We start from the raw sequence: 57,671 nt of genomic DNA, 5'->3' as shown, positions 1-57,671 counted from the left end.
AATGAAAAAATTAGTCTTTATGCTTTGGTTTGCTGCCGCAGGCTTAAGCCATGCCGGCATGAATGTAGAGACCTTTCTCACGGCAGAGCGCCAGTCAATTACGCTGGGGGATTCTGTTGAAGACATGCAGATGCGGATGAAAGCATCTCCCATCACGGTAAATTCATACGTACTGCCGCAGAAAGATCAAAAAGAAGACTTGGCGATTGATTACACCTATGAAATTGAAAACATGCGCTATGTCATTACTGTGGTGAATGGGAAAATCAGCCAGATTCAAACTGAAAACCTGAATAAATAAGTCTAAAACGATATGGCCATGCAAAGGCCGCATTGGCATGGCACCTGAATCCTTTATCAAAAAAACCCATTGCTCGAGGCAATGGGTTTTTTTGATTCAAGCACAGCCTTCTTCAAGCCTGCACTTGCAGCATTATAAAATTATGCCTAATCGCCTTTTTTAAACTTGCCTAAAGTCTCTGTGGTTTTCTTTTTCAGCTCATCAAATTTTTCTGTGGCGTGAACTTTTAACTCATCCAGCTTGACAGAGGCTTCCTGCTTTAATTCTGCAGCTTTCTGCTTAGCCTCATCCAGCTTTTGGCCCGCTTCTTCTTTCAGATGATCAAATTTTTCCTGGGCGGATGCTTTCGCAGCTTCAGCTTTAGCCTTCAAATCATCGGCCTTTTCCTGTAAAGCGGCTTTATCTTCGGCATGCTGCGCCTTTGCTTCATGCTTTAAATCGTCAAGCTTGGCTTCTGCATGCAGTTTAGCTTCTTTAGCCGTATGCTTTAAATCATCCAGCGCTTTTTCACCCTGCAGCTTGGCTTCCTGCGCCGAATGCTTTACTTTTTCGTCCAGCTCAGCGGCTTTATTTTTCAGTTCATCCAGCTGTGACTTGCTCATCTTTATACCCTCTTAATTATATGAATTGTCTAACAATAGATATAACATCTCATCGGATTAAATAAAGTCGCAGCATCATTTCGATACACTTTATAACAAACTGAAATAAACCTCACCACAGCCGAACCCAAGCCATAAAACAGGAGTTTACTTCTTCACCGTACTGATAAAACTGATCACCGCAAACAGCCAAATAAACAGAATAAAACTGCGTGCGCGGGTGAAGTGCTCTACGTCTGAACCATGCACAATATTATGGCGGGTCGCAGTCACCGTTGAACTATTGTCCATTTTCAAAGCCTGCAGTTCTAAAAAGTAAGGGGTAATATCGCTGGCGATTTTCACCTTATGCCATAAACTTTTCACTTCATGGCCTTTCAGCCCCGGCACAATTTTATAGACATCAATATATTTGCTTTGATTCAGCTGCAAATAGCCGCGCTCTGCCAATGCTTCCGTCAAAATGCCTTCAATCTGCCCATACAGCACCGTCACGCAGCCTGCGTAACATTCTTGTGCATACATCTTGAAGCACTGCTCAATGACTTGACGGTGCAGCGGCAGGTTGCCGCCAATCTGCAGCGCATCAACAGCAGACAGCATTTCATGCTGAAAATAGTCTTGTTCTATAAGCGCCGGCAAAGCAAAATTAGCCATTCCGCTTTCTTTTTCAGACGCTAATTTCCAAAAATACAGCAGATTTAACGCGTCATTGGCGATGGGCGCATCGCTTTCAAATTCAATCTGATCGGCCAATACATCAAAATAGGCATCCTGCGCAGCAAGCTGCCTTAATTCAGCGACCAGTTGAGCGTGAGATGCAGAACCCATCGTTTGCAAATATTGCGCCGCTATTTTTAAGATTTGATTGCCGAGTTTCTGTTGACTGCCTGAATTTTGCGGAATGCGCGTCACGGGCTGGTCGAAATCAAAATCATCATCGATCATGGGCTTGTACTCTTAAAAATGGCTGAATCTGTGCATTATCACCGTTCTTGTGCAGACGATACAGATAAATCACACTCTGCCCGCATATTTTCTTCCCGCATCTTGGGCATGCTGATGCAGAAACATTAATGCCAGGTATCATATACGCTAAAAAGAAGGTTTTCGGTTTCGCTTAAGGCCCAATAGCTGTGCTTAAAATGAGGGTATTTTTCAGACGCGGCAGCGGCGGGAATACGCACAAAAGGCATATAGCAGGCGCTGACAGCCTGCTTTAAATATTCAGTCGAGCCCAGCACATAGTAAGAATCGTGATTGACATAGTCATGATGGCTTAAATATTCCGGACTCGGCTGCACAAAATGCAGCGTCTTATGCCAGCCGCGCCAGCGTTTCTTTATTGTCGGCTTCACACACTCTACCGCGTCATCGCGCTGGCTCGAACTGCGCGCAGCTTTTTGCAGAATGACCGCTCTAAGGCCATTATCAATGGCATAAACCAGCACCACATTGCCTTTCATCGGTGAATGCCTGCGGTAAAAAACGAATGCTGGACGATGCAGCTGAGCAAATTGCTGCTGATCTAGATGATAGGCATAGTCCAGCTGCTGCTTAAATTCTTTCCGCTGCGTGAATGAGCCAAAGATCAATACAGCCACAATAAAAAACACCACGCACAGACACAGCATGCCCGCCAGCGCAATAAGACCTGTCAGGCCATAGCGCAATATTTGCAATGCATCCTGCAAATAGCCATCCCCTTTCCTGCGCATTCTTACAGTCCCAGTGGTTTTGGATGATTTAAAGAATGATGAGTTCAGTGTATGGATTTTTTTTCAGAGGCATCAAGTGTAACTATGCGCAGTTTTTGCAAAGATTTTAATCTTTTGTATACAGATGACGTACGCTGCGCATAACCTGAGCAGCGCCTTCATTGAAGGCAAGCGTGCAAACTCTACAGCTGAACATGGATTAAAATAAGCAAAGGCTATCTCGCCTATCGGCAAACGGATGCTATGACAAATTGACCTGAACGCCGCCATTAAAAACAGCCTGCTGTTTTTAACTCTTTTGAAAAGAATTCACTTATTCCCTTGTGCATCCGCGCCCTATCTAAGGTAAAATCGTTGACCTTATATAAAATACGAATGAGAGAGTCATATCCGTGCGTAATATTTTAGTCACTAACGCCCTGCCATACGCCAATGGCCCCATCCATATGGGACACTTACTCGGTTATATCCAAGCAGATATTTGGGTTCGTGCCATGCGTGCAATGGGACACGATGTGACTTATGTATGTGCGGATGATGCTCACGGCACAGCCATCATGCTGCGTGCCGAAGCCAATGGCATTTCTCCAGAACAGCAAATTGCCAATGTGCAAAAAGAACACATCCGCGACTTTGACGGTTTCGGCGTGCATTTCGATCATTATGATTCAACCAATAGTGACGAAAACAAAGCGCGTTCAGAAGAAATCTATATTAAAAACCGTGAAGCCGGCAATATTGCCATCCGTCCTGTCAACCAGCTGTTTGACCCTGAAAAAGGCATGTTCTTATCAGACCGTTTCATTAAAGGCACGTGCCCGAAATGTAAGTCGGAAGATCAATATGGCGACGCGTGCGAAGTCTGCGGTACCACTTATAACGCGACTGAGCTGTTAAACCCGAAATCGACGTTGAGCGGCGCAACGCCTGTTGAGAAATCGTCAGATCACTACTTCTTTAAACTGCCGAATTTTTCAGAATATTTGCAAAAATGGACCCGTGACCAAGGCCGCCTGCCGGTTTCGATTGCCAATAAACTGGATGAATGGTTTGAAGCGGGCTTATCGGACTGGGATATTTCACGTGATGCGCCGTATTTCGGTTTTGAAATTCCAGATGCACCGAACAAATATTTCTATGTTTGGGTCGATGCGCCGATTGGTTATATGTCGAGTTTTGAAAACTACATTAAAGCTAAACGTCCTGATTTAAGTTTTGACGACTTTTGGAAGAAAGACTCTGACAAAGAAGTCTATCACTTCATTGGTAAAGACATCGTTTACTTCCATGCCCTGTTCTGGCCTGCAATGCTTGAAGGCGCGAACTACCGTACGCCATCAGGTTTATTCGTCAATGGTTTCTTGACTGTAAATGGTCAGAAGATGTCGAAGTCCCGCGGGACATTCATTAAAGCTGAAACATATTTAGAGCACTTAAACCCTGAGTACTTACGTTATTACTTCGCGTCTAAACTGTCAGATAAAGTTGAAGATTCTGATTTGAACTTGGATGATTTCGTTCAGAAAGTAAACTCAGACTTGGTTGGTAAAGTGGTCAACATTGCCAGCCGTTGTGCAAAATTCATCAACACCAAGTTTGATAATAAATTATCGGCAACTTGTGCAGAGCCTGAATTGGTACAAAGCTTTATTGATGCGGGTGATTCAATTGCGAAAGCCTATGAAGCACGTGAGTTCTCTGCTGCGATTCGTGAAATCATGGCGCTTGCAGATAAAGCCAACCAATATATCGATGAGAAAAAACCTTGGGCTTTAGCGAAAGTTGAGGGCGAAGAACAGCAAGTACATGATGTATGTTCGGTCGGGATTAACCTGTTCCGTCAATTGGCTGTGTACTTGGCACCTGTACTTCCAACCTTAGCGGCTCAAGTTCAAGATTTCTTAAAACTAGACCGCTTTGACTTTGCTTCTGCTCAAACGGCATTGGTCGATCATGAAATTGCATTGTTCCAGCCTTTAATGCAACGTGTAGACCCGAAAGCAGTTGCGGCAATGGTCGATGCATCTAAAGACTCTTTAGCTGCTGCGGCTGAACCTGTAAAAGTGGAAAAGAAAAAAGAAAAGAAAGCTGCACCTGCCAAAGTTGAGCCTAAAGTCGGCGAGGCTGAAATCATTGGCATTGAAGACTTTATGAAAGTTGACCTACGTGTCGCTGAAGTTTTAGAAGCTGCAACGGTAGAAGGCTCTGACAAACTTCTACAACTAACTTTAAATGTCGGCGAAGCTGAACCGCGTAATGTATTTAGTGGTATTCGTGAGTTCTACCAACCAGAAGACCTTAAAGGTAAATTGGTGGTGATGGTGGCTAACCTTGCACCGCGTAAGATGCGTTTTGGTATTTCTAACGGTATGGTGCTTGCAGCGGGCAACGGCGAAGGTGTTTGGGTAATTTCACCTGAATCTGGTGCTAAAGCTGGTGATAAGGTTTCTTAAGGCTTAATCCTTAAAAGAAAAGCCTCTACATTGTAGGGGCTTTTCTATTAATATTAATTATTCTCAATTTCTGATGTAACAACTCGTATCCTCCCATCTTCAATAAAATTCAAAAAAGATTTCAATCTTCGTGTATGTGCCATTAGTATTTTAGATCTTTCAAAATCAGTATTTGCGAATTTGTCTAACCAAGCACTCTCAACACAATATAGCTTCTGAACTAGTAATTTATAATACTGCTGACAATCTGTATCTTTAGAAAATTCAGTTATAGCATTTGTCAAACTTATATTATTAAGATCTAAAGTCTTAATTCGAGTATATAGATCACTATAAATTTGATCGATTATCTTTTTCTCATTTTTGTATTTATTTATTGCTTCGAAAGTCACATTTGCTATTTCACTATCTACATTAATTTTCATATATCCAGGTGATGCATAATGAATAGCTTCCAAATAAGACTTTGATGGTCTAGGGATCATATCTTTTAACTTATTATAGAAATGCATTACACTAAAACCATCCTGCCAAGGCATACCTCCAGATGTCCCTAATTGTTTCTTAGCAACAAAAATAAAGTCATAAATTTGTGTTAATTTCTTATAAACTTCTTTTAAATCATCGAATTTCCAATTATCTTCAAATACTAAAGATGCTACATTGCTGTCTTCAATATATTCATCTATATTTAGGTATGCATCTGTTTCTGGTAAATAATCATTAGGTATTTCAGATAGATTAACAAGTTGATACTCAGATTTTATTTCATTTTCATCAACAAAAAAAACAAAACTAGTTGATTTATTTTTAATACACTCTAAGAGACTCAACTCACCCAATACCAATCTCAATCTATCTTCTTCTTTAATTCTAAAGTACATCCATCTATTATAAGACTCATTGCAATCACACCAATATTTTAGATATTTTTCTTTATTACTAGCTCTAAATTCTGATAATAATGGACCATCAAAATACAGTAAATCTCTTTCCCATGTTAATCCTGTAATAGGGAGACTTTTTAAAGGTGAACCATTTAAGTTTAACATTTTACACTCCACCTAAATCTTGTGTGATTTCGAACTTTCTACTTAGATCGATACCCGATTTTTCAAAAAAATCAAAATGGCTCTGTTTATCTGGAGGTGTACCTAAGCCGTCTAATGGTTCAATTTTTCCTTTCGCAAGGTGTGTTCCAATGGTTTTACCTAAGTTCTTAAAGCTTTTCTTAAGTTGCTTATATTTGTCTATAGCTTTGGTTTCATCAGTAAACATAGACAAGCCTAATAACGAACAACGGAGAGTATCGCTTGTAGCATTTACAATTCTTTGAGGCTTGGTTTTACCTTGAGGAATAAAACTAGCATTACATATAGGATTAAATACAAATCTATATGCCTCAATATTAATATTCAAACAATTCGCAGGCGGGCAACTAGGGATATTACAAAGATCTTTTGAGTATTTCATTGGTATAAATGCCTACACATATTAAGTTTAGAGTAAGTATAATTATTGTACACAAAATGATTTAAAATATAAAAAAATAATAATTAAATATGATAAAAATAATTATCCCTTTAAAACTTATAAGAATCCCATGAAAACTTTACAAAATCTATTCGTAGCACTAGCGCTAAGTACAACAGCCATCACCACTCAAGCCGCTGAACCAACCACCATCACAGCACCTAAACAAGTGGCTGGCTATTACCATCACCAAATAGGTAATACCCAAATCACTGCCCTGCTCGATGGCACTAATTTCATGTCGCCTAAACTCTTTCAAAACATTCCAGAAAAAGAAGTCCATGAAATATTAAAGAAATACGCTGCTGACCAAGCCAAGGGCGTACAGACCTCTGTCAATGCCTTCCTCGTGAATACAGGTCATTCACTGATTTTGGTGGATAGCGGTGCTGCGAACTGTTTTGGCGCACATTTGGGTTCAGTGTTAAGCAATTTAAAAGCATCTGGCTATCAACCAAAGCAAGTCGATACCATCTTGCTGACGCACCTACACCCAGACCATGTGTGTGGTATTAGCCAAAATGGCGTGGCAAACTTTCCAAATGCAACGGTTTATGTTTCGAGCGATGAAGCGAACTATTGGCTAAACCCGAAACAGGTCGAAAAGCTCCCGAAAGAAAAACAAGCCGGCTACCTAGGAACTGTTGAAAAAATTAAACAAGCCATTGCGCCCTATCAAGCCAAACAACGCTTCAAAACGTATCAATTGGGCGATCAAGTTCAGGGCTTTAAAGTTATTAATACCGCGGGGCATACGCCGGGACATTTTAGCTATGAGCTGAAAACCAAGGATGAAACGGTGGTCTTTATTGGTGACATTGTGCATTCACATACTGTGCAATTCGACAAGCCAGAAACCGCTATTGATTATGACATCGACCCGAAAAAAGCAGTGCAAACACGCTTAAAACAATTTGCGGAATATGCAAAAGGCGGGCAAACCATTGCAGCACCACACTTGCCATTCCCTGCTATTGGACATATCTATTCGGCAGATGGGAAAAGCTATCAATGGATTCCTGTGCATTTTAAGGATTAATTGATAACAGACTTCCTCCTTTTAGAAGGAGGGAATACTGTTCCGCAAGAGGTAAAGTAGGGCAGAATTTCCCTCTAAAAGACAGCTAAGCAAATAAACCAAGTCAAAAGCACAGCCACAAAAAAGCCCCTATCACTAGAGGCTTTTGCCATATGCACAACTTAGGACAGCACAAACTCCCAAATCACATAGCCAATTCCAAAGCCAAGCAACGAATATGACGTGATAATAAAATAAACAAAGCTCGCTTTATTTTTCTTTTTCCAGAAACTCATACCGCCACCTAAATATGCCAATTTCAATCATGTTAGCGTGTATTAAACAAAAAGTGAAACATTTCCAAGTCATTAATTTATAAAATATTTTAAACACAAACTCATATTTTTCATCACAATAAAGTCAATATACAGATTTGCACTATTTTTCTAATACAGATAGTCAAAATGATTCAGGAATCTCTAAAAATGCCAAAAGCGAGCCGTCTATTTTTATTACTTTGGTCATGTCAAACCTAAGTAAAATTTCTCTCTATGCGCTGATTCGGTTAGGCAACTGAAAATCACTTCATCCCAAAAATCAGCTTCAGCCCCAGCGCCGTCATTACCGCCCCTGCAGTCCGGTCAAAAACCGCTTTAAACTTCAAATACACGCGGCGCGGCTTTTCAGCAGACAGCGCAACAGCCACCAGCGAGCACCAGCCTGCATCAATAAAGAAACATAAAACAGGCAATACAAAATAGTAATAGGTTGGAATTTCTTTCGGCAGCAAGGCCGTGAAAATACTGGCTAAAATAATCGCAATTTTCGGATTTGACAGCTGCGTAATTAAGCCGGTCATAAAGGCGCGGCGCAAGGTCATTTGTGCAGCTACATCCCCCTCTGCATCAATCGGTTCTTTGGCATGCTTAATAATTTTGTAGGCCATCCAAAGCAGATATAGCCCGCCGCAGATTTTTAATGCCAAATACGCCGATGGCACAGCCAATAAAAAGGCCTGCAAGCCTAATACCGCCAGCAAACCAAAGATGGCTGCGCCAGTACCTGTGCCTAAAGCTGTAAATAAGCCATGCTTGCGTGAAATTGCAATTGAATTTTTAGCCACATAAATAGAAGTAGGCCCAGGGCTCATTGCACCTAACATCAAAGCAAATGCAATCGAACCCAAAATCCAAAATGATTCCACGGCAACACCTATAAAGTAAATTCCGTGGCAATTTTACAAGCATCACCGCTGAATATCTCCCTATTTTTCACAGGACTTTGACAAAATCGCCGAATAATTCACTGTTATTTTATTGATTGGCCCATAAATCTATTGCATGATCAGGCTTAAGCAATAAAAGATCTAACAATTATGAAATTAGCGGAAGCGCTGCTGCTGCGCAGCGACATGCAAACCAAACTGGCCTCACTGCAGCAGCGTATTAACAGCAATATTTTAGTGCAGGAAGGCGATACGCCCAGCGAAGATCCAAATCAGCTGATTCAAGAAGCATCAGCCGTGAACCGTGAACTGCATGATTTAATTCAGCGCATACACGCCACCAATGCGCAAGCCGCAGCCAGCAACGGTAAAAAACTATTAGAATTAATTATTGAGCGTGATGCGCTAACCAGCCAGCACCGAATTTTACAGCAGGCTATTGACAATTCACGGCGTGAAAATGGACGCTACAGCTCCAGTGAAATCCGCTGGATTAAAACCATTTCTGTCGCTGATATTCAAAAACAGGCAGATGACATCAGCAAGCAGCTGCGTCAAAATAATTTAGAGATTCAAGCATCAAACTGGCAAGTCGATTTAATTTAAAATTTGGATAGCCATCCATCACAGTTCGGGCATATTGGGCGAGTGCAAGGCCTTTTCCGCGTTTGTAAGGCTTTAATTCAACAAGCGCTTGCAAGAAGTAAAGCGTCTGCTTCAAATTTTTCACTTCTCTGACGCAGCACCACGCATCTTTTACTTCTTACATTGCACCATGCACTACCATGCGCTGACAATATGCCCACCCTATACAGCACAGCGCCAGGTTTACTGCTGATGCTGTTGAGCCAATACAGCAGAGTCTTTCGGGATGCGGTAGTCCTGATCATGCGCAGGCACGCCGCCAATAATCATCGTCCGCACTTCGGTACGGGGCTTATTCAGATCATCCTTTGCATCACAGCCTGCCATACCCAGCAGCAGACAGGTCATTATGGCTGCAGATAAAATTTTCATCTTATCTCCTCCATGCTTATTGTTATAACCTTCAGCATAGCATTACTGGATAAAATTACACCACATTTATACACTCTCAAACTGAATAAATTTTCTAAATAAAAACTGCGATTTCAATATATTAAAACGCAATACCAATCACGTTTACAAAATATCACAATCTGCAATATTTACATCGGACACTTTTGTCCGTTAAATTATTGCCAAAACTGATTATCGATAAGAAAACCGCATGTCTCTACGCCAAGAACGCGCTGTGCAAAACCGCGAAGAATTGCTTTCCGCAGCCATCAATATTTTCCGTACTCACGGCATTAATGCACCGCTGCAGCTGATTATTGATGAGGCGCAAGTAGGGCGGGCAACGTTTTACCGCAACTTTTCAGACCGGCGTGAACTGGTGCTGGCACTGATGGAGCAGGCGCTGGACCGTTTAGAAAATCGGGCTCGCAATCACGCTCAATATGAAGACGGCTTTATCCGCTTGATTCAAGACCATATTCATAATATTCCCTACCTCACGGCATTAATGGAATATTGGCGGGTGATCGGGCGCAATGATCCAGCCATGGTGCTGATTTACCAGCGCCGGGATCAAATCTTACAGCCGCTGATTGATACGGCGATTGCCAATGGCGTTTGCCGCTCAGATTTTAGTCCGCGCGACTATTCCATGGTCACCTCAATTTTGAGGGCTGCTTTACAGGGCTATACAGATTCTGATCAGGAGATCTTAGCGGCCCGCGCCGTAGATCTGCTGCTTAACGGCATCCGCCCATAGCAAGGCAGCAGCATGGCTCAACCTCCCCGCCTGCTGGAACCGGCTCCGGACTGGACAGCAGAAGAAAAGCCGACTTTGCCAGGTTCGCCTGCGGCCATTGCGCACCCGGCTTATAAGCGTATTTTATATTTTGTGATTGGCTTAGTTGTTGCCATTTCAGGCAGCCTCAGCAATGGCTTCATCACCGCGAATTTGCCCTTGATTCAAGGTGAATATGGCTTAACCCCGTCAGAAGCCGCATGGATTCCAGCGGCCTATGTCATGGCGAATGTCAGTTCAAACTTGATTCTATTTAAGGCGCGGCAGCAATATGGACTGAGGCTGTTTTCCGAAATCGGCCTTGTGGTTTTTATTGCAGTGATGGTGCTGCACCTGTATGTGCATACCTTTGAAATGGCGGTATTTGTGCGCATGGTCAGCGGCCTGGTGGCTGCGCCGCTCAGTTCTTTGGGCATGTATTACATTATGCAGGCCTTCAGCCGCGCCAATTTTGGGCGCGGTTTATATTTGGCTCTGGGTTTCCAGCAATTGGGCATTCCGCTGGCGTGGATCATGTCACCTTATCTGGTTGATGTGAATGACTGGGCGCTGCTGTATACCTTTGAACTGGGGCTCGCGCTGTGCTGTCTGGCCATGGTGGTTTCCTTAAAGCTGCCGCGGAGCTTACGGATAGAAGTCTTCGAATTTCAAGATATTTTCACCTTCATTCTGCTGGCAACCGGCTTTGCATTTTTATGCATCGTATTGACTCAAGGCCCTATTCAATGGTGGCTGAATGCTGACTGGCTAGCTTATCTGCTGATGGGCGCGCTGATTTTAATTACCGTGGGGCTGACCTATGAACACTACCGGGTCAACCCGCTGATCATTACCCGATGGCTGGGCGCATCATCGACTGTGCGTTTTATTTTGGGCGCTTTTGCCATCCGTTTTGTGATGTCCGAACAAAGCTATGCCGCCGTGAGCTTTTTAAAAACCATGGGCATGGGGCCAGACCAGTTTGTAAACTTTTATCTGGTGATCTTTTTCGGCATTCTCAGCGGCACTATTTTCAGCGCCCTGACCTTTTCTAAGGACAAAGCGGTTTGGCATTTGCTGGGCGCAGTGGCCTTGATTTTTATTGCCTGCGCGCTGGATCATCACCTGACCAGCGACGTGCGTCCGGAGAATTTTTTCCGCAGCCAGTTTATTGTCGGCTTTGCCAGCGGCATGTTTATTGGCCCGCTGCTGCTGACTGGCATTATCAATGCACTGCAGCGCGGCCCCAACCATATGGTCACCTTCATTGTGCTGTTTTCCGCCAGTCAAACTTTTGGCGGATTAATGGGGTCCTCTTTTTTTTCGACGTATCAGCAAATGCGCACGCAGCATTATCAAGCGGAAATTAGCGCAGATCTGCCCAGCACCAGCCCGCAAGCGGCTCAGCGCCTGCAAAGCTATGCGCAAAGCAATCAACGCTACACGCTAGACCCAGCTCTGGAGCAAAATCAGGCGCTGCGCACTTTAAATCAAGCCGTCACCAAAGAAGCGCAAGTCCGCGCCTATAACGATGTGATTTTCCTCAATCAGCTCTTTGCCGTGCTGCTGCTGTTTTGGGGCCTGTTTATCATCAGCATTAACCGTTACCGCAGCTATAAGCAAAGCCTGCGGCCAGATTCCAGCTGAAGATCCAGCCTGAAATACCCAAGATTCAGGAACAGATCTCCCAATGAATAGATAGCGTTAAACCCAAATTAAATTTAGAGAAGCCCATGTCAGAACACGAAAAGCCAGCAGAAAATGCAGCGCCAGCGCCTAACCCTGCTCCGCAGCCGTCCAGCAAGCTGATTCCCACCGATAAGCGGGTTTTGGTGATGATGTTCTTTGTCCTGCTGGCGGGCATCAGTTTAATTTTATGGGCTTGGAAAATCGGCCCTTTTCATTCGGCCGTGGAATCCACTGAAAACAGCTATGTCAAAGGCAAAACCACGATTTTGTCTTCACAGATTAATGGCTATGTGAAAGATGTGCTGGTCACTGATTTTGAATGGGTAAAAAAAGGCCAGCCCTTGATGCATATCGACACCACCACCTACGATCAGAAAGTCATACAGGCTGAATCTGGCGTCGAGCAGGCGCAAAACAGCTTGGCGAATCAGAGCCAAACTATTCAGCAGCGCAAAGCCGATATTGCAGCGGCTGAAGCCAAAGCCGATCAGGCACGGGCAGCCTATGGCCTGTCTGTGACCCAGCTGCAGCGCTATGCGCAATTGGGTGACAGCGGCGCAGCCTCTAAAACGGAACAGGACCAGGCGCGCGCTGATATGAAAAACAACTTGGCCCTCGTGCATCAGGCTGAAGCGAATATTCAAGTGGCGATCGAAGCCTTAAAAACTGCGGAAGTGGCGCAAACCGGCTTAAAAGCGCAGGTGACGAATGCCCAAGCGCAGCGTGATCAGGCCGTGACCACCAAGGACTACAGCGTGATTACCGCACCGATGGACGGTCAGCTGGGTGAAGTGAGTCCGCGCGTTGGGCAGTATGTGTCTGCAGGCACACAGCTGATGTATCTGATTCCGCAGCAGCGCTGGGTCACTGCCAATTTTAAGGAAACTCAGATTGCCAATATGCAAATTGGCCAAAATGCATGGTTTACGGTGGATGCCATGAGTCATCAAAAATTCAGCGGCAAAGTCGAGCAGATTTCTCCCGCCGCCGGTTCGGAATTCAGCGTACTGAAAGCCGACAATACCACTGGCAACTTTACTAAAGTGGTGCAGCGCATTGCTGTGCGCATTGCCATTGACCCGAATCAACAAGGCATGGAGCGTCTGCGTCCCGGCATGTCAGTGGTAGCGTCAGTCGACACCGGCTCAGCTGATTAAGCTGCGGATAGCGCTCATCAACAGGAATCCGCTACACTACAGCGGATTCTGTTTACCTGAATGCGCATGTTTATGTTTGACGCCCTTGCCCAAGCCATTCCTTATAACACCGTACATCTGCACGGCGTGACGCTGGCCATCAAGCGGCTGGATTCAGTGCATCCGAAAATTTCAGGCAATAAATTCTTTAAGCTGAAATACAACTTTGCAGCGGCCCAGCAGCAAGGCCTCAAAAAGGTGCTGACCTTTGGCGGCGCTTATTCCAATCATATCGCCGCTACGGCTTATGCAGCCCATCTTTTCGGCATGCAAAGCATTGGCATTATCCGCGGCGAAGAGCTGGCGCATAAAGCGCTGAATCCGACCCTGCAAACCGCGCAGGACTTTGGCATGCAGCTGCAGTTTGTCAGCCGTGAAAAGTATCGGCAAAAACAGTCAGCAGATTTTATCCAGCAGCTGCAAGCCGAATTTCCAAACGGCTATATTATTCCTGAAGGCGGCACCAATCCCCTTGCCATTCAAGGCTGCACAGAAATTTTAAGCCCTGCCGATTTAGAAAATTTTGACCTGATTTGCTGCGCCGCAGGCACTGGCGGCACCATTGCAGGCTTAATTGAAGCCAGCGCTGCGCATCAGCATGTGCTCGGATTTTCGGCGCTGAAAGGTGATTTTTTGACGCCAGAGGTGGAGCAATGGACCGCGCGGCGCAACTGGCGCATCACCGATGAATTCTGTCAGGGCGGCTATGCCAAAACCACGCCAGAACTCATGCAGTTTATTCAAGAGTTTGAAGCTGCATACAGCATCCCGCTGGAGCAGATTTATACCGGCAAAATGCTGTTCGGCATTCAGCAGATGATCCTGCGCGGTGAAATTACACCCGAACAGCGGATTCTGGTCCTGCATACCGGCGGTCTGCAAGGGAAAATACAGCGCTGATTCTTACAGCCGGAAGCCCAAAGCTTTCCCTGAAAATTCGTTCAAAACAGAGTATAATCCGCCTCTTTTCATTCTCCCGCAGGCTGGCTCATGTCCAAAAATCTGTACGATGTTGTGGTGATAGGTGCAGGCGCATCAGGCTTGATGCTGGCGTATAAAGCGGCGCAGCGCGGACGCAAAGTGCTGGTAGTTGAAAAAGCCAACAAAGTCGGCAAGAAAATTCTGATGTCCGGCGGCGGCAAATGCAACTTTACCAACCTGTATGTCGAGCCTGAAAATTTTATTTCCCATAATCCGCATTTTGTCATTTCTGCCCTCTCGCGCTATACCAACTGGGACTTCATTGGCATGGTCTGTGACTATGGCATTGCCTACGAAGAGCGCAAGCATGGACAGCTGTTTACCCTAAATGGTGCAAAAGAGATTCTGTCGATGCTGTTGGCAGAATGTGACAAAACAGGTTTGGTCGATATTAAAACCAGCTGTGAAGTCAAGGCTGTAAATACCGTTGAAGGCCAAGGTTTTCAAGTCGCCACATCACTGGGCTATTTTGAAGCTGAGTCTGTGGTGATTGCATCGGGCGGTTTGTCTATTCCAACCCTGGGCGGTTCTGCTATCGGCTATGACATTGCCAAACAATTTGGACACCATATTTACCCAACCCGTGCCGGTCTGGTTCCCTTTACCTTCTCCGACAGCTTTAAAGACATCACCACCCGCCTCAGCGGCAATGCGGTAGAAGCGACCTTATCCAACAATTTGAACAGCTTTACCGAAGCTTTGCTGTTTACGCACCGCGGACTCAGCGGGCCAAGCTCGCTGCAGCTGTCCAACTATTGGGATGTCGGTCAAAGCTTTAAAATTGATTTTCTGCCGAGTGTAGATTTAGAAGCGTTCTTTAAAAGCAAAAAGCAAAGCCAGCCCAAAGTCTTGCTGCGCACCTTGCTGACTGAGCACATGCCAAAAAGCGTCGTGACTGAACTGCAAAACCTGATTTGGCCTGACAGCGCAGATACCGCAATTGGCAATATCAGCGATGAAAAACTGGAAAAAATTGCCCAGCGCCTAGCGGGCTTTGAAGTAAAGCCTTCTGGAACTGAAGGCTACCGTACAGCTGAAGTCACCCTAGGCGGTGTCGATACCGCCGAAGTTTCATCAAAAACCATGGAAAGCAAAAAGCAGAAAGGCCTATTCTTCATTGGTGAAATACTGGATGTTACCGGCCATTTGGGCGGATTCAATTTTCAATGGGCTTGGGCGTCTGCCCATGCAGCATCTGAATACGTCTAAGTTTGTTTTGTATTGCCACAGCAAGAGAATATTCAAAGCGGCAAGCGTTAAAAAGTACGGTAAAGCTGAATAAAAAAAGCGGTTGATTCAATATCAGCCGCTTTTTTATGCCTGTTTCATTGAGATTGAAGCGCTTAAAATTCTGCGCATCAACACCTTATATTGCGATATCAGGTGATTATTCCAAATAATCGGTCTTAAACAATGAGATGCCTTTCGATGCCGCTAAACGGCCCATCGCCTGTTCCATTTTTGCCAGCGCTGCTGCCTGATGTCCTGTGCGGACAGATAATTGATGATTTAAAGTTGCAATAAATTTATTCAGCATTTTGATTCCCCTTATAAGCCATTCATTGACTAAGCCTGAGCTGATTACAGCACAGCTTTATTTCCATATTATTAAAACTAAATTGCTCTATTTCATTTATATTTTTATGAAATAAACTTAGTTTTGCATATATCAAAAAATACCAAATAAAGTTTAAATTTCAAACACTTTTTTTCTGATCTGGCGCGTCATTTTTCAGCTGCTGTTTATTGCGCTCTATTTCAGTGCGCTTTTTGGCAGCAAAAATATATTTATACGCGCTGGCTAAAAAGCCAATCGTAATTCCCGCAATCACAATTGGGGCAAGCACTTTATTCGGCGCCTTTTTTTGCATTTTACACCTCTCTAAAAGAATGAATCGGCCACGGATAGAGTGGCCGATTCATTATGCATTGAACAGGTTATTCGGGGTCATTTTTTGAAGGCGCATGTGTATCAACCCCCTCTTCTTTTTCACCTTTGGAGCCAAATGGATTGTTGACAGGCTGCTGCTCGGGATCGACATCTAATTGATCCGGCGTTGCCGTTTCTTTTTCCACCACACCCGGCGCTTCCTGATGCTGCACGGTATAGCCGTCATCAAGCGGATCAGGCTGAGCCGCTGCGGATGAAGCTGAAGTTCCGAATCCGCAAGCGCGCGCCTGTTCTTTTACAGGATTCGGCTGACAGCCTTCTTTTTTGGCTTTATCAATCAAATCGGTCAGCACACGTTCCGCTGGCGCACGTCCGCCTAGACCAAAGGCCAAGGCAAAAGCGACCGCGACTGCGCCCAGCGTTAAGCCAAAAGCCAAGTTCACTATGGAATCTGCAATGCCCATGGCGCGCAGGCCCATGGCAACCACTAAGCCCATAATCAGGACACGCACTAAATTGCCCAGCCAGCGAGAACTGTTGTATTCGCCGCGCTGCACCACATTGGCCACAATATTGGCCAGCCAGAACCCGATCACCAAAATCACTGCGCCCAGCAAAATATTGGCGCCAAACTGGATGAACATGGCAATCAGCGTGCTGATTTGCTCAAAGCCCAAACGGTTGGCAGCTTCGGAGACCGCAAACAGCATGGTAAAAAAGACAATCAAATAGCCAACCACATCAGACAGTTTGGTTGTGCCTAAAAAGCGCTGTACATCCACTTTTTCAGGAATGCGGTCTACGCCCGTTCCAGCCACCACCTCCGTGACCAGCTTGGCGACAAAGCGCGAAACCACATATGCCAAAATTAAAATTAAGCCGGCAGCGATAATATTTGGAATGGCAAACATGATTTCATGCAGCATGGCGGTGGCCGGCTGTGAAATAGCCTCGATGCCTAAGGCTTCAAAAGCCACAATCAGCGCGGTAATCATCACCACAGCGAAAACAAATGAGCCCAGCAAATGCGGTAAATTCGAGTTTTTAAACAGGCCTAATTTTTCCGCCTGTGACTGCAGATTGAGGCTGCTGACCAGGCCTTCAATAATCCCCCGGACAATTTTCGCCAAAATATAGCCGACAAAAACAATCACGCCTGCAATGAAGATATTCGGCAAGTACAGCACCGCTTCATTAACCATATTCTGCACAGGATACAGCAGCCCGTTCAGCCCTAAGATGGACAGTACGATCGGCAGGAACAGCAGCAGAATCAGCCAATAGGCAATTTCACTGATATTTTCACTGATGGGGCTGACACCCGCTTCAGAACTAAGTTTTTCATCCAGCTGGGTTTTGCTCAGCAATTTTTGCGAGCCGACTCTGACTAAATTGGCAATGATCCAGCCGATAAAGCCTACAGCTGCAGCAGCCAGCAGCTGCGGAATAAACAGCAGGAATTGCTGGATCATACTGCTGAACGGCCCGCTGACACTGGTTAAATTCAGTACATTCAAGGCGCCAATGACCGCAATAATCAATATGATCCAAAAGACAATGCGCGAAACAATGTTTTCAATATTGGAACGGTGACCCGTGGCGCTGGAAAGCTTTTGGTTGGTGCCCAGCTTTTCCAGCATTTTTTTAATGCCGCCGGCAACCAGCAAAGCCACAATCCAGCCGATAAAAAGAATTGCAACGGCACTTAAGATAGGATGAAATTGATCCCAGTAATACATGGCATCAAAGCGGCCTGAACCTCCAGGATAATCATTCATTTATACGCCCTCATTGTTATTGCTTGATCTATTTTTCTTTACACAAGTATTAATGTGACACAGCGCATAGCAATGCCTGCTCAAATACTTAGAACTTTCCAATCCACCTTAGGATTTGAGTGTTTTTTATTCAACCTTGAACTGCAGAACTACAACAAAAGAGCACAATCACTTGCAAAAAAGCTCTAGCGTCTAAGCCAGAGCTTGCGGTTGATAGATCATTGTTTGAAAATTTGAATCAGTGATCAGAAGCGGTGGCAGTATTGCTGTTCGTTGCGGCCGCTTTATCCCCTGCGGTGCCTGAAGCGGTATTATTCGGCGCCGCTGACTGCATTTCTGGGTTCGGATGCCCTGGAGGCGCATCACTTGCATTCGGCTTGATATCTGCTGACATGTAGATAATCAGCGCAACAAAGAAAATGCCGACTAAGACCAAAATATACACAGGTATGCGTTTCTTCTGAGTGGTTTCTTCCGAACTCGGAGTATGGGGCGGTTTATTAAAATCATGTGTCATAATTCCCCTCACTTTTATTATCTATTGCTGTTTTTTTATACTATCAAACCCTTATGTCATGAAGTGTGAAGAAGCATTGCAAGTTGGTGTAAAGTTGTAAAAATAATCATACAAGCCAAAAACAGCCGCTCATTTAAAACAGCTGCTTCGGCCGCTGAAGCTGATCAGTGACCGCCGCCATTTCATGCTCATCTTTCAGCTGAACGCCAGACAGCCCAAGCTCTGCAGACTTTTTCATTAAGGCGGTTAAGCGCTGCAGCGCAACCTGAATCGAAAGCCCTGCTGGCCGCACGTTGGAAATGCAGTTGCGCATAGCATCACTGCAGCCTACGTGCGCCTGCCACGTGTAGTAAATCCCCATACTGTCGGGTGAGCTTAAGCCTGGGCGCTCCCCAATCAGCATGACCAGCATTTTGGCCTGCAAAATCTGCGCAGCTTCATCTCCCAGCGCCACACGGCTGCCAGTTGCCAAAATCAGCGGCGCGACCCGCCAGCCCTGAGCAATACACGCCTTATATAACTGCTGGATAAAATACGGCGCATTGTCTTCAATTGCTCGGGCAGACAAGCCATCTCCTGCAATAATCACTACATCATAGGCTTCCTTATGCTGCCGGACATAATCCTTAAGCTGCTGCCGGGAGGCTTCTGACAGCTCCCGCCCCCAATCAGGACGTTGCAAATACTGGGCCTTATCCACTGCACAGCTTTCAATCCGCAGTACCTCATGCTGCAGTACCGCCAGCTGCGCTTGAATGCCATCTAAATCCAGCACTTTCAGCACCGCATCTTTGGCTTGGGCATGCGCCAGCTGAAATGCTAAAGCAGGCCGTGTCGGCAAACTGCCGCCTACCCGCCCCAAGGCAATGCGCGCATCGGTAAACTGCTTCAGCTGCTCCCATTCATTATTTTTCGCTTGGGTTTTAAACTGCACATCCTGATGTAATTTCATTGATTAAATCTCCGCTAAGACATCAGCAGTCGGGAAAATCTGTCCGGCACTTGCGCAGGCCACTGCAGCTGATGAGAATGCTGCTTTAAAATGCCCTGCTGTTCCAGCCATGCGCCAAATTCAGGGGCAGGCTGCAAACCCAAGAGCTGACGGATATACAGCGCGTCGTGAAATGAAGTGGTCTGATAATTCAGCATCACATCATCTGAACCGGGAATGCCCATCATAAAATTCAGTCCTGCATTGGCCAGCAGCGTCAGCAGCACATCCATATCGTCCTGATCAGCGTCAGCATGGTTGGTATAGCAAATATCACAGCCCATCGGCACGCCCACCAGCTTGCCGCAGAAGTGGTCTTCCAGCCCCGCGCGGATAATTTGCTTGCCGTTGTACAGGTACTCTGGCCCAATAAAGCCCACCACGGTATTGACCAAAAATGGATTAAATTTTCGCGCTACAGCATAAGCGCGCGCTTCCATCGTTTGCTGGTCTACTCCATGATGCGCATTGCTCGATAGCGCGCTGCCTTGCCCCGTTTCAAAATACATCACATTCTGCCCCACTGTTCCGCGCTTTAAGCTTAAGGCGGCATCATAGCCTTCCTGCAGCATAGCGAGGCTGATGCCGAAAGCGCTGTTGGCATCCTGCGAACCCGCAATAGACTGAAACATTAAATCAATCGGCACATTTTTTTCCGCCAGCTGAATGCCGGAACTGATATGCGTCAGCACGCAGGACTGCGTTGGAATCTCATATTCATGGATAATGTAATCCAGCAGTTTCAGCAGCTCCGTTAAATTCTGCAGGTTATCCGTTGCTGGATTAATGCCAATCACCGCATCGCCATTGCCGTACATCAGGCCATCTAAAATACTGGCGGAAATGCCCAGCACATCATCGGTCGGATGATTGGGCTGCAGGCGCGTCGACAAGTGCCCTTCCAGGCCTATCGTATTACGGAATTGCGTGACTACGCGGCATTTCTTTGCCACCAAAATCAAATCCTGATTGCGCATGATTTTACTGACTGCAGCGGCCATTTCAGGCGTCAGCCCGGCCTGCAGCGCCTGCAATTTTTCGGTGCTGGCATCGTCACTCAGCAGCCAGTTGCGAAAATCCCCTACAGTAAAATGCGCAATAGGATAAAAGGCGGCCGCATCATGCTCATCGATAATCAGGCGGGTCACTTCATCACGCTCGTAATCAATCAGCGCTTCATTCAGGAATTGTTTTAAAGGCACATCGGCCAGACACATTTGCGCAGCTACACGCTCTGTGGCGTCCCGCGCCGCGATGCCTGCCAGCTGATCCCCTGTCCGCGCAGGCGTGGCTTTGGCCATCAAGGTTTTTAAATCCTGAAAAATATAATGATGATTCGCCACATTGATTTGATACAGCATCTTTTTATCCTTGTTCTGTTATTGCACTTATTTCAACTCTTGCTCTGCATGCTGGATATTTGCAAATTCCTCCTCCGGCGTGCCTGCCACCAAGTGGTGGCGGCTATACAGCAGGAAATACAGAATAAAGGCGGCATAAATGGCGGCAGCTGCTAACCAGACTTTCGGATCCACCACGAAGCCTGCAACCACCGCAATCGCAGCCAGTATCAGCGCAATATAGGCCGTCACTATACCGCCCGGCGCTTGGTATGGGCGCGGCAAATTGGCTTTCGATGTTTTCAGCTTAATATAAGACAGCATCATCAGTACGTAAGAAATTGTCGCGCCAAACACCGCCATTAAGATCAGCAGGTCGCCTTCGCCAGTCAAAGACATCAAAAAGCCAATAATGCCGGGGATAATAATGGCCAAATGCGGCGCATGGTTTTTATTGGTTAAAGACATGGATTTGGGTAAATAGCCTGCGCGGGACAAGGCAAAAATCTGCCGCGAATAGGCATAAATAATCGAGAAGAAGCTGGCGATTAAACCTGCCAAGCCGACAAAGTTCACAAAACCCGCCAGCCACGTATTGGCGCCATATACTGCTTTTAAAGCATCAACCAAAGGCGCGCCTGATGCTTTCAATGCCTCTGCACCTGCTGCGCCCGGCCCTAAAAATAAAATGCTCAAGGCAAAAAAAGCTAAAATCAGCATGGAGCCAATCAAGCCGCGCGGCAGAGATTTATGCGGTTCTTGGGCCTCTTCCGCCGCCAGAGGCACACCCTCAACCGCCAAGAAAAACCAAATGGCATAAGGCACAGCAGCCCAAATTCCAAGATAGCCCATTGGCAAGAAACTGCTGGCGCCTGCCGCATCTGCATTTACCGCAATATCAAATAAATTGGCGCTGTCAAATGCAGGCAGCATAGCAAAAATAAACACCATCAATGCCATAGCCGCCACAGCAGTAATACCAAACATGATCTTTAACGCTTCGCCCGCGCCTTTCAAATGAATCCCCATAAAGACCAGATAGCACACCAAATAAATGATCCAGCCGCCCATGCCGAATAAGGATTCACAATAAGCGCCAATAAAGCAGGCAATCGCCGCGGGCGCGATGGCGTATTCAATTAAAATAGCGGTACCCGTCAAATAGCCGCCCACTGGGCCAAATGCTGTACGGGCAAAACTGTAGCCCCCGCCTGCAGTCGGCAGCATCGTCGACATTTCAGACATGCAAAGGCACATGCATAAATACATAAAGGCCACCACAACGGTGGCAATAAACATGCCGCCCCATCCGCCCTGCGCTAAGCCAAAATTCCAGCCGGCAAAGTCCCCTGAAATGACATAAGCCACGCCAAGCCCGACCAGCAGCAGCCAGCCCACGGCTCCGCTTTTTAATTGCCTTTGCGCAAAATAATCGTCTGCAGCGGTACCCGCCGCTGGCAGCCCTGCAGCGCTTTCTGAATTTGACATATACACCTCTAATTTTTAGTTTTGCTCATTCAGTGCTATGCATAAGCCATACCAAATTAGATCTTTAAGTCACATTCAAACCGAGTCAAAACGCTATCTTGTTGTTTTAAATATGATCGCAGGCTCTGTGGATGAAAAAATGAAAGTCTGCCTTTGCGGCAATAAATGAGCTATAATTATGCACCTCATTTTTCATGCACTCATTCTATATGGCGTACCGTCAGCAAAGTGTAACGCTTGATCTTGACACTGACGTCACTTATCAATGTGCTTTACATTACACCCGCGATCAGCATCTGATTGGCATTATTGAATTCAATAAGCCCAGCTATGTCCTGAAATGGGGAGATTTAGAATTTTTCCGCCGCCGGACGGAAGAATTCTCAGTCATGCCGTTTCCAGACTGCATTAATGCCATGGTGATTGATATCCGCAATGTCACAGCATATTTGGATAATGAAGTGCCGATTATTCCTTGGCGCTTGCTGGAAGAAGACTGTCCGGTACGCTTAGTTGTGCCTCAAGAGCGCATGGATCATTATGCCGGCTTTTTTGAGCCGACATGGCTGACCGCAGATGTCGACACAGCCATTCAGGAAATCCGTGAATACATGGATATGTTTGTCCATTAAGCCTGTTTGCATTGATACAGCTCAAATAAAAAAACCTCCATTTAGGAGGTTTTTTATATCTGTAAAAAGCCCCTCCTTTATTAAAGGAGGGGTTTGGGGAGGATTCAAAGATTTGAGAAGAATTTTATAATTTTAATCCCTCCCAACCTCCCTTTTTAAAGGGAGGAGTACTGAGGGTACTTACCAATAATTTTCAACAGCAATATTGCCTTCGCCGCGGCGGTTCATGGTCAGGCCGCGCGCTTTCAGCGCATCTTTGGTGTCATCCACCATCTGCGGGTTGCCGCAGAGCATGACATGGCTGGTTGCAGGGTTAAGCGCCATGCCTGCTGCTTTTTCCAGCTCGCCATTGGCGATCAAGACCGGTAAACGGTCATGCAAAGGCGCGTTCGGGTCACGGGTAATAATTGGAATAAACTGAAAGCCCGTATGCCCTTCGCCAAACATTGCGGCAATTTCATTAATCCGTTCCACATAGGCCAATTCTGCTTCTGTGCGCACACTGTAAACCAAATTAATTTTTGAATATTTCTGCCATGTTTCAAAGTCTTGCAGCATTGATAAAAATGGCGCCAAGCCTGTGCCGGTCCCCAATAACCATAAATCCTGAGGCAGCGGCAGCTGATAGCGCGCCAGCGTTAAAAAACCGTACGGAATTTTTTCCAAATACAGCTCATCCCCCACCTGCAAATGCTGCAAATTAGACGTAAATGCGCCATCTGGCACGACAATCGAGAAAAATTCCAAAGTTTCATCAAATGGCGAAGATACGACAGAATAAGCCCGCACCACCAAATCATCCCCCACTTTTAAGCCAATGCGTGCGAATTGGCCTGCAGTGAATTTAAAATGAGCAGGCCGCGTCATGGTAAAGCTGAATAAAGTATTGGTCCAACGATGTACAGATAGAACTTTTTCTAAGCTAAATTTCTCAATTGACATGATTTCAACGTGGCATGAAAGACTGCGCTCATGTTAGCATGACGGCATAATTTATTAATATTTTTTAAATGTTAAGGCTCTATTCATGCGCATGACTTTACGCCAGTTGGCTGTTTTTGTAGCGGTCGCTCAAGAAGGCACAGTAACCAAAGCCAGTGATGCCGTAAAACTCACGCAAAGCGCTGCGAGTATGGCTTTAGCAGACTTGGAAGATGGCTTGGGCGCGCCGCTGTTTGACCGTCTAGGCAAACGATTGCAGCTTAATGACTTGGGCCGTTTTTTACTGCCTCAAGCCTTAGAAATCCTTGGCCGCTGTGAATCATTCGAACAAGCCGCCAAAGGTGAACTGCAAAGCATTGATTTACGCTTAGGCGCCACCTTAACCATCAGCGATTATTTAATGCCTGACCTGATGGCGGATTTTCTGCAAATCCAGCCGCAGGCCCATTTACAGCTGCAAGTCGGCAATACCCGCCAGATGATTGAAGCGGTCAATCAGTTTCAGCTGGATTTAGCCTTAATCGAAGGCTCTTGCCATTTGCCGCAGCTGCAATGCATACACTGGCGCGACGATGAACTGGCGGTATGCTGTTCACCCGATCATCCGCTGGCACGTCTGGGCCGCCCTTTAACCATAGATGACTTTAAAAATGTGGAATGGATATTGCGTGAAGAAGGTTCAGGCACGCGCGAAGTCTTTGACAATGCAATTTTGCAGGATTTGCCGGATGCCAATATCCGCTTGACTCTGGGCCATAATGAAGCAATTCTGAAAATTGTTGCCGGCGGTTTAGGCATGTCATGCATTTCTAAACTTGCCATTGAGCCGCTGCGTGAAAAAGGCCAATTGGTGATTTTAGACACCCCTTTCTGGCAATTGACCCGCCCGCTGTTCATGCTGGTGCACCGTCAGAAATATCAAGGCCCGGGCTTAAAAGCTTTTATGAAATTCTGTGAAAAATAATAGGTTTCTGCCTATAAAAAAAGCGCCTGATGGCGCTTTTTTTAACGATTAAATTGACGCTCACATGGCACTCCGTCATGATTGCCATCCATTTTTGTGCCAGGGCAATTCCGAATGAAGAATACAGCCTCTTCATAGGAACGCATCTGGCTGCAATGCGTCCGGCCATCGCATTTAAAGACCGGTGCCTGATTAGAATCAGCCGCTGGACGCGCATTTCCCTGTTCAGCCGGCGCTCTTGACGGCAACCTACCGGCCTGAATCTGCTCCGGACGGCTTGCTAAGTTTTTGCGCCCCTGCTCCGTCAGCACCTGATCCGGCAGTTTCCCCTGCGCTTGGCGCTGCTCTTCTATAATGCGCTGCTGTTCCAGCATCAACTGCTGCGCCTTCTGCTGTTTTTGCGCCTGATAGTCCCGATATTTTCCATACGTTACCGCGGTCAGCACGGCAATTATCACCAAGCCAATCAGCGTGATATATTTTGCCTTGCCGCTCCCCGCCTGATCACGCGGCGCAGCGCGATTTGACTCCCGGACTGGGCTTCCGGCGCCTTGATGCAGCGGTTCCGCTTTTAAGTCCAAACGAACAATATTATCTGCTTTAAATTTGCCCTTTTCTTCTACAATCCGAAACTTCAGCTTTTCACCAATCTGCGGCTGAATATTCCGATTGGGCATATCTTTAATATGAAAAAATAGATCCCTAGATTCCCCGTCCACTTGTATAAAACCAAAGCCACGTTCTGCTTGATAATTTTTAACTTTACCCTCTTGAAACATCATTCACTCAATCTTTATATTTTTAATCATTGTAATAAAAAAAAGCGCCGTGAGACGCTTTTTTGCATCATATTTCATTCAATTTTCATGAAATATCAATTCTTTAAGTTTTCTTATTTGCGTAAATTTGACAATAATGCAGAAGTAATTGATGTGTTATTCGCAACTACTTTTGACTTCTTGGCTTTCGCTGAATTGTCTTCTGCACGCTCAATTTTAACCGCTTTAAATTTACCGCCATTGTCTACCACGTTAAATTTCACACGCTCATTGCGTTTTGGCTCACCTTCCGCTGCAGGAAAATCAGAAATATGAAAGAACACATCTCCTTCAGCTGAACCAATAAAACCATAACCTTTTGCAGGGTCATACTGCTTGATTTTACCCTGATATACTTCGTCTTTCATGATGCCGCCCTATTTTTTAAAATGCCTTATTCGCATTATATAAAAAAGAGGCTTTAAAAGCCCCTTTCTTATTCAATCTTAAAATCAGTCTTTTTGCACTGAACCGAAAATCTTGTCGCCAGCATCGCCCAAGCCAGGCACGATATAGCCATGTTCATTAATGCCCTGATCAACTGATGCAGTGAAAATTGTCACATCAGGATGCGCTGTTTCAACACGCTTAATGCCTTCTGGCGCCGCAACTAAGACCATCACACGGATATCTTTACAGCCGCTTGCTTTTAATACATCAATCGCAGCCACCAGTGAAGAGCCTGTTGCCAGCATCGGATCAATAATCATCGCAATACGGTTTTGCACATCAGGCACTAATTTTTTGTAATATGTGCGCGCTTCCAGCGTTTCTTCATCGCGCTCTAAACCCAATACCGAAACTTTTGCGCTTGGAATCAAATTTAAGAAACCTTCCAGCATGCCAATGCCTGCACGCAAAATAGGCACTACAGTAATTTTTTTACCCGCAATACGGTCTACAGTCACTTTGCCAGCCCAGCCGTCAATTTCATGATCGCACATTGGCAAGTCTTTAGTCGCTTCATAGGTCAGAAGCATGGTGACTTCTTGAGCAAGTTCGCGGAAGTTTTTAGTACTGATATCCGAACGGCGCAATAAACCAAGTTTATGGCGGATGAGCGGATGACGGATTTCATGGATAGCCAAGGGAGAACACCTAAAAGGTTAAGATCAAATTCTTAGTATTATAAAGGCATTTAACAAATGATAAAAATAAAAAAGCCCTCTAAGTCGAGGGCTTTTTTGTAATAACTGGATTAATTTAGCATTAATCAGTTAAACCCGCTTTGCACCAATGCCAGAATGAATTGCTGCAATTCAGGTGAAATCGCAAAGAAAGCCACCTTAGAAACCGCAATAATTGGATCTGGATAAACACCGATCAACAGCACAAGAGCTGCGGCGCCTAACACCATAATACCGCCGACTTTTTGACCCCAATGGTCAACAGCGTCAATACGCGGGTTTTCAGGCGGAGTCATGTACATCACCACCATGACACGCAGATAGTAATACAGGCCGATACCCGAACCAATGATTACCATTGCTGCCAAGAACCATGACTGGCCCGCAACTGCAGTTTTAATCACGAGGAACTTACCGATAAAGCCTGCTGTTAATGGAATGCCTGCAAGGGAAAGCATCATCACGGTCAAAGTCGCAGTTAACACTGGACGGCGCCAGAATAAGCCGCGGTACTCTGCCAAGCTGCCTGCTTCATCTGTATTGTTGTATGGGCTGGACATTAAGGTCACAACACCGAACGCGCCGATGGTGGTTAACACATAAGTAATCACATACACGTTTACAGATTCAAACGTCGCGAAACCTTGAACTTGAAGGAAGTCTGTATTGCGCGCGCTGACAATCGCCACCAGCAAATAACCGAAGTGAGCAATCGATGAATACGCAAGAATACGTTTCAAATTCACTTGGCGAACTGCCAGCAAGTTACCTGCAAGGATAGAAAGCACAGCAAGAATCGTCAGAATGATCACAAAGCTGTCTGACAGGATTAAGCCTGAAGACAGTACATAGCGGACAAACAGGCCGATCATTGCCACTTTGGCAACAGTTGCAAGGAATGTCGCGATTGGCGCCGGCGCACCTGCATACACGTCTGGCGTCCATTTATGGAATGGCGCAAGAGACAGTTTGAATGCAACTGCAAAGATGATTAATGCTAGGCCCAGTACCACAGCTGGCTGGCTGAATGTCGTGAACAATTTGCCCGGTTCAGCGACAAAGTTCAGCGTGCCTGTGTAAGCATAGATATAAGCCATACCCATCAGCAGCATTGCAGACGCGGTTGCTGAAAGAACTAGGTATTTCACACCAGCTTCAAGCGATTGAGAACGCTGATGCGTATAAGCCAATAAGCCATAAACTGGAATTGACATCAACTCAAGGCTGATAAAGAACGATGCATAGTGCGTGCTTGCCACCATCAGCAATGCGCCTGTCACAGACGCCAGCATCAGGATATAAAGCTCTTCACGGTTGTCTTTATAAGTTTCAATATAGGCATGCGACAGCGTGCAGCACGCAAGCGCCGCGACGATAATCACAAACTGGTACAGCATCGTAAACGGATCTACGATGAACAAATTCATTACGTTGGCCGGCGCAAACTGCCCTGCCAACACAACAAAAATGATGTAAAGCGCAGCAAGGTTTAAACCGATAACCGATGCTGTTGCAGCTAAATTATGATTGCGCTTGATGGCTACCAGCAGCATCACCACCACCGCTGTTAAAGCGACGATCATGACTGGCGCGATAGGCATCAGCTCTGCAAATGACATTGTGAAGTTCATGACTTATTGGATCTCCACATTTTCAGCTGAAACGACAGCTTGCTGCAGTGTATCAACTGTTTCTTGAACAGGAATGTAGCTATTCGCTAACCACGCCATGCTTGAATTAGAAACGTCAAGGAACGTTTGCGGGTACAGACCCAGCCAAACCAGACTCAGCGCACAAACTAAAAGAATCACAATTTCACGTACATTCAAGTCTTTTAATGGATTTGAATAGTGCTTTTGCTGTTCTTCATTTGGTGTGCCAAATAATGCTTTATGGATCAGGATTAAGCCGTAAAGGCCAGCAAATACCAAACTTACCGCAGCAAGAATTGTAAACACTGGGAAGCGAGCATAAGAGCCCATCAAGATCAGGAATTCACCGATGAAGTTGCCTAGACCTGGAATACCCACAAGCGCAGCAACAAAGAACATCAGGAAGAACGCAAGATACTTGAACTGGCCGCGGATACCGCCCATCAGGCGTAAATCACGTGTATGCAGGCGTTCATAAACTTGACCGCACATAATAAACAGGGCAGCCGAAGAGATGCCGTGCGCCAGCATCATGATCATTAAGCCTTGGAAGGTCAAAATGTTGCCTGCATAGATTGCAAGCAAAATGAAGCCCATGTGTGAAATCGACGTATACGCTAACAGGCGCTTCATATCAGTTTGCTGGAAAGCACACCAAGCGCCGTAGAAAATACCGATTAAACCAAAGATGATCGCAATGTCAGCAAACTGTGCAGATGCTGCCGGGAAGAACGGAATCACAAAACGCAATAAACCGTAAGCCGCAGTCTTAATCAGGATACCTGCAAGGTCAACAGAACCTGCTGTCGGCGCTTGCGCATGCGCGTCTGGAAGCCAGCCATGCAATGGGAAAACTGGAAGTTTTACCGCAAAGCCGATGAACATGCAGATCATGAAGGCATAAGCTAAAGCAGGAGCTTGTGCATCAATCGTATTCGCTACAGCCATTAAATAGTTGTAGTCAAAACGGATTTCACCATTCATCGAATATCCGACAGCCACAAGGCCAAGGATACCGATCAGCATGATTAAGCCGGCAACTTGCGTATAGATGAAGAACTTAGTCGCAGCATAAACGCGGGACTTGCCTTCTGCGCCGCGATGGCCCCAAAGTGCAATCAAAAAGTAGATTGGAACCAGCATCATCTCCCAGAAGAAGAAGAACAGGAACAAATCAATTGCAAGGAATACACCGATAACGCCACCTAAAGACCATAGAAGGTTTAAGTGGAAGAAACCGACATTCTTCTGAATTTCACCCCATGAACAGCCCACTGCCAGCACACCAAGGAGTGCAGTTAACCCCACCATAAGAAGTGATAAGCCATCCACCGCAAGGTGAATGTTAATGCCAAGGGTCTGAATCCAAGGCAATTTAAACTCAGCAGCCCATGTTGGCGCGGCATTGCCAAGTTCGTAGTTATATGTACCCGTTTGCCAAAGAACAATGGTCAACACCAAAGTCACCAGCATACCGATCAGTGCGATATAGCGCGGCAGGTGCTGATCGAGTTTATCGACCAGCCAGCATGCAAAACCTGCAATGAACGGAATAAGAACCAGAGCGGGTAAAATTAAATTATTAGTTTCCATTTTATTTCCCCACGACCTGAATCACGACCAAGATCATCAGCAAGACAACTGTGCCGAATGCCATACTTGATGCGTATTCACGCAATGAACCTGTTTGACGTGAACTTGTAAAGCTGTTGCCGCCTTTTACAAGTGCAGGCAGTACCAGCCATAAGCCGTCAATTGGATCACGGCCTAAGATTTTCGCAATCAGCAAATATGGCTTAACGAATACGATGTCATACAGCGCATCGAAACCAAGCGCATTGCGGCAGATATTCACAAGGCCAGCGCCCAGTGAAGTTTTCGCAAATGCTTTTACTGCACTGTAAGCGAAAGCAAACAGAATCACGCCAATCACAAGGCCTGCAAGCGCAATGCCCACAGCGGTGTATTCAGCGCTGTGCATGCCGTGTTCCAATGCTTCAGGAACATTGAATGCCGGAATTTTAGCAGCGTTTAAAATATTGGTTACTGGCGCTTTTAATACATAAGCTAAACCAGTCGACAATACTGCAAGAATCGCCAAAGGACCCCAGTACGTCACGCCTTTAATTTCATGGTAAGGCGTATTTTCTTTGCCAAAGAATACAACCCAGATTAAGCGGAATGTATAAATTGACGTTAAGAATGCGCCTGCAACACCAGTCCAGTACAAGCAGTCATAAACAGCAACTGCTTGGCCTTTCACCCATACAGCACCCAAAATCGCATCTTTCGAGAAAAAGCCGATCGTGATGAATGGGATTGCAGCCAATGCACCGCCGCCAATCGCAAAACAGGCAAACAGGAATTTGTTCTTATGGAACAAGCCGCCCATTTTGAAAATGTTTTGTTCATGATGGTAAGCCAGAATCACCGCACCAGAAGACAAGAATAATAATGCCTTGAAGAATGCGTGAGTCAGCATATGGAACAGGCCCGCTTGGTATGCTTCAGCACCCACAGCCATAAACATATAGCCTAACTGACTCATTGTTGAGTAAGCCAAGATACGTTTGATGTCGGTTTGCACCAATGCCGCGAAACCTGCAACCAGAAGCGTTACCGCGCCTGTAATCGAGATGAACGCCATCACTTCAGGCGCTTGCTCAAACACAGAGAACATACGGCAGCACAGGTAAACGCCTGCAGTTACCATGGTCGCCGCGTGGATCAATGCAGATACAGGCGTAGGGCCTGCCATCGCATCCGCCAGCCATGTTTGCAATGGGATCTGTGCAGATTTACCTGCAGCGCCCAAGAACAGCATTAATGCAGTCCAAATTGCAATTGAAGAACTTTCAGCCAGAACCGTTGGCGCTGCTGCAACCACTTCTGCAATGTTTAAAGTACCAAACTGCTGGTAGATTAAGAACAATGCAATCAGCAAGAATACGTCACCCACACGGGTTACTGTAAATGCTTTGATGGCAGCAAAACCGTTTGCAGGGTTTTGGTAGTAATAACCGATCAACAGGTATGAACAAAGACCAACACCTTCCCAGCCTAAGAACAATAACGCTAAGTTATCGCCTAGAACCAGCAGCAGCATGCTTGTTACAAACAGGTTGAAATATGAGAAGAAACGCGCAAAGTCTTCTTCACCGCGCATGTACCATGTCGCGAAGATGTGAATTAAGAAACCGACACCTGTCACCATGCCCATCATCAATAATGATAAGCCGTCAAGGTGAAGCGAAAAGCCTGGCGCTAAACCGCCTACATTGAACCAAGTCCAAAGATGCTGGGTTGTCGCAACAGAACCGTTATTTACGAAATCTAAGCCGGCAATCAATGCAAATAATGCAGAAAGGCCAACTGAACCCGCCCCGATAATGGCTGCAACTTTTTCAGGAAGATTGTTGCGTCCCGCCGCCAAAAGGATAAAACCAATGAGCGGAAATAATACTGTTAAATATAAATAGCTCATCCGCGCATCTCACTAGCAGCATCCACATCCAAATGATGGAAGCGATGATAGAACTGAAGGACGATCGCAAGGCCGATACAGGCCTCTGCCGCAGCAAGCGTTAAAATCAGGATGAACATGATCTGGCCATCAGGCTGCGCCCATGCGCTGCCCGCCAAAACGAACGCTAAAGCAGCGGCGTTCATCATGATTTCAAGGCTCATCAAAATAAAGAGTAAGTTGCGTCGCACCATTACACCGTAAAAACCCAGTGCAAAAAGAATGGTTGCAACGATCAAACCATGTTCTAAAGGAATGTTGCCCATTATTCTTTTTCCTCTTCTGCACTTGGTTCGCGTTTACCCAGATGGAATGCTGCGACAAGCGCACCAAGCAATAGCATCGCGGCAACTTCGACCAATAATAAGTACTGAGTAAAGAGTGCTGTACCCACAGCTTTCGGGCCAACCACTTCTGCGCCCATCACCAAAGATGCTTTGGTGTAGTCTGAGCCCAGCATCCATACAAGCACTAAGCCCATCAGGAAGCTCATCAGCGCAGGATAAGCCCACGCAGATGAAGTCAGCCACTTGCTTTCCTGTTCCACAGTTTGCTGGCCCAGGTTCAGCATCATCACCACGAATACGAAAAGCACCATGATCGCGCCGGCGTAAACGATGATCTCAAGCGCGCCGGCAAACGGCGCGCCAACGATCATGAACATGCCTGCAACGGCAAGCAATGAAACGATCAAGCTGAGTAAAGCGTGTACTGGATTGGTGTTGGTCACAACACGAATCGTAGAGACGATGGCCACAAGCGCCATCAAATAAAACGGCCACATCATGGTAATAGACTCCGTACATCAACAGGCGCGCTTTCACGTTGCGCTTGGCCTTTGTCTTTACCTGTCACAGCCATACCGGTTACGCGGTAGAAGTTGTAATCAGGATATTTACCAGGACCTGAGATAAGCAAGTGTTCTTTCTCATACACAAGGTCTTGACGAACGTATTCTGACAGCTCGAAATCAGGTGTTAACTGAATTGCAGTCGTCGGACATGCTTCTTCACACATACCGCAGAAAATGCAGCGAGAGAAGTTGATACGGAAAAATTCCGGATACCAGCGCCCATCTTCGTGTTCTGCTTTTTGCAGTGAAATACAGCCCACTGGACATGCAACCGCACACAAGTTGCATGCCACACAGCGCTCTTCCCCATCTGGGTCGCGCGTCAGCACGATACGGCCACGGAAACGCGGCGGTACGATATCTTCGGCTGGCACTTCCGGATATAAAATGGTGTCACGTTTACGTGTCACATGTGAAAAAACCATCCACAGTGAACGTACAATTGACCCAAATCCAGCTAGAAACTTAAACATTTTGTTCTCCCTGCTGTCTTAGGCCTGATTCATCAGAATCACAGCACCAGTCACCAAAAGGTTAACCAACGCCAAAGGCAAGCAAATTTTCCAGCCAAAGTTCATCACTTGGTCGTAACGCGGACGCATTAATGAACCGCGCGCCAAGACAAACATCATGACAAAGAATGCTGTTTTGATAATGAACCAGAACGCATCTGGAATAAACGGAATTTCAAGGTTGAACGGCGCAAGCCAGCCACCAAAGAATAAAGTTACGATCAGAGCAGAGATCAGCACTACGTTGACGTATTCCGCAACGAAGAACATCCCCCACTTCATGCCGCCGTATTCTACATGGTAGCCTTCCGCCAATTCCTGTTCCGCTTCCGGCTGGTCAAATGGATGACGGTGCGTTACTGCAACGCCTGCAACCACGAAAATCAGGAAACCTAAGAATTGAGGAACGACAAACCATACATCGCGCTGCGCTTCCACAATTTCACGCATGTTGAATGAGCCGGCAATTGCCACCACACCCATCAGCGAGATGCCCAAGAACACTTCATATGAAATGGTTTGAGCCGCAGAACGCAGGCCGCCTAATAATGCATATTTGTTATTTGATGACCAGCCGCCGAACAGCACGGCATACACGGCAATACCCGCCATTGCCATAAAGAACAGCAAGCCGATGCTCATGTCCGAAACGCCTAAATAAGGCGATACCGGAATAACCATGAATGACAGTACCGCTGTACCCATCGCCACTGCTGGCGCTAGGCGGAAAGTCAGTTTGTCGGCAAATTTTGGCGTCCAGTCTTCTTTGAACATGATTTTCAGCATGTCGGCAACAATCTGGAACATACCGCCCGGACCAACACGGTTCGGACCGTAACGGTCTTGCCATAATGCCAGCAGGCGGCGTTCAATGAACGACATCAGCGCAGCAATTAAAACAACAACCAGCAAGATGACAATCGCTTGCAGCACAGAATAGGCAATTGGCCAGTTCTCAGCCCACAGCGGCGTTTGACGTATTAATTCTTGTTGCATGAATTACACTCCTACCGCGACTGAAACAGGCTCAGCAAGAGATACCGTCGGCGCGATGCCAACTGGGTAGCCAATATAACCTGTAGGTAAATATTCAATCACTTGAACTGGAAGCACAATTGAAGTCTCGCCAGCTTTTATCGTAATTTTTTGACCGTCTTGAACATTCAAGCGCGCTGCATCCTGCTCACCCACTGCAAACACTGCATCAGGAATACGGGTTTCCATTGCAGGCGTTTTCACCGTGAACTCGCCAGAAGCGAAAATGTGATGCATCGGCACTAGGCGGAAGCTGTCTGGGTTGACCGCAGCAGTCTCAGGCGCAACAAATGTACGCGCTGGACGTTTTGGCAAACGGTCGAACAAACGGATGCCTGAATCGCCGCCTTTTAAATGGCCGCCCACGTTGTCTTGGAATTTGTTCCAAGCCTGCGGTGAGTTCCAGCCAGCGGACCATGCAAATGGAACCAGCGGAGATGGTGTTTCGCTGCCGACATAACCTTCCATAGAGAATGTTAATGCAGAGTCTGTATCCACAGGCTGTTTAGGCTCGTGAATAGACAGCGGCGCGCGCATTGCCGTACGGCCAGAATAGCGGCGCGGTTCACGCGCAACTTTAAGGCCATGGACACGGAAGCCCGCATCTGGCGCAACATCTTGAATCGCTTCCAGCGCAGGTACGTTTTTCGCAACGGATTCGATCACGTCATCCAGCAAAGTCCAAGAAATCGCTTTGCCTTTCACGCCAGTTTCAATGGCATGCAGCCAGCGCCAAGATTCTTTTATCGCCAGTTCCGGCTTGTAGTAGCTCGGGTCATACACTTGGTAGAAACGCTGTGCACGGCCTTCTTGAGAAACAACCGTACCGTCGCCTTCAGCAAACGAAGCTGCAGAAAGCACGATATCCGCTTTCTTCACAGTTTCAGTTTCAGAGTGATCCAAAACAATCACGTCTTTCGCTTTCGCCAGCGCTGCTTCGACTTGGCCCGCAGGCAAGCGGCGGAATAGATCATTTTCAACGATCACAACCGTGTCATAGTCTTGCGCAAAAGCTTGCTCTAAGCTTTGACCGCCTAAGATTGCCAAGCCCATTGAGTTCACTTCAGGAACCATCAAGGTTAAGCCCGCATTTGAACCCAGATTCTGTGCAACTTGCGCAGCAGCTTCCATGATTGATGCGTCTTGCAAGCTTGTACCAGAGATGATCAATGGCTTTTTCGCAGCTTTTAAAGTGTCAGCAATGGTTTGCGCAAATGCTTTCGCATCGTCAGCAAGACCAGTAACCGTTTCACCTTTAACAGCAGCAGCAACGGCAAAACCTAAACGCGCAATGTCGTTAGGAGAAGCAACCACTTCACCTTCTGCAATATCAGCCAAACGGGTTTGCGTTGCAGCCAAGATGTAAATCGGCGATTTCGCATCTTGCGCAATACGCTGCACAGGTTCAGCCAGCCAGTCTTGAGTACGGCGTTCCGCAGCCATCTCTTTGGCTTTGTTTTTCGCCGCTTGGCGAACAGATAAAGCCATGCGAGGCGCAGTTTGAGTCAGGTCTTCACCTAAGATCAATACAGCGTCATAGCTTTCAATTTCACGCATCGTCGGGTTGTATACGCCCTCGGTTTGCATGATTGATGCAGCCAGCTCAGCCAGGTTCTGCTCTTTTTGAGACATGCCTGTTGAATAGTTCTCTTGACCTACCAGCTCGCGAAGCGCGAAGTTAGATTCAAGTGAAGCGCGCGGTGAGCCAATACCCAAAACTTTTTTGCCTTGGATGTTTGCAATCACGGTATCCAGCGCTGTATCTACAGAAACTGTTTCTACAGTTGCGCCATTACGGAATTGCGGCTGACGCGGACGGTCTTCACGGTTGACATAACCTGTGCCGAAACGGCCTTTGTCGCAAAGGAAGTATTGGTTGACATCACCGTTAAAGCGGTTTTCTACGCGGCGAAGCTCGCCATAACGCTCACCCGGAGAGATGTTGCAGCCCGAAGAACAGCCTTGGCATACGCTAGGCGCATACTGCATGTCCCACTTACGGTTGTAGCGTTCTGAGTGAGTCTTGTCGGTGAATACGCCTGTAGGGCACACTTCAGTCAAGTTGCCTGAGAATTCAGACTCTAAAGTGCCTGATTCTGGACGGCCAAAGTAAACGCGCGATGCGTTTGCATATACGCCGAAGTCTGTGCCGCCGGCATAGTCTTTGTAGTAACGCACGCAGCGGTAGCACGCGATACAGCGGTTCATTTCATGCGAAATGAACGAACCCAATTCCTGGTTGTAATGGGTACGCTTGGTAAAGCGGTAGCGGCGGCGGTCATGCTGCGTCATCACTGTCATATCTTGCAAATGACAGTGACCGCCCTCTTCACAGACTGGACAGTCGTGCGGGTGGTTGGTCATCAAGAATTCAACAATCGAAGCGCGGAAGTCTTTTGCTTCTTTGTCTTCAACTGAGATATAGGTATTGTCAGACGCAGGCGTCATACATGACATAACTAAACGGCCGCGGGTATCTTCTGGATTCGCGTATTGAGTTACAGCACATTGACGGCAAGAACCGACAGAACCTAAGGATGGATGCCAACAAAAGTATGGGATGTCGATGCCAAGGCTTAAACATGCTTGCAGCAAGTTTTCTGAGCCGTTGACTTCATACGATTTTCCATCGACATGAATTGTAGCCATAGTCGAATTCCTTAAGCTTGTTCTACGTTGCCAGTTTTAGCAGCAGCATCAACTACTTTTGCTTCAAACTCGCTACGGAAATATTTAAGTGCGCCCATTAATGGTTCCATCGCACCTGGAGCATGCGCACAGAAAGTTTTACCAATCCAAAGCTTGCGAGTCAGTTCTTGCAAGTGGTCGATATCTTCTTTCTTGCCTGTGCCGTCTTCGAGTGCTTTCAGCGCTTTAACCGCCCATGGCAAACCGTCACGGCAAGGCGTACAGAAACCGCATGATTCACGCGCAAAGAATTCTTCTAAGTTACGTGTTGCTGAAACCATGCATTGCGTTTCATCAACCACCATGAGTAGACACGTACCTAAACGCGAACCTGCTTTCATGATGCTTTCAGCATCCATCGGAAGGTCGATATGCTCTGCAGCCAAGAAGTCTGTAGATGCGCCGCCCGGAAGCCATGCTTTCAGCGTTAAGCCATCGCGCATGCCGCCCGCGTGGTCTTCAATCACTTCACGCGCCGTTGTACCGAAAGGAAGCTCCCAAAGGCCTGGATATTTTACTTTGCCTGAAGCGCCGTAAATTTTAGTGCCTGGATCTTTCGATTTGCCCGCAGACAAACCGATATACCATTCTGGGCCGCGAAGCATGATTGCCGGCAGGTTGTTATAAGTTTCAACGTTGTTGACAATCGTAGGACGACCCCATGCCCCAGCAACTTGCGGGAATGGCGGTTTCGTACGCGGGTTCGCGCGGCGGCCTTCAAGCGAGTTAATCAATGCAGTTTCTTCACCGCAGATATAACGGCCCGCGCCTGTATGCACGTGCAGCTCAAAGTTCCAGCCAGAGCCTAGGATGTTTTCACCCAAATAGCCTTTAGCGCGAATTTGCTCTAATGCTTCATTTAAGTAGCCAGCCGCTTCGATGTATTCACCGCGGATGAAGATATAACCTTGCGTTGCTTCAAGGGTATAACCGGCAATCAGCATCCCTTCGATCAATTGGTGAGGAAGATCTTCCATCAGCAAACGGTCTTTAAAGGTGCCCGGTTCCATTTCATCGGCATTACAGATCAGGTAACGGGGACCGCCATCATTCGGCGCCATCAGCGACCATTTAATCCCTGCCGGGAAACCTGCACCGCCGCGGCCTTTGACCGTTGCAGCTTTGATCACGTCCAGCACATCTTTCGGCGGCATGGTCAATGCTTTTTTAAAGCCTGCGTAGCCTTCAAGCGCTTCGTAATCATCTGCGCTGCGAACATTGGCCTGTTTGCTCAAACGCCATGTCAGCGGATGAGTTTCCGGGTTGCCGTCGCCGTAAATTGGTTTTGGTTCAGTATTCATACATACTTCTCCAATAACTGTTTAATTGATGTCACTTCAACCAGTCCGTGAGTATCTTCATCAATCATCAAAGTTGGACCTTTATCGCAGTTGCCCAGGCAGCAGATCGGAAGCAATGTGAACCGGCCGTCAGCAGTCGTTTGACCAAACTGAATGCTCAATTCACGCTGAAATGCTTCAGCTAAAGTTTCCGCGCCCATCAAGAAGCAAGCGATTGAGTCACATAATAAAATTACATGGCGGCCAACAGGCTGACGGTAAATGCGGTTATAGAATGTCGCCACGCCTTCAAGGTCTGCAAGGCTCATGCTCAGCATTTGAGCAATCGCATTCATCTGCGCGTCATCTACCCAGCCGTTGCGGCGCTGTACACATTTCAGCGCATCCAAACACGCAGCGCGTGGGTACGGATAGTGCTCAATGTGATGCTGAATATCGTGGATTTCTTCTGCAGTCAAAATCCCTTCAACATTCACACGCGGCTTTTTATCAGTCAAAATCATCATAATGCGTTTACCCCTTAGCGATCCACGTCAGCCATTACGACGTCAATGGTCGCTAAATAAATGATTAAGTCAGACATTAAGCTGCCGTTAATCACAGAAGGCATTTGCTGTAAATGCGTGAAGGTCGGTGTACGGATACGGGTACGGTAACTCATCGTTGACTTGTCTGAAGTCAAGTAGTAGTTCGACGCGCCTTTCACCACTTCCGCCATTACAGATGCTTCACCAGCAGGCATGACAGGACCCCATGACACGCTCAGGAAGTGCGTAATCAAAGTTTCAATATCTTGCAATGTTTTGTCTTTCGGCGGTGGAACAGCCAGCGGATGATCCGCCTTGTATGCGCCAGAAGGCATATTGTCTAAACATTGCTTAATGATTTTCAGCGATTCTTCAATTTCACGGAAATGCACAATCACACGCGCATATGCATCGCCTTCGTACTCTAAAGGCACATCGAAGTCGTAGTTTTCATAACCGCTGTAAGGACGGTATTTACGCACGTCAAAATCGATACCTGTCGCACGCAAGCCAGTACCTGTTACACCCCAAGCTAATGCAGATTTTGCATCGTACTGAGCGACGTTGCGGGTACGGCCAATGAATACTGAGTTTTTCAATGCTGCAGTGTAGTACTCTTTCAAGCGGCCCGGCATCCAGTCCAAAATTTCACGGATCAGCTTTTCCCAGCCATTCGGCAGGTCATGCGCTGTACCGCCGATACGGAACCATGCTGGGTGCATGCGGTAACCCGTGATCGCTTCGATGGCGTCATAGATTTTCTGACGGTCGGCGAACATATAGAATACTGGCGTCATACCGCCGGCATCCTGAATCGCTGTACCAATAAACAGCAAGTGGTTATTGATACGGAACAATTCAGACATCATGACACGGATGCATTGCGCGCGGTCAGGCACAGTAATGCCCGCCATTTGCTCTACGCCCATGACGTAAGGCATGTTTTGCGCACAGCCGCCCAAGTAGTCCACACGGTCGGTATACGGAATGAATGAATGCCAAGTTTGACGTTCAGCCATCTTTTCCACACCGCGGTGGTGATAGCCAATGTCCGGTACGCAGTCTTTCACTTCTTCGCCGTCCAGCTGCAAGATCACACGGAATGCACCGTGCGCAGACGGATGGTTAGGACCCAAGTTCAGGAACATGAAGTCTTCATCGGCGTTGCCGCGTTTCAGGCCCCAATCTTCAGGCACAAAGCGCAGGTGTTCCTGTTCGAAATCCTGTTTCGCCTGGTTCTGCATATACGGTGTATATTCAGTAGCGCGCGCAGAATATTCTTTACGCAGCGGGTGGCCTTCCCAGTAAGTCGGCAGCAAAATACGGCGGAGCATTGGATGCCCCTCGAAATTGATCCCGAACATATCGTAAGCTTCACGCTCATACCAGTTGGCATTTGGCCAAATATTGGTTGCAGTCGGAAGATTTACATCATTCTCGCTCAACGCAACTTTAATACGGATGTCGCTGTTGCGCTCAAGAGACAGCAAGTGATAGAACACTGTAAAGTCTGATGCAGGCAAACCGTCACGGTGCGTGCGCAGGCGCTCGTCTACTGCAGACAAGTCAAACAGCATCACGTATGGGCGTGACACTGTACGCAAGAACATTAAAACGTCTTGCACACGTGCGCGCTCAACCCAGACTGTAGGAAAGTCTTCAAAAGTCGTTTGCACGTAGAAGTTCTCGCCAAATTTGGCTTTGAGCTCTTCTACAATTGCAAATGCTGGGCGTGAATCAACGGGAGTTGATTCTGGCATAGCAATTTCAGTTTCAGCCATTGGCTTGGCTTCCTATTTAATACAAATTCAGTCAACCTAAACGACAATTACACCCGGACCGGGTGTATCAAACATTCATCGCTTAAATTATTTAATTTCATCCATAGAGCGCAGGTTTTTCACAGCAATGCGCTGTGCTTGCTTGCGGTCGCGTTCCGGCTGCATCTTTGGCTTATACACTGGCTGAAGATCATCACCGATAACCGCTGACAATGGGCGGCGCTCTAATTGAATTTGGTCTTGCAATAACATTAATGCTTGAATTAATGCTTCAGGACGCGGCGGACAGCCTGGGATGTACACATCCACAGGAATGATTTTATCCACGCCTTGCACAACAGAATAAATGTCGTACATGCCGCCTGAGTTTGCACAAGCACCCATGGAAATTACCCATTTCGGCTCAAGCATTTGCTCGTACAAACGCTGAATGACTGGCGCCATTTTCATGAAGCAGGTTCCTGCCACAATCATCACATCCGCCTGACGCGGTGAAGCGCGGATAACCTCGGCGCCGAAACGCGACAAGTCATGCACGCCAGTTAACGTTGTTGCATACTCTACGTAGCAGCAAGAGGTACCAAAGTTGAACGGCCAAACTGAGTTTTTACGGCCCCAGTTTACTGCTGTATGCATCAAGTCCTCTAAACGGGTCATGAATACATTTTTATTCACTTCTTCTTCAAGCGGATCTGTCACGATTTGACGCTCTTGAAGCGGATATTGATCAGCATCCGGATTCGCACGGGTTAATGTATATTTCATTCCCGGGTTACTCCTTATCAGATGATGCAGCCGCAGATTTTTTCACACGGCCAGATGATTGAGCTGGAATTTGACCAGTAGGGTCAAGTACCAATTCTTCAATTGAGTTAAAGCGGGTAATTTCTGCAATGTTCATGTTTGGTGAACCAATTTTCAGCTCTCGGCCAGCAGCTTTACGCTTATCTGTTGGCGCCCAATTCAACGCGCCAACCTTCACGGCATAAACCAATGCAATCAATAAATCGACCACAAAGATGACTACTGTCGTAAAACCGAACCAGCCTGCTTCACGCACAGATGTAGACCATGCATAGAGGTAGAGCGCTTCGATATCAAAAACGACGAAGAAAATTGCAACTAAATAGAACTTTGCAGACAAGCGGATACGCGCACCGCCTGCACCGACAACACCTGACTCAAACTGCTCTTGCTTAGCACGGCCCCACGATTTACCCCCTAGGAGTAACGGGACTGTGAGCATAAAGACGCATAGAAATGTAACGCCGATCACGAAGGCAATAATTGCCCAATCGTATGGAGTAATGGCACTCATGCGGGGATAACTCCTGGCAGGCCTAATTTATTAACAAAGAATGCATGTATTGGCCTTCAAATACACCAAACACAAAATTAATCCCGCCAATTGTACCTGATTGATGATGTATCTTGCTAGCTTATAAGCCTTAGTCTTTGGGATGATTTTTTAAGCATTTTTCTTAAAACTCTCGACTAAAGCCGTATTTCACTCCTATTTACCGCCTTATCAAATAAATTTTTAAGCTATTATTATTTTTACAAATTTTCTATTTTCAGCACATTTCAAAAGCACACCCCCAAACCCCGAAGCGCAAAATATCACCGCATGATTGAGAAATTCACCAGCAACCCAGCTTTTATTTATTTTTTCACTGAATTTTCACATTACGATAATTTTAACAATAAAAAAATCTATCATTCTGGCACTTTTAACCGCCAGCCAACTTTTTACCTACCTCGTGCAGCGGCGCTGCCGCATTGCAAAATAATCTCCCCTGCTGCGTCGGCACGCGCTATTAACCGCACTTATTTCATTCGGCTTTGTATTTTTTTGCAGCAAATTTAAGTCGCCTATCTGCATTTAATTCTTTTTGTGCTATTCCTATATAAAACAATCAAATCACTCGAAAAAGGAGCAATACATGAATCTAGAGTTTACGCATAAGCCAGACTACTTTTTGTTTGCCCAGCTCATTATCCGTCACATTGAAAACTATGTAGCAAAACACCCAGACGCAGATAATGCCATTTTTGATTTGCGTGATATCTACGAATTGTTCCGTCAAGACAAAGCCTCAGCAACAACCAACCTAGACGGCATCATGAATATTGCCGATGAATACAAAGTTGAAACACTGAATGGCGATGAAAAATTGATTAGCCGCTATGCTATTGATGCAAAAAACAATTCACTGCTGATTGATTTCAATACCAATGCGCTGGCCGCATTAAAAAATGGCAAAGACATTATTGCGCCAGACGCATCCGTTCACGAATAAAAACTCAAGCGATAAAAAAAGCCATTCAATTGAATGGCTTTTTTTCGGGCTTTAACGCCTTATTTAACGTTCAAGCTTTCGCTGTCCGAATCCTTCGCAGCATCGCCAGCTTTACGCTTACTGTCTTTAAAACGCTTGGCAGGCCACTGCATAATGAAACGCGCGCCGCCCAATCTCGGGCTTTCATCAATATGCACCGAACCGCCAAACCAGTATGCAATCCGGCTGACAATCGACAAGCCCAGCCCATAACCGCCTGATGCCCGGGTACGGCTGTTATCCAAGCGGGCAAACGCTTCAAAGATGCGGCTGCGCTCGTCTTCAGGAATCCCTGGCCCGTCATCTTCCACACAGATGTACGCATTGCCTTTGCCGTCCAGCCCGCCGCTAATCACCACTTTATTGTCGCAATAGCGCACCGCATTGCCCACCAGATTCTGAATAACGCGGTGCAGATAGCGGCGTTCAGCATCCACCACAACGGTCAGCGGCGGCGCCTGCAGTTCCAGAGTTTTTCCAGTCTTCAGCGCTTCAGTCTCGATCACCACCTGATCCAGCACTTCAAACAGAATGATCTGCTCAAAATCCAATGATGGCGTGCCCTGCTCCAACTTGGCATAGGTCATGATTTCATCAATCAAGGTATTTAGCGCCTCAATATCCTTATCAATCTGTTCGACCTGATGCTGACGGTATTCATAGTCTTCTTCATCCGCCATCATTTCCACGCCGAAACGGATTCGGGCGACTGGCGTACGCAATTCATGCGACACAGCGCGCATCAGCTCACGCTGCGCCTCAATTAAACGCTGAATATGATCTGACATTGAGTTGTAGCTGGACGCCAGTGAACCCATTTCATCGCTGCTTTCCACAGGCAGGCGCACAGACATGTCACCGGTCTTCATTTTATTCAATGCATAATTCACCGCGCGCAGCTTGCGCTGCATCGGCACCAGCAGGCCATACACCCCAAGGCTTAACACAAACAGGCTCAGCAAGGTAATGCCGGCAGCCAGCTGAAAAGGCATCCAATTGAATAACGGCACAGGCCCCATCACCAGCACTTCAGTGGTTGAGCTTGGAATTGGCGAAACAATAGAAATGGTCGTGCCGCGCACTGTTGCGCTGTCGCGGTACAGGATAATGCTGTGATCCAGCCTTAAGCGGCCGATCTGTTCTGAATCCAAAGGCAGGTTTTTAACATCTTCAATTTGCAGCGGATAAGCAAAATAATGCTGAATGCGCTGCAGATATTCTTTCTCCTGCCCCGGGTAATACACCAAATAATCCAGCACAAACACAGGCAGGGCCTTCATTTGCCGTTCAGTGATATTTTCAGCCTTGATATACAGCAGGTGACTGGCATCATCTTTCAGGCCAATAATGATATAGGCCACATTGGTTTGCGCATCCCAGCGCACCACCGCTTTGCGCTCTTCAATACGCTTCGCTTCGGCGCGGGTTAAGTCCACCTTGTCGGCTTTAACATAATAGATGGGCAATTCCAGCAGATTGGACGCATCGGAGATCCAATCCATGCGCTGCTGCTTATTCGGCTGACGGGCAATGCCTTCACTGATGATATAAGCCATGCCGTCCGTCAGGGACTCGCGGTATTCCTGCGCGCGCTGATAATTGATGATTTGCACCAGCAAATAGCCGAACAAAGCCACCAATACCACCAAGATGACCAGTCCTGCATAAATGCGCAAAAAAATACTGTGCTTTAACACTTAGACCTGTCCTGCTTCAGCCTCAAAGGGACGGCATCAATTAGATGCCGTTAGTTTCTTTTACAAACAGATAGCCTTTGCTTCGTACAGTTTTAATACGTTTTGGATTTTCCGGATCATCACCGATTTTTGGACGGATACGTGAAATGCGCACATCAATCGAACGGTCTTGACCGTCATATTCAATACCGCGCAGGCGCTCAAAAATATCTTCACGCGACAAAATACGGCCAGCGTTTGACGCCAGCAGCCACAGCAGGTCATATTCGGCGCTGGTAAAATCAACCAACTCGCCATTGAGCGTCACTGAACGGCCGCCGTTGTCGATCACCAGATCATCAAACTCAATGCGCTGCGCCACTTCATCTTCTGGCGCTTTGTCTGTACGGCGCAGCAATGCGCGGATACGCGCCAGCAGTACGCGCGGCTGCACAGGTTTTGCCACATAGTCATCTGCACCCATTTCAAGGCCAAGCACCTGATCCATGTCTTCTGTGCGCGCAGTCAGCATTAAAATCGGCTGATGGTAATGCGGACGCACTTCACGGCAAATCGTTAAGCCATCTGCACCCGGCAGCATCACATCCAAAACCACCATATCCGGCTGTTCTGCAATAATGCGGCGGATTGCGCGGTTGCCGTCCGGCTCTACTCCAACCTCAAGTCCATTGCGGATAAGGTATTCTTGAGTTAAGCGGGCAAGACGCTCATCGTCTTCAACGATTAAAATTTTAGGTAACTTTTCTTCTTGGCTCATTAGAGTGCCCCTTTATTTGACTGGACGTATCCCTTAAAAATCCAAAAGATACAATTCAATATATTTTGCAATATACACACGTTTACATTGTAAACAAGATGCTGTTCACGAAACTGATACATCAAGACCGCAATTTGTTAAGAATTTTCAAGCATCGAATTCGCCGTATTTTCCGATACGCGCTTTTTCAGACATTTCTTAAAATATTCAGTTACAAAAAGCATAAAAAATAACCAATGCCTATATTTACAGCAATCAGATGAACCATGGCGCAAATAAGTTTTTAGCTTTTCAACTTATCCACAAGGTTATCTATAAGCACTTAAACTCAGCTTTGCTATGCTATGCCCTTGTCCAATAAGGCTTAAACAAGAAAGATAAAAAATAGGGATTTTTTCGAGAAGGATTTCCGTCGAAACAGATTAAAATATTTAATAAAATGTCAATATTGATCTGACCTAAATTTTCCCGTATCTTGTGTCCAATTCATTTTTAAACCACTAAGTCTTGTGTTTAAACCTCAAACACTGTGGCATAGTTTTTGCCCGGTTCAAACGGTCTACAAACATAACAATAGATGACAATGGAGCTATGCTGACATGAGCGTAATCACGTCTACCCCAGGCCAATTGCAGGTGATCAAGCGCACCGGTGATGTTGCTGTTTTTGATGCGGAAAAAATTTCTGTAGCGATCGGCAAAGCGTTCTTGGCTGTTGAAGGCCAGCAAAGCGCTGACTCTAGCCGTATCCACGATCGTATTTCTCAACTTACCGAGATGGTATTAAATACGTTCCAGCGCCGTTTACCGTCTGGCGGCACAATCCACATTGAAGAAATTCAAGATCAAGTTGAACTTGCGCTGATGCGCACAGGCGAACAGAAAGTTGCGCGTTCTTATGTGATTTACCGTGAACAGCGCGCTGAAGCGCGCAAGCTGACTGGCGCCAATCACCACCCGACCCTGCAGGTTACCACTGCAGACGGCCAGCTTCGCCCGCTGGATCTCGGCGCGCTTGAAGCGCATATTGCGAAAGCAGCTGAAGGACTGGAAGGTATCGACGTTCAAGCCATTATCGATGAAACCGTTAAAAACTTATACAACGGCGTAAAAGAGTCAGACATTGCAACCACAATGATGATGGCGACCCGTACCCGCATTGAGCAAGAACCCAACTATACTTACGTAACTGCGCGTTTGCTTCGCGACAACCTGGTTGCGACCGGTTTGGAGTTCCTGGGTCTGGCTGCAGAAACCAATGAAGGCGATGCTTTAGAGACATTCCTGAAAAAAGGGATTGAACTTGACCTGCTTTCACCAGAGCTGCTTAACTTTGACTTGGCTAAGTTGGCCGCTGCGATTCAGCCTGAACGCTCGAACCAATTTACCTACTTAGGCCTGCAAACCTTATTTGACCGTTACTTCATCCATTCAGATGGCGTGCGCTTCGAATTGCCGCAATTGTTCTTCATGCGTGTTTCAATGGGCCTATCGCTCAATGAAGAAAACCGCGAAGACCGCGCAATCGAATTCTACAACTTATTGTCCAGCTTCGATTACATGGCGTCTACGCCTACCCTGTTCAACTCAGGCACATTGCGTCCGCAATTGTCGAGCTGCTACTTAACCACCATTGGCGATGACCTGTACAACATTTATGGCGCAATGCGTGACAACGCGATGCTGTCTAAATGGGCTGGCGGCTTAGGCAATGACTGGACTCCAGTTCGCGCTTTGAACTCTTATATCAAAGGCACAAACGGCAAGTCTCAAGGTGTTGTTCCCTTCCTGAAAGTGGCAAACGATACCGCTGTAGCAGTGAACCAAGGCGGCAAGCGAAAAGGCGCAGTTTGTGCATACCTTGAAACTTGGCACTTGGACATCGAAGAATTCCTTGAGCTGCGTAAAAACACAGGCGATGACCGCCGCCGCACCCATGACATGAACACAGCAAACTGGGTTCCAGACTTGTTCATGCAGCGTGTATTTGAAGATGCGGAATGGACACTGTTCACACCGTCTGAAACACCAGACCTGCATGATTTGACTGGCGCAGAATTCGCTGAACGCTATGCGTACTACGAAGGCATTGCCAAAGAACAAAATTTATTGCACAAGAAAATCCGCGCAAAAGATTTGTGGCGCAAAATGCTGTCTATGCTGTTTGAAACAGGCCACCCTTGGATCACATTCAAAGACGTCTGCAACCTGCGTTCTCCGCAGCAGCACGTTGGCGTCGTGCATTCATCGAACTTGTGTACAGAAATTACGCTGAACACCAATGCCGATGAAATTGCAGTCTGCAACTTAGGTTCAATCAACCTTGTGCAGCACGTTCAAGGCGGCGTTCTTGACCGTGAAAAACTGGCGCGTACCGTAAAAACTGCAGTCCGCATGCTCGATAACGTGATCGACATCAACTACTATGCGGTTCCTCAAGCGCGCAATTCGAACTTGAAACACCGTCCAGTCGGCATGGGCATCATGGGCTTCCAAGATGCGCTGTATGAAATGCAATTGGCTTACGGTTCAGAAGCTGCTGTTGATTTTGCCGATGAATCAATGGAAGTGATTTCTTACTACGCGATTCAAACATCGAGCGATCTCGCGCTTGAACGCGGCACCTATGAAACATTTAAAGGTTCATTGTGGGATCAAGGTATTTTGCCAATTGACTCTTTAGATCTGGTTGCAAAATCACGCCCTGAACGCATGTTTGAAGTTGACCGCACACAGCGTTTGGACTGGGACACTCTGCGTGCCAAAGTTCAAAAAGACGGCATGCGCAACTCGAACGTGATGGCAATTGCACCGACTGCAACCATTTCGAACATTTGCGGCGTTTCGCAATCAATCGAACCGACATTCCAAAACCTGTATGTGAAATCTAACCTTTCTGGCGAATTCACAGTGATCAACCCGTACTTGGTACGTGCGTTGAAAGAGCGCGGTCTTTGGGATTCTGTGATGGTCAACGACCTGAAACACTTCGAAGGTTCTGTTCAAAAAATCTCACGTATTCCTGAAGAGCTGAAAGCGATCTTCGCGACTGCGTTTGAAGTTGAGCCGCGCTGGATTGTTGATGCTGCATCACGCCGTCAAAAATGGATCGACCAAGCTCAGTCTCTAAACCTTTACATCTCTGGTGCAAACGGTAAGAAACTGGACATGACATACAAAATGGCATGGCTGCGCGGCCTAAAAACCACGTATTACCTGCGTGCATTGGGCGCGACTTCTGCAGAGAAATCGACCATTAACACCGGCGCATTGAATGCAGTTAAAGCGACTGCAGCTGCAGCGCCTGTTGCCGCAGCGGCTCCTGTTGTTGAAGCGAAAAAACCTGAAGCGGTTGAAGACGATGGTTTCGCAAATGCGGCACCAGTGCCAATGGCATGTTCAATTGACAATCCGGATTGTGAAGCTTGTCAATAAACTGACAGGTTTTTAATCCCCCTAAATCCCCCTTTTTAAAGGGAGACTTCCTAAAACCCTTTTGGATTCAAGGAAGCCCCTCTTTTTTAAAGAGGGGTTTGGGGAGATTTAAAAATTAAAAATAAATAAAGGACCCCACCATGCCGCATATGACCCATAACTACTTGTTAGGACTTGTTGCCTTGGTGGTTTCCTTTATTGTTTGTTTTTACGTACCGTTGACTTATGCATGGGTCAAAATACGGGAACAGCAGCGTAATCAAAATAAGTCGTGAGGATATTTGCTCTTCCGCATAAAATTAGAGCATCCATCGGCAAAACTTAATTTTGCTTACACAGAATGAGCGTATAGTAGGATGTCTTAGCTTCAACAGCTGGATGTCTCATAAAAGATATAAAGCAACGAAGAGAGAACTGTTATGTCTATCCTAAGTTGGGACGATTTCGAAGATGATGAACCGAAACAAGCTGCACAAGCTCACCAGCCTGCGCCCGTCGAGCCGAAAAAAACGGTTGATTCGCAAGTGGTATCTGATGCACAGCAATCATCGCCGAATCTGGCAGCTGCACAACCCGCTCGAACCGCTGGAAGTCGCGGATCAAATCCAACCAATTCAATGGAAAGAGCATCTGCTGCCTTAGAACAGCTGGATGCCGCACCGGGCTTGGAAGAGCTGGAAATGGGCGCACAGCGTGTACAGGTTGACGACAAAGCAATGATCAACTGCCGCGCTGACTTAAATCAGCTGGTGCCGTTCAAATACGAATGGGCTTGGCAGAAATATCTTGACGGATGCGCAAACCACTGGATGCCGCAAGAAGTCAACATGAACCATGACATCGCGCTTTGGAAGTCTGAAAACGGCTTAACTGAAGATGAGCGTACTATTGTTATGCGTTCACTGGGTTTCTTCTCGACTGCGGATTCTTTGGTTGCAAACAACTTGGTCTTGGCCATTTACCGCCACATCACCAACCCAGAATGCCGCCAGTACATCTTGCGTCAAGCATTTGAAGAAGCAATTCATACGCATGCTTACCAGTACTGCATCGAATCTTTGGGTATGGATGAAGGCGAAGTCTTCAACATGTACCGTGAAGTACCAAGTGTTGCGCGCAAAGCGGCGTGGGGCTTGAAGTATACGCAGTCTTTAAGCGATCCTACTTTCCAAACCGGCACACCTGAAAACGACCAAATCCTGCTTCGCAACTTGATCGCGTTCTACTGCGTGCTTGAAGGCATCTTCTTCTACTGCGGTTTCAGCCAAATTTTGTCGATGGGCCGCCGCAACAAAATGAATGGTGTTGCTGAGCAGTTCCAGTACATTTTACGTGATGAGTCGATGCACTTGAACTTCGGTATCGACATGATCAACCAGATCAAAATCGAAAACCCAGGTTTATGGACGGCTGAATTCCAGCAAGAAATCATTCAAATGATTCTTGAAGGGACCATGCTGGAAATTGAATACGCACGCGATACTATGCCGCGCGGCGTATTGGGCATGAACGCAGCCATGATGGAAGAATACTTGAAATTCATCTGTAACCGCCGCTTGGCTCAGCTGGGCCTGCCGGAACAATTTGCTGGCGTGAACAACCCATTCCAGTGGATGTCAGAAATGATGGACTTGCGCAAAGAGAAGAACTTCTTCGAAACTCGCGTAACAGATTATCAGACTGGCGGCGCGTTGAGCTGGTAGGAAATCACTTCAGCGTCACGCGACACATAAAATGTCATTGAGCGACACATAAATTGTCATTGATAAAAAATAGAGCCTAAAGGCTCTATTTTTTCTTGTATAACCTAAATTTCAGTTTCTAAATATTTACGTGATACAACCAAATAGACGAGTTTTTAAAAACAAACTAATCTTAATAGCCCGTTTCTATTTAAAAATAGAAACCAAATATAAAACACTTATAAAAACAATAAATTACAGCTAGATACAAAGAAAATAAATGGATAAAATACATACAACTTTAAAATATACTATTATTTGAGAAAATATTTCAATGTCAAAAGATAAACTCCATAAAATTTGGAATGAAATTAAGGTAACTCACACTAAAATTAAAGAAATAATATCCACTCCTCAAACAATTTCTACACAGCAATATTTATCTTTAACCCCTATTGCTAATGCTGACGAAGATAATGCTTATTCTGACATGCTAAAATTTGCATTATTACAAGATAAAATTAGCAACATTGCCATAACTGGACCATATGGATCAGGAAAAAGTAGCGTATTACTTACCTTTCAAACACAAAATCCAAATTGGAAGTACTTAAACATATCATTAGCAACATTTAAAGATCATTTAGAAATTGAAGGTACTAATAATAAAGAAATTGAAATCGAAGCCATAGAAAAAAGTATATTACAACAACTATTTTATTCTGTAGATCAAAAAACATTACCACGCTCACGACTAAAGCGAATTGTGACTGTTAAACCTAGAGAGCTACTAGCCAATACACTTTTTATTATGCTTTGGGCTTTTCTAACAATTTTTGTATTTTTTCCAAAAAGTATTTTTATTAATAAACTTGGCATATTTATTAGTGAAAAATTGTTAATACAGATAACATTATCATTATTACTATTATCATATTGCATAGTTGGGTTATTTACAGGTGTAAAATATATTGAGAAGCTTAAGGAACTAAAGTTAAAATTCCAAGATACCGAAATAACATTAAATAATGATAAAACAGAATCCGTATTAAATAAACATTTAGATGAGATTTTATATTTTTTTGAAAGAACAGATTTCAATATTATCATAATTGAAGATTTAGATCGTTTTGAAAATTCAGAAATTTTCATTCGACTAAGAGAACTTAATACTCTCATCAACAATTCAAAACAAGTAAACCGTCCTATAGTATTTTTATATGCTATTAGAGACAACATGTTCAAAGATAAAGATCGCTCTAAGTTTTTCGATTTCATTATCCCGATTATTCCTGTCATAAACCCAACAAATGCTTATGACTTGATTCGAAAAAATTACATAAACAAAGAAAATAATAGTCAACTACATGATGAAATAGAAGATATTTTCTTACATCAAGTCTCACTTTATTTTGATGATATGAGACTCGTAACAAATATTTTCAATGAGTTTCAACTTTATGTGAAAAAACTTAACAATCCAAATCTCAATAAAAACAAATTATTAGCTTTAATAATTTATAAAAACTACTACCCTGCTGAATTTGCAAATTTACATTCAAATAAAGGAGAAATATATGAAATTTTTAAGACTTACAAAAAGAATATAATTTCTGAATTATTAGTATCAATTAATCAAGAGTTAAATGAAATTGAGAATAAAATTAATTTATCTGAAGTAGAAAAGCTCCAAACAGTAGAAGAATTAAGAAAACTATATATTTATGAAATTTTCAAAAGATTTCCAATTATTACAAACGTACATAATCGTCACTTTATGCAGACTGCTTCAACATCAATACAACTTTATGTAGATAGTCAACATATTGATTACAACCAACTCACCATAGATGAAAATTTTTATAAATTAGTTGAATCCAATAATATTGAATGGAAAGTTAAACTTGAAGAGTCAACTAATTATATCGATTACGCCAGCATAAGTATAAGCAATGCTGAAGAAATTAAATTTTCATTTAAAGCTATTGAGACAATCACTCACAGTAATTTCACATATTTAGAAAGAGAAAATAGAGTAAACGATAAGTTAGAAATAAATCGAAAAAAAATATTAAAACATAAGCAAAAGTTAATTAGCACTAGGAATCAGCTTAGTCAAAGTACACTAAGTGAAATACTTACAGTCGCAGATATTGAAAATCCATTTGACTCAAAAAAGCATCCTCCTTTACTACAGTTTTTAGTTAGAGAAGGCTACATAGATGAGCAATATCCTGACTATATTTCATTCTTTATTGATAGTGTAATTAATATTACTGAAAGAGATTATGCACATCGTGTAATAGAGCATATCAATTCAGAATTTGATTTAACCTTAACCAATATAGGCAAACTGTTAGATAAATACTTAAAACCTAGACAATTCTCACATACAAGCATTCTTAATTTTAACTTGGTAGATTTTATACTTAATAATAGTACTCAATTTAAAGATCATTACAATAATTTATTTGAGTTATTATCAAATCAGGATAAACGTTCAATTCGGTTTATTTTCGAATATATAGATAGAGAAAAAAACTCATCCCTATTCATTAATCAAATAGTTAAAAGCTGGCAAGCTTTCTTTGAACATATTCATACGTCAATGTCAGATGAAAAAATTGAAAGCTATCTTCTGCTGATATTGAAAAATTTAGAAAAAGAAAATATTCCTTTACTTAACAAAGATAACATTCTAAAAAACTATCTGTCTTCTAAAAGTAATTTTATCGAATATATCAAAGATGCCTATAGTACTGAGCAAGAAATTCTTAACTTTCTACAGCTGATTAAACCAGTATTCAAGTATTTGGATTGTAATAACCAAAATGATGTAAGTATATTTAATGAAATATGTAGAAATGAATATTTTGAATTTAATGAAAAAATGATATTACAAATTATATGTATAAATAATGAAGTTCAAAAAATTGATGAAATCAAAAATATTTTTGCTTCAAAACCTTATGGTGTTTTACAAGACTTTGCGCCAGACTACTTGAAAACTCAGGTTGACCAATCAATCAGTCATTTCTTCGAAGAGGTGTATATTTCATCGTCTGAAAATCTAAGTGAAAACTCAGATAATTTCATCAAATTAATTAATAATGAAGATTTAGATAATTCTCATAAAGAATGGTTAATTGAAAACAATGAAGTTCAAATTGACTTAATTTCATATATTCGCAAAGCTCAATTCTGGAAACCAATTTTAGCTAAGAACAAAGTAAAACCTAGCTGGGATTCTTTGATTTCATATTTTCAATATAATGACTGCACTTTGGATGAAGTAATTTTTAACTATATTAATGAAAATAATGTATTGCTAAAAGAACAAGAAATCTCAGACACTGAAAGTAACAAAAGTATGCCAGATATTACTAAAGAATTTGAAGTAGCACTTCTTGAATCTGACTCATTTTCAGAAATTGCTTACGAAGCGATAAGTATCGCAAGAATGTTCGATTATCCTTCGCTCAACCTATCAAGTTTATCTAACTCAAAAATTCCCATATTGATCAATGTGAAAGTGCTTTTACTAACTCCTGAAAATATTGAAAAATTAAGGCATAAATCTATTAATTATGTGAGCGACTTACTAATCCAATATTTAAGTTTAGAATGTTCAGAGCTTACTGAAGATCTAGTTTTAGAAAAACCCGAATATGAATTACTTCTTCAATCATCAGAATTTACTGATGCACAAAAACTAATAATAGTTGAAAAACTTGGAATTAATTTTTATCAAGAATCAAACGTTCAAAGCACAATTAATCACATATTTAAAGCCAATGGAAAATATATTCCAATAGAATATATCAACAACTATTTTGCAAAAACATTGTCGACACAAACCAGAGTTAAATTTCTTATTCCAGAAGTTTCCAATCTTGATCATTCCAATATTTCTATATTATTAAATATGTTAGATGAACCTTATAGCTTGATTTCTATAGCAGGAAATCACACGTTAAGTCATAGTGAAATGAATGAAAATCTAACAGAAGCACTTAGAAAAATTGGCTATATTAATCGAGTTAGAGTCCATGAAAAAAAATCATTACTTGGTACAAAATCCAAATCTACGATAACTTTTACAACAAAATCCTAATTAATTTAATTTGGCTATTTTATACATTCGGTGAAATAGCCAAAATTCCTTTAAGATTTAACTCATCAAATTCTGCACTTAAAGCACCCAACCAATCCATTAATTCAATTACATCAAGTCGTCTTTCCAAAATTTCAACTTTAGAGACATAAGATTGAGGCTTATTCAAAAGACGTGCAAGTTCAACCTGAGTCACTTGTTTAGACTCTCGGAGTTCTATAAGTTTCTTAATAAGGCCTTGATACCTAGGATCGTGTATTGAGCGCATGGCTCAATATCAGTTACAATTATAAATATTCCAAAATAGGATATTCTTATTTAACTCCATATGTTTATTGATTTTTTATTTTGGATAATGATTGAACGATAGTTTAGGAACTCAATGTGAAGCAAAAATTTTCTGTAACTCAAATCAATAGCATTGTTAAATGAATAGCCACCAAAATTTTAGACACACAAGACCATCTTTTGATGGGCTTTTTCATAATCTAATGGGGAACGCTGACCATTGGAACCATGTCTGCGTTTTGAATTATAAAACATCTTAATATATTCAAAGATATCGGTTCTAGCCTCGGATCTGTTCGCATAAATCTTTTTCTTGATACGTTCTCGCTTTAACAGCTGAAAGAAGCTTTCAGCAACAGCATTATCATGACAGTTGCCTCGTCTGCTCATACTACTTTCAAGATTATGATGCTTGAGAAATGTCTGCCATTCATGACTAGTGTATTGGCTGCCCTGGTCAGAATGAATCAGGACTTTGTTCTTTGGATTCCTCCGCCACAAAGCCATTAATAAAGCATCCAAAACTAAATCCGTTGTGATTCTGGACTTCATAGACCACCCAACAACCAGACGAGAAAACAGGTCAATCACGACTGCGAGATATAGCCAGCCTTCATGGGTACGTATATAGGTAATATCTGTAACCCACAGTTGGTTAGGCTGTGTTGGATTAAATTGCCTGTCCAAAATATTTACAGCAACGACAGCAGGAGTACCAGCATGAGTTCTGGGTTTGCGATAACCGCGCTGTGATTTAAGACCATCTGTTTCATGAGACGATGTACCCGATTGATACCACAGGATTCACCAACATCTTTCAAGCCACAGTGAATCTTGCGATAACCGTAAACTCCACCAGATTCAAGCCAAAACTGTTTAATTAATCCTGCAAGCTGTTGCCGTTTCTTAGCAGTTTTACTGACTGGTTGTTTTAGCCAGGAATAATAACCACTGTGATGAACATCCAAAGTTGAACATAAACGACGAATCGGCCATATCTGCTGATGGTCCCGAATAAAGGCGTACCTCATTTGGACTGGCTTGCGAAGTACACCGCGGCCTTTTTTAAGATGTCTCTTTCTTCTGTAACCCTTTGCAGCTCTTTTTTTAACTTTGCTAACTCTGCACTTGGGTCATTAAACTCTATTGTCCTAGGTTGCTGTGGATCATAACGTTTTATCCAGGCATATAGACTATGTGTGGTAGTTCCTAGGCGTGTAGCAACATCAGCAACACTATGACCTTTCTCTGTGACCTGTTTTACTGCTTCAATTTTGAATTCTTCAGGGTATCTTTTACTGCTCATAAGCACCTCGTTAATTAGCCATTTTATCTAACTAAAAGGTGTCTACAAAATCGGGGGCTATTCAATTTGGAAAATTTACTGGAATTCTTTTTTCACAACTCTTACAGTTATTCTGATAAAAATCATAAATCGAGTCTTCTAATAACCAACTATAAGATGAATTCGCTTTAGAGAATTTACATTGAACTCCACTATGTCCAATTGGTAGGCCTGTAGAGGCTTCAATCATTCCTATACCACCAAAACGTGAAACCTCAGCATGTGCACACCAATTATTCAACAGTGCTTTAGCATGAAGATTACTTTCGCCAGCTTCTATTGCTGATTGAAACTTTTCATCAAAATCCTCATCCATATTAGCTATGATCCTCTAATACAAGTTTCTATTTTTATAAATAACAATAAAATAAGCTATAATATTAACACTTACGGGCCATGATAACTAATAGCTTTCTAGACATAATTCTTTTAACCTAACCACTAGAAATTCTTTTTAACATATAAAAATCATTCAACGACATAAGTGACTCCACCACTCAAACTACCTCAAAAGGAATTAACTGAATAAAATGTTTTTCTAAATAAAAAATGAGGCTATACAGCCTCATTTTTCGATTTAAAATATATTATCAAATAACAAAAGCATCGGCTTTAATCAAATCATCTAGGCTATTGATAGAGGATTGATTATTTAGGACTAATAGTTTACTACTTTGGTAATCAGTTCCATTTCCATCTCGATCTAGACTTAAGGTAATAGAAGTTCCATTTTTTTCATATGAAATAAATTGGTTTAATTTTAATTTATCAACTTCACCGATTAATAGATTTGATACATCAATTTTATCACCTTGGTTTAAATTAAAATCTATCCAAGTATCTACTCCATTTCCAGCAGTTATATCACTTTCAAAACCTTGAAGAATTTTAAAGATTACAGTATCAGAACTAGCTCCACCATTTAAAGTATCATTACCACCATTACCTATTAAAATATCATTTCCTTCATTACCTTGTAGTAAATCGACTCCATTTCCACCAACTATCTCTAATCCAACTTTTAAAAAATCTTTAGAAGTTATAAGTTGATCCGAGAATGCAAATTTCTCAATGGCTGAATTAGTTTTAAAGAAGTCTTTAATTGTGATTGAATCTCCTTCAC

53 protein-coding genes and 1 pseudogene are annotated in these 57,671 nt (G+C 44.6%); 16 read left to right on the top strand and 38 right to left on the bottom strand.

The features are described 5' to 3' along the window. Position 1: 1 nt before the first annotated feature. Positions 2-301 carry a hypothetical protein gene (locus F941_RS03690; protein WP_005008035.1) on the top strand — a complete coding sequence of 100 codons (300 nt, stop codon included), beginning with the start codon at positions 2-4 and terminating at the stop codon, positions 299-301. 146 nt (positions 302-447) lie between these two features. Here F941_RS03690 and F941_RS03685 read toward each other — a convergent pair whose 3' ends face one another. From F941_RS03685 to F941_RS03675, 3 genes are all read right to left on the bottom strand, one after another. Then, positions 448-903, bottom strand: a complete 456-nt coding sequence (locus F941_RS03685; protein WP_005008034.1) for a hypothetical protein — start codon at positions 901-903, stop codon at positions 448-450. A gap of 147 nt (positions 904-1,050) precedes the next feature. Continuing rightward, a complete protein-coding gene (locus F941_RS03680; protein WP_005008033.1) occupies positions 1,051-1,851 on the bottom strand; it encodes a hypothetical protein in 801 nt (266 codons plus the stop codon). Positions 1,852-1,976: 125 nt separating this feature from the next. Then, positions 1,977-2,621: a hypothetical protein gene (locus tag F941_RS03675; protein WP_005008032.1), complete on the bottom strand. Its 645-nt coding sequence runs from the start codon at positions 2,619-2,621 to the stop codon at positions 1,977-1,979. A gap of 392 nt (positions 2,622-3,013) precedes the next feature. On the opposite strand from F941_RS03675, the gene metG reads away from it, so the two are divergent. After that, the gene (gene metG / locus F941_RS03670) at positions 3,014-5,074 is read left to right on the top strand and encodes a methionine--tRNA ligase (RefSeq protein WP_005008030.1); all 2,061 of its coding nucleotides are present in this window, start codon (positions 3,014-3,016) and stop codon (positions 5,072-5,074) included. 53 nt (positions 5,075-5,127) lie between these two features. On the opposite strand, the gene F941_RS03665 is transcribed toward metG, so the two are convergent. Together F941_RS03665 and F941_RS16465 are read right to left on the bottom strand one after the other, a co-directional pair. Then, positions 5,128-6,126 carry a DUF6575 domain-containing protein gene (locus F941_RS03665; protein ID WP_005008026.1) on the bottom strand — a complete coding sequence of 333 codons (999 nt, stop codon included), beginning with the start codon at positions 6,124-6,126 and terminating at the stop codon, positions 5,128-5,130. Position 6,127: 1 nt separating this feature from the next. Then, entirely contained in the window at positions 6,128-6,547 is a 420-nt protein-coding gene (locus F941_RS16465; RefSeq protein ID WP_005008025.1) for a hypothetical protein, read from the bottom strand. Between the two features lie 130 nt (positions 6,548-6,677). Here F941_RS16465 and F941_RS03655 point away from each other — a divergent pair, with 130 nt between their 5' ends. After that, positions 6,678-7,646, top strand: coding sequence for an MBL fold metallo-hydrolase (locus tag F941_RS03655; RefSeq protein ID WP_005008023.1), 969 nt, complete (start codon positions 6,678-6,680; stop codon positions 7,644-7,646). Positions 7,647-7,807: 161 nt separating this feature from the next. Here the strand turns inward: F941_RS03655 and F941_RS16865 are convergent, their stop codons facing one another. Next, entirely contained in the window at positions 7,808-7,921 is a 114-nt protein-coding gene (locus F941_RS16865; protein ID WP_018572368.1) for a hypothetical protein, read from the bottom strand. A gap of 284 nt (positions 7,922-8,205) precedes the next feature. Then, entirely contained in the window at positions 8,206-8,829 is a 624-nt protein-coding gene (locus tag F941_RS03650; protein ID WP_005008021.1) for a LysE family translocator, read from the bottom strand. A gap of 171 nt (positions 8,830-9,000) precedes the next feature. Between F941_RS03650 and F941_RS03645 the strand changes: the two genes are divergently transcribed. Continuing rightward, positions 9,001-9,456 carry a DIP1984 family protein gene (locus tag F941_RS03645; RefSeq protein ID WP_005008019.1) on the top strand — a complete coding sequence of 152 codons (456 nt, stop codon included), beginning with the start codon at positions 9,001-9,003 and terminating at the stop codon, positions 9,454-9,456. A 222-nt stretch (positions 9,457-9,678) separates the two neighbouring features. On the opposite strand, the gene F941_RS03640 is transcribed toward F941_RS03645, so the two are convergent. Then, a complete protein-coding gene (locus F941_RS03640) occupies positions 9,679-9,867 on the bottom strand; it encodes an NF038215 family lipoprotein (RefSeq protein ID WP_005008017.1) in 189 nt (62 codons plus the stop codon). A gap of 232 nt (positions 9,868-10,099) precedes the next feature. Between F941_RS03640 and F941_RS03635 the strand changes: the two genes are divergently transcribed. The 5 genes from F941_RS03635 (at position 10,100) to F941_RS03615 (ending at position 15,741) form a co-directional block, all read left to right on the top strand. Beyond that, complete coding sequence (locus tag F941_RS03635) at positions 10,100-10,648, top strand: TetR/AcrR family transcriptional regulator (protein WP_005008015.1); 549 nt, start codon at positions 10,100-10,102, stop codon at positions 10,646-10,648. A 12-nt stretch (positions 10,649-10,660) separates the two neighbouring features. Next, positions 10,661-12,313 (top strand): MFS transporter, encoded by a 1,653-nt coding sequence (locus F941_RS03630; protein ID WP_005008012.1) that lies wholly within the window; start codon positions 10,661-10,663, stop codon positions 12,311-12,313. 86 nt (positions 12,314-12,399) lie between these two features. After that, a complete protein-coding gene (locus F941_RS03625; protein ID WP_005008010.1) occupies positions 12,400-13,512 on the top strand; it encodes an HlyD family secretion protein in 1,113 nt (370 codons plus the stop codon). Between the two features lie 72 nt (positions 13,513-13,584). Next, positions 13,585-14,451, top strand: coding sequence for a 1-aminocyclopropane-1-carboxylate deaminase/D-cysteine desulfhydrase (locus tag F941_RS03620; RefSeq protein WP_018572367.1), 867 nt, complete (start codon positions 13,585-13,587; stop codon positions 14,449-14,451). A gap of 90 nt (positions 14,452-14,541) precedes the next feature. After that, entirely contained in the window at positions 14,542-15,741 is a 1,200-nt protein-coding gene (locus tag F941_RS03615; RefSeq protein ID WP_005008006.1) for a BaiN/RdsA family NAD(P)/FAD-dependent oxidoreductase, read from the top strand. Positions 15,742-15,919: 178 nt separating this feature from the next. On the opposite strand, the gene F941_RS16605 is transcribed toward F941_RS03615, so the two are convergent. The 7 genes from F941_RS16605 to eat all read right to left on the bottom strand — a co-directional run bounded on the left by F941_RS16605 (position 15,920) and on the right by eat (position 22,537). Then, complete coding sequence (locus tag F941_RS16605) at positions 15,920-16,069, bottom strand: hypothetical protein (protein WP_005008004.1); 150 nt, start codon at positions 16,067-16,069, stop codon at positions 15,920-15,922. 160 nt (positions 16,070-16,229) lie between these two features. Next, positions 16,230-16,403 (bottom strand): hypothetical protein, encoded by a 174-nt coding sequence (locus F941_RS16600; RefSeq protein WP_005007998.1) that lies wholly within the window; start codon positions 16,401-16,403, stop codon positions 16,230-16,232. Between the two features lie 67 nt (positions 16,404-16,470). Then, positions 16,471-18,201, bottom strand: coding sequence for a mechanosensitive ion channel (locus tag F941_RS03610; protein ID WP_005007996.1), 1,731 nt, complete (start codon positions 18,199-18,201; stop codon positions 16,471-16,473). Between the two features lie 238 nt (positions 18,202-18,439). Beyond that, a complete protein-coding gene (locus F941_RS03605; RefSeq protein ID WP_005007994.1) occupies positions 18,440-18,718 on the bottom strand; it encodes a hypothetical protein in 279 nt (92 codons plus the stop codon). A gap of 133 nt (positions 18,719-18,851) precedes the next feature. After that, a complete protein-coding gene (gene eutC / locus F941_RS03600; RefSeq protein ID WP_005007993.1) occupies positions 18,852-19,670 on the bottom strand; it encodes an ethanolamine ammonia-lyase subunit EutC in 819 nt (272 codons plus the stop codon). Between the two features lie 14 nt (positions 19,671-19,684). Then, positions 19,685-21,070: an ethanolamine ammonia-lyase subunit EutB gene (locus tag F941_RS03595; protein WP_005007991.1), complete on the bottom strand. Its 1,386-nt coding sequence runs from the start codon at positions 21,068-21,070 to the stop codon at positions 19,685-19,687. 27 nt (positions 21,071-21,097) lie between these two features. Next, on the bottom strand, positions 21,098-22,537 hold the full coding sequence (gene eat / locus F941_RS03590) for an ethanolamine permease (RefSeq protein ID WP_005007990.1): 1,440 nt from the start codon (positions 22,535-22,537) through the stop codon (positions 21,098-21,100). A gap of 209 nt (positions 22,538-22,746) precedes the next feature. Here eat and F941_RS03585 point away from each other — a divergent pair, with 209 nt between their 5' ends. Further along, positions 22,747-23,169 (top strand): hypothetical protein, encoded by a 423-nt coding sequence (locus F941_RS03585; RefSeq protein WP_018572365.1) that lies wholly within the window; start codon positions 22,747-22,749, stop codon positions 23,167-23,169. Between the two features lie 180 nt (positions 23,170-23,349). Here the strand turns inward: F941_RS03585 and F941_RS03580 are convergent, their stop codons facing one another. After that, on the bottom strand, positions 23,350-24,111 hold the full coding sequence (locus tag F941_RS03580) for a ferredoxin--NADP reductase (protein ID WP_005007982.1): 762 nt from the start codon (positions 24,109-24,111) through the stop codon (positions 23,350-23,352). A gap of 85 nt (positions 24,112-24,196) precedes the next feature. Between F941_RS03580 and gigC the strand changes: the two genes are divergently transcribed. Next, the gene (gene gigC, locus F941_RS03575; RefSeq protein ID WP_005007980.1) at positions 24,197-25,075 is read left to right on the top strand and encodes a LysR family transcriptional regulator GigC; all 879 of its coding nucleotides are present in this window, start codon (positions 24,197-24,199) and stop codon (positions 25,073-25,075) included. A gap of 41 nt (positions 25,076-25,116) precedes the next feature. On the opposite strand, the gene F941_RS03570 is transcribed toward gigC, so the two are convergent. From F941_RS03570 to ndhC, 16 genes are all read right to left on the bottom strand, one after another. Then, complete coding sequence (locus F941_RS03570; RefSeq protein WP_005007978.1) at positions 25,117-25,854, bottom strand: cold shock domain-containing protein; 738 nt, start codon at positions 25,852-25,854, stop codon at positions 25,117-25,119. Positions 25,855-25,967: 113 nt separating this feature from the next. Then, positions 25,968-26,261: a cold shock domain-containing protein gene (locus F941_RS03565; protein WP_005007977.1), complete on the bottom strand. Its 294-nt coding sequence runs from the start codon at positions 26,259-26,261 to the stop codon at positions 25,968-25,970. A gap of 84 nt (positions 26,262-26,345) precedes the next feature. Then, positions 26,346-26,981: a uracil phosphoribosyltransferase gene (gene upp, locus F941_RS03560; RefSeq protein ID WP_005007976.1), complete on the bottom strand. Its 636-nt coding sequence runs from the start codon at positions 26,979-26,981 to the stop codon at positions 26,346-26,348. 125 nt (positions 26,982-27,106) lie between these two features. Beyond that, positions 27,107-28,651: an NADH-quinone oxidoreductase subunit NuoN gene (gene nuoN, locus F941_RS03555; RefSeq protein ID WP_005007974.1), complete on the bottom strand. Its 1,545-nt coding sequence runs from the start codon at positions 28,649-28,651 to the stop codon at positions 27,107-27,109. Between the two features lie 3 nt (positions 28,652-28,654). Continuing rightward, positions 28,655-30,265: an NADH-quinone oxidoreductase subunit M gene (gene nuoM / locus F941_RS03550; protein ID WP_005007973.1), complete on the bottom strand. Its 1,611-nt coding sequence runs from the start codon at positions 30,263-30,265 to the stop codon at positions 28,655-28,657. Between the two features lies 1 nt (position 30,266). Next, positions 30,267-32,156, bottom strand: a complete 1,890-nt coding sequence (nuoL, locus tag F941_RS03545; protein WP_005007972.1) for an NADH-quinone oxidoreductase subunit L — start codon at positions 32,154-32,156, stop codon at positions 30,267-30,269. Further along, entirely contained in the window at positions 32,153-32,461 is a 309-nt protein-coding gene (gene nuoK, locus F941_RS03540; protein WP_005007970.1) for an NADH-quinone oxidoreductase subunit NuoK, read from the bottom strand. Before nuoK ends, nuoL begins: the two co-directional genes overlap by 4 nt. Further along, positions 32,461-32,979 (bottom strand): NADH-quinone oxidoreductase subunit J, encoded by a 519-nt coding sequence (gene nuoJ, locus F941_RS03535; protein WP_171065499.1) that lies wholly within the window; start codon positions 32,977-32,979, stop codon positions 32,461-32,463. Before nuoJ ends, nuoK begins: the two co-directional genes overlap by 1 nt. After that, on the bottom strand, positions 32,979-33,521 hold the full coding sequence (gene nuoI / locus F941_RS03530; RefSeq protein ID WP_005007966.1) for an NADH-quinone oxidoreductase subunit NuoI: 543 nt from the start codon (positions 33,519-33,521) through the stop codon (positions 32,979-32,981). The genes nuoJ and nuoI overlap by 1 nt, the downstream gene beginning before the upstream one ends. Before the next feature lie 18 nt (positions 33,522-33,539). Further along, positions 33,540-34,556: an NADH-quinone oxidoreductase subunit NuoH gene (gene nuoH / locus F941_RS03525; RefSeq protein WP_005007963.1), complete on the bottom strand. Its 1,017-nt coding sequence runs from the start codon at positions 34,554-34,556 to the stop codon at positions 33,540-33,542. 3 nt (positions 34,557-34,559) lie between these two features. After that, positions 34,560-37,244: an NADH-quinone oxidoreductase subunit NuoG gene (gene nuoG, locus F941_RS03520; RefSeq protein WP_005007962.1), complete on the bottom strand. Its 2,685-nt coding sequence runs from the start codon at positions 37,242-37,244 to the stop codon at positions 34,560-34,562. Positions 37,245-37,255: 11 nt separating this feature from the next. Beyond that, complete coding sequence (gene nuoF / locus F941_RS03515) at positions 37,256-38,584, bottom strand: NADH-quinone oxidoreductase subunit NuoF (RefSeq protein ID WP_005007958.1); 1,329 nt, start codon at positions 38,582-38,584, stop codon at positions 37,256-37,258. Continuing rightward, on the bottom strand, positions 38,581-39,090 hold the full coding sequence (gene nuoE, locus F941_RS03510; RefSeq protein ID WP_005007957.1) for an NADH-quinone oxidoreductase subunit NuoE: 510 nt from the start codon (positions 39,088-39,090) through the stop codon (positions 38,581-38,583). The genes nuoF and nuoE overlap by 4 nt, the downstream gene beginning before the upstream one ends. A gap of 14 nt (positions 39,091-39,104) precedes the next feature. Further along, positions 39,105-40,892: an NADH-quinone oxidoreductase subunit C/D gene (gene nuoC / locus F941_RS03505; RefSeq protein ID WP_005007955.1), complete on the bottom strand. Its 1,788-nt coding sequence runs from the start codon at positions 40,890-40,892 to the stop codon at positions 39,105-39,107. 87 nt (positions 40,893-40,979) lie between these two features. After that, a complete protein-coding gene (locus tag F941_RS03500) occupies positions 40,980-41,657 on the bottom strand; it encodes a NuoB/complex I 20 kDa subunit family protein (RefSeq protein WP_005007953.1) in 678 nt (225 codons plus the stop codon). A gap of 7 nt (positions 41,658-41,664) precedes the next feature. Further along, positions 41,665-42,210: an NADH-quinone oxidoreductase subunit A gene (gene ndhC, locus F941_RS03495; RefSeq protein ID WP_005007950.1), complete on the bottom strand. Its 546-nt coding sequence runs from the start codon at positions 42,208-42,210 to the stop codon at positions 41,665-41,667. Between the two features lie 625 nt (positions 42,211-42,835). Here ndhC and F941_RS03485 point away from each other — a divergent pair. Then, entirely contained in the window at positions 42,836-43,192 is a 357-nt protein-coding gene (locus F941_RS03485; RefSeq protein ID WP_005007947.1) for a hypothetical protein, read from the top strand. 59 nt (positions 43,193-43,251) lie between these two features. Here the strand turns inward: F941_RS03485 and bfmS are convergent, their stop codons facing one another. Both bfmS and bfmR read right to left on the bottom strand, forming a co-directional pair. Continuing rightward, positions 43,252-44,928, bottom strand: coding sequence for a sensor histidine kinase BfmS (gene bfmS / locus F941_RS03480; protein ID WP_005007946.1), 1,677 nt, complete (start codon positions 44,926-44,928; stop codon positions 43,252-43,254). 40 nt (positions 44,929-44,968) lie between these two features. Further along, on the bottom strand, positions 44,969-45,685 hold the full coding sequence (bfmR, locus tag F941_RS03475) for a response regulator transcription factor BfmR (protein ID WP_005007943.1): 717 nt from the start codon (positions 45,683-45,685) through the stop codon (positions 44,969-44,971). A 599-nt stretch (positions 45,686-46,284) separates the two neighbouring features. Here bfmR and F941_RS03470 point away from each other — a divergent pair. The 4 genes from F941_RS03470 (at position 46,285) to F941_RS03460 (ending at position 54,915) form a co-directional block, all read left to right on the top strand. Then, complete coding sequence (locus F941_RS03470; RefSeq protein ID WP_005007940.1) at positions 46,285-49,119, top strand: ribonucleoside-diphosphate reductase subunit alpha; 2,835 nt, start codon at positions 46,285-46,287, stop codon at positions 49,117-49,119. Between the two features lie 140 nt (positions 49,120-49,259). Next, positions 49,260-49,394 carry a hypothetical protein gene (locus tag F941_RS16860; protein ID WP_005007937.1) on the top strand — a complete coding sequence of 45 codons (135 nt, stop codon included), beginning with the start codon at positions 49,260-49,262 and terminating at the stop codon, positions 49,392-49,394. A 144-nt stretch (positions 49,395-49,538) separates the two neighbouring features. Beyond that, positions 49,539-50,822 carry a ribonucleotide-diphosphate reductase subunit beta gene (locus F941_RS03465; protein WP_005007934.1) on the top strand — a complete coding sequence of 428 codons (1,284 nt, stop codon included), beginning with the start codon at positions 49,539-49,541 and terminating at the stop codon, positions 50,820-50,822. A gap of 313 nt (positions 50,823-51,135) precedes the next feature. Then, complete coding sequence (locus tag F941_RS03460) at positions 51,136-54,915, top strand: YobI family P-loop NTPase (RefSeq protein ID WP_005007931.1); 3,780 nt, start codon at positions 51,136-51,138, stop codon at positions 54,913-54,915. 19 nt (positions 54,916-54,934) lie between these two features. Here F941_RS03460 and F941_RS03455 read toward each other — a convergent pair whose 3' ends face one another. The 4 genes and pseudogenes from F941_RS03455 to F941_RS03435 all read right to left on the bottom strand — a co-directional run. Beyond that, positions 54,935-55,183 carry a helix-turn-helix domain-containing protein gene (locus F941_RS03455; RefSeq protein WP_005007929.1) on the bottom strand — a complete coding sequence of 83 codons (249 nt, stop codon included), beginning with the start codon at positions 55,181-55,183 and terminating at the stop codon, positions 54,935-54,937. Between the two features lie 179 nt (positions 55,184-55,362). Then, positions 55,363-56,509: pseudogene (locus F941_RS03450) on the bottom strand (IS3 family transposase). 61 nt (positions 56,510-56,570) lie between these two features. Then, positions 56,571-56,864 (bottom strand): hypothetical protein, encoded by a 294-nt coding sequence (locus tag F941_RS03440; protein ID WP_005007926.1) that lies wholly within the window; start codon positions 56,862-56,864, stop codon positions 56,571-56,573. Positions 56,865-57,138: 274 nt separating this feature from the next. Further along, positions 57,139-57,671: type I secretion C-terminal target domain-containing protein (locus tag F941_RS03435; protein ID WP_005007925.1), on the bottom strand; the 533-nt coding region annotated here is incomplete at its 5' end.

This window comes from Acinetobacter bouvetii DSM 14964 = CIP 107468, from assembly GCF_000368865.1.
GTDB classification, from domain to species: Bacteria; Pseudomonadota; Gammaproteobacteria; order Pseudomonadales; family Moraxellaceae; genus Acinetobacter; species Acinetobacter bouvetii.
This window is presented reverse-complemented; position numbering and strand designations above follow the sequence as displayed.

What these genes read in the sequence shown, in the direction of transcription:
- eat (WP_005007990.1), bottom strand. Translation starts at nt 22,537, where the DNA reads ATGTCAAATTCAGAAAGCGCTGCAGGGCTGCCAGCGGCGGGTACCGCT.
- F941_RS03570 (WP_005007978.1), bottom strand. Translation starts at nt 25,854, where the DNA reads ATGTTTCAAGAGGGTAAAGTTAAAAATTATCAAGCAGAACGTGGCTTT.
- nuoN (WP_005007974.1), bottom strand. Translation starts at nt 28,651, where the DNA reads ATGAACTTCACAATGTCATTTGCAGAGCTGATGCCTATCGCGCCAGTC.
- F941_RS16605 (WP_005008004.1), bottom strand. Translation starts at nt 16,069, where the DNA reads ATGCTGAATAAATTTATTGCAACTTTAAATCATCAATTATCTGTCCGC.
- F941_RS03680 (WP_005008033.1), bottom strand. Translation starts at nt 1,851, where the DNA reads ATGATCGATGATGATTTTGATTTCGACCAGCCCGTGACGCGCATTCCG.
- bfmR (WP_005007943.1), bottom strand. Translation starts at nt 45,685, where the DNA reads ATGAGCCAAGAAGAAAAGTTACCTAAAATTTTAATCGTTGAAGACGAT.
- F941_RS03585 (WP_018572365.1), top strand. Translation starts at nt 22,747, where the DNA reads ATGGCGTACCGTCAGCAAAGTGTAACGCTTGATCTTGACACTGACGTC.
- F941_RS03610 (WP_005007996.1), bottom strand. Translation starts at nt 18,201, where the DNA reads ATGAATGATTATCCTGGAGGTTCAGGCCGCTTTGATGCCATGTATTAC.
- F941_RS16600 (WP_005007998.1), bottom strand. Translation starts at nt 16,403, where the DNA reads ATGCAAAAAAAGGCGCCGAATAAAGTGCTTGCCCCAATTGTGATTGCG.
- nuoH (WP_005007963.1), bottom strand. Translation starts at nt 34,556, where the DNA reads ATGCAACAAGAATTAATACGTCAAACGCCGCTGTGGGCTGAGAACTGG.
- F941_RS16860 (WP_005007937.1), top strand. Translation starts at nt 49,260, where the DNA reads ATGCCGCATATGACCCATAACTACTTGTTAGGACTTGTTGCCTTGGTG.
- F941_RS03635 (WP_005008015.1), top strand. Translation starts at nt 10,100, where the DNA reads ATGTCTCTACGCCAAGAACGCGCTGTGCAAAACCGCGAAGAATTGCTT.
- F941_RS03675 (WP_005008032.1), bottom strand. Translation starts at nt 2,621, where the DNA reads ATGCGCAGGAAAGGGGATGGCTATTTGCAGGATGCATTGCAAATATTG.
- F941_RS16465 (WP_005008025.1), bottom strand. Translation starts at nt 6,547, where the DNA reads ATGAAATACTCAAAAGATCTTTGTAATATCCCTAGTTGCCCGCCTGCG.
- nuoF (WP_005007958.1), bottom strand. Translation starts at nt 38,584, where the DNA reads ATGAATACTGAACCAAAACCAATTTACGGCGACGGCAACCCGGAAACT.
- F941_RS03655 (WP_005008023.1), top strand. Translation starts at nt 6,678, where the DNA reads ATGAAAACTTTACAAAATCTATTCGTAGCACTAGCGCTAAGTACAACA.
- F941_RS03580 (WP_005007982.1), bottom strand. Translation starts at nt 24,111, where the DNA reads ATGTCAATTGAGAAATTTAGCTTAGAAAAAGTTCTATCTGTACATCGT.
- nuoJ (WP_171065499.1), bottom strand. Translation starts at nt 32,979, where the DNA reads ATGTGGCCGTTTTATTTGATGGCGCTTGTGGCCATCGTCTCTACGATT.
- F941_RS03605 (WP_005007994.1), bottom strand. Translation starts at nt 18,718, where the DNA reads ATGACACATGATTTTAATAAACCGCCCCATACTCCGAGTTCGGAAGAA.
- nuoL (WP_005007972.1), bottom strand. Translation starts at nt 32,156, where the DNA reads ATGAGCTATTTATATTTAACAGTATTATTTCCGCTCATTGGTTTTATC.
- nuoI (WP_005007966.1), bottom strand. Translation starts at nt 33,521, where the DNA reads ATGTTTAAGTTTCTAGCTGGATTTGGGTCAATTGTACGTTCACTGTGG.
- F941_RS03640 (WP_005008017.1), bottom strand. Translation starts at nt 9,867, where the DNA reads ATGAAAATTTTATCTGCAGCCATAATGACCTGTCTGCTGCTGGGTATG.
- gigC (WP_005007980.1), top strand. Translation starts at nt 24,197, where the DNA reads ATGCGCATGACTTTACGCCAGTTGGCTGTTTTTGTAGCGGTCGCTCAA.
- F941_RS16865 (WP_018572368.1), bottom strand. Translation starts at nt 7,921, where the DNA reads ATGAGTTTCTGGAAAAAGAAAAATAAAGCGAGCTTTGTTTATTTTATT.
- F941_RS03645 (WP_005008019.1), top strand. Translation starts at nt 9,001, where the DNA reads ATGAAATTAGCGGAAGCGCTGCTGCTGCGCAGCGACATGCAAACCAAA.
- F941_RS03595 (WP_005007991.1), bottom strand. Translation starts at nt 21,070, where the DNA reads ATGCTGTATCAAATCAATGTGGCGAATCATCATTATATTTTTCAGGAT.
- F941_RS03455 (WP_005007929.1), bottom strand. Translation starts at nt 55,183, where the DNA reads ATGCGCTCAATACACGATCCTAGGTATCAAGGCCTTATTAAGAAACTT.
- F941_RS03465 (WP_005007934.1), top strand. Translation starts at nt 49,539, where the DNA reads ATGTCTATCCTAAGTTGGGACGATTTCGAAGATGATGAACCGAAACAA.
- F941_RS03665 (WP_005008026.1), bottom strand. Translation starts at nt 6,126, where the DNA reads ATGTTAAACTTAAATGGTTCACCTTTAAAAAGTCTCCCTATTACAGGA.
- F941_RS03485 (WP_005007947.1), top strand. Translation starts at nt 42,836, where the DNA reads ATGAATCTAGAGTTTACGCATAAGCCAGACTACTTTTTGTTTGCCCAG.
- F941_RS03565 (WP_005007977.1), bottom strand. Translation starts at nt 26,261, where the DNA reads ATGAAAGACGAAGTATATCAGGGTAAAATCAAGCAGTATGACCCTGCA.
- F941_RS03500 (WP_005007953.1), bottom strand. Translation starts at nt 41,657, where the DNA reads ATGAAATATACATTAACCCGTGCGAATCCGGATGCTGATCAATATCCG.
- F941_RS03630 (WP_005008012.1), top strand. Translation starts at nt 10,661, where the DNA reads ATGGCTCAACCTCCCCGCCTGCTGGAACCGGCTCCGGACTGGACAGCA.
- nuoC (WP_005007955.1), bottom strand. Translation starts at nt 40,892, where the DNA reads ATGGCTGAAACTGAAATTGCTATGCCAGAATCAACTCCCGTTGATTCA.
- ndhC (WP_005007950.1), bottom strand. Translation starts at nt 42,210, where the DNA reads ATGAGTGCCATTACTCCATACGATTGGGCAATTATTGCCTTCGTGATC.
- F941_RS03440 (WP_005007926.1), bottom strand. Translation starts at nt 56,864, where the DNA reads ATGGATGAGGATTTTGATGAAAAGTTTCAATCAGCAATAGAAGCTGGC.
- F941_RS03470 (WP_005007940.1), top strand. Translation starts at nt 46,285, where the DNA reads ATGAGCGTAATCACGTCTACCCCAGGCCAATTGCAGGTGATCAAGCGC.
- nuoM (WP_005007973.1), bottom strand. Translation starts at nt 30,265, where the DNA reads ATGGAAACTAATAATTTAATTTTACCCGCTCTGGTTCTTATTCCGTTC.
- F941_RS03620 (WP_018572367.1), top strand. Translation starts at nt 13,585, where the DNA reads ATGTTTGACGCCCTTGCCCAAGCCATTCCTTATAACACCGTACATCTG.
- F941_RS03625 (WP_005008010.1), top strand. Translation starts at nt 12,400, where the DNA reads ATGTCAGAACACGAAAAGCCAGCAGAAAATGCAGCGCCAGCGCCTAAC.
- nuoK (WP_005007970.1), bottom strand. Translation starts at nt 32,461, where the DNA reads ATGGGCAACATTCCTTTAGAACATGGTTTGATCGTTGCAACCATTCTT.
- F941_RS03460 (WP_005007931.1), top strand. Translation starts at nt 51,136, where the DNA reads ATGTCAAAAGATAAACTCCATAAAATTTGGAATGAAATTAAGGTAACT.
- F941_RS03615 (WP_005008006.1), top strand. Translation starts at nt 14,542, where the DNA reads ATGTCCAAAAATCTGTACGATGTTGTGGTGATAGGTGCAGGCGCATCA.
- nuoE (WP_005007957.1), bottom strand. Translation starts at nt 39,090, where the DNA reads ATGATGATTTTGACTGATAAAAAGCCGCGTGTGAATGTTGAAGGGATT.
- F941_RS03690 (WP_005008035.1), top strand. Translation starts at nt 2, where the DNA reads ATGAAAAAATTAGTCTTTATGCTTTGGTTTGCTGCCGCAGGCTTAAGC.
- F941_RS03685 (WP_005008034.1), bottom strand. Translation starts at nt 903, where the DNA reads ATGAGCAAGTCACAGCTGGATGAACTGAAAAATAAAGCCGCTGAGCTG.
- eutC (WP_005007993.1), bottom strand. Translation starts at nt 19,670, where the DNA reads ATGAAATTACATCAGGATGTGCAGTTTAAAACCCAAGCGAAAAATAAT.
- nuoG (WP_005007962.1), bottom strand. Translation starts at nt 37,244, where the DNA reads ATGGCTACAATTCATGTCGATGGAAAATCGTATGAAGTCAACGGCTCA.